Consider the following 57,671-nt stretch of genomic DNA (forward strand, 5'->3'; position numbering starts at 1 on the left):
CGTCATTTGAGTTTTACTCGCGCCGCTGAAGAGTTATTCGTGACTCAGGCTGCGGTTAGCCACCAGATCAAAGCGCTTGAAGAGTTCCTAGGATTAAAGCTATTTCGTCGTCGAAATCGCTCCCTGCTGCTGACTGAAGAAGGTCAAAGTTACTTTCTTGATATTAAAGATATTTTCTCATCGTTAGCAGAAGCGACTGATAAAGTGCTTGAACGTAGTGAGAAAGGGGCGTTAACCATCAGTTTACCACCGAGTTTTGCTATTCAATGGCTTGTGCCAAGGTTGGCAGACTTCAACCAGCAAGAACCAGATATCGACGTTAGAATCAAAGCGGTCGATATGGATGAAGGTTCTTTGACTGATGATGTCGATGTTGCGATCTATTATGGTCGTGGAAATTGGCCAGGCCTACGAGCCGATAAACTGTATCAGGAATTTTTGATTCCGCTTTGTTCACCTGCGTTACTTTTAGGTAACAAACCATTAGAAACATTAAGTGATTTAACCAAACATACCTTACTTCATGACACATCTCGTAAAGACTGGAAACAATTTGCTAAGCAGTACGATTTAGACAGCGTGAATGTAAACCACGGGCCGATTTTTAGTCACTCGACAATGGTTCTTCAAGCCGCTGCGCACGGGCAGGGTATTGCGCTTGGCAATAATGTATTGGCACAACCTGAAATGGAAGCGGGACGCTTAATTGCGCCTTTCGATGAGCTACTCGTTACTAAGAATGCGTTTTACGTGGTTTGTCACGAGAAACAGGCGGATATGGGGCGTATTGCCACATTCCGAGACTGGATGCTGGCTAAAGCATTCAGTGAACAAGAGGAATTATTAGATGAGTAACTGGATTGTCGAAGGTGAGCAAGACTGGCCACTGTTTATTTTTGCTCATGGGGCGGGTGCAGGCATGGAGCATGACTTTATGCAAAGTGTTAGTGCAGGGCTAGTAGCTAAGCAGATCCGTGTTGCTCGTTTTAATTTCCCATACATGATTAAGCGAGCGGAGGATGGGAAGAAGCGTCCACCTGATCGTGCACCTAAACTGTTGGAGGCGTATCTGGAAGTGATCACTCACTTCGCGCAAAACAAACCTGTAGTGATTGGTGGAAAATCAATGGGGGGCCGAATGGCGAGTTTACTGGCAGGAGAGCCGTTAGTTGCTGGCGTTGCGTGTTTAGGTTATCCATTTCACCCTCCGGGTAAGCCAGAAAACTACAAAGGTGAGCACTTAGCCAGCCTTGATAAGCCATGCCTTATTTTACAGGGTGAGAGAGATACCTTTGGCAAGAAGGAAGAATTTGCCGATTTCGCGCTATCAGATTCAGTAAGGGTTTCCTTTTTGCCCGACGGTGACCACAGCTTTAAGCCTCGCAAGCGCTCCGGGTTTACGGAAGAACAAAACATCGCGTCTGCTGTGGACTCGTTGAGTCAGTTTATTTTTGAGGTCTACGATGCAAAGTAAGTTATTGCTCACTATTGCTGGTGGATTGGGCGCTGTAGGTGTTGCACTAGGGGCGTTTGCCGCGCACGGTTTAAAAGCAATCTTATCACCTTATCTTATCGGAGTTTTCCAAACGGGCGTGCAATATCAGTTCATTCATGTCTTGGCTGTGCTGGCATGCGGTGTATTGCTACAGCTAAATCTGAGCGACAAAGCGCAAAAATATTTTTTCCGCGCTGCAATTTGCTTTATCATCGGCATCCTTTGTTTTAGCGGTAGCCTCTACGCGCTGGCATTAACGGGTATTAAATGGTTTGGTCCTATCACGCCATTTGGTGGTCTACTCTTTATGCTAGGTTGGGGGCTGTTTGGCTATGCAGCACTACAGATGAAAGAGGTTAACAAGTGAAACACGTAATGCTCTACTGCCGCAGTGGCTTTGAAAAAGAGTGTGCTGGAGAGATTCAGGATAAAGCAACTCAGCTAGAGGTGTATGGTTTTCCTCGTGTGAAGAAGAATACCGGTTACGTGCTGTTTGAATGTTACCAAGATGGTGATGCAGATAAGCTAGTCAAAACTATCGATTTCCAGTCGTTAATATTTGCACGTCAAATGTTCGCCGTTGCGGTTGAACTGAGTGAACTGCCGAAAGAAGACCGTATTTCTCCGATTCTATCTGAGTTATCAGACGTTGAAGCGTTCCCTCACTGTGGTGATTTACGCATTGAAACACCGGATACCAATGAAGCGAAAGAACTACTGAAGTTCTGCCGTAAGTTCACTGTTCCAATGCGCCAAGCGCTACGTGGTAAGGGGATTCTATACAGCAAAGACAACCCGAAAAAGCCAGTCTTACATATCTGCTTTATTGCTCCTGGTCACTGTTTTATTGGCTACTCTTACGCCAACAACAACTCAGCATTTTTTATGGGCATTCCTCGTTTGAAGTTCCCAGCGGATGCACCGAGCCGTTCCACATTGAAGCTGGAAGAAGCCTTCCACGTGTTTATTCCTCGTGAAGAGTGGGACACTCGATTAGCATCTGGGATGTGGGGCGTTGACTTAGGAGCGTGTCCGGGAGGCTGGACATACCAATTGGTGAAGCGCTCTATGTTCGTTCACTCGGTTGATAACGGCATGATGGCTGACAGCCTAATGGAAACTGGCCAAGTTAAGCACCACCAAGAGGATGGTTTCAAATTCGAACCAGCGCGTAAGAACGTGACTTGGTTGGTGTGTGACATGATTGAGAAGCCATCGCGTGTTGCTCAGTTGATGGGCGAGTGGATCATTCGTGGTTGGGCGAAAGAAGCAATCTTTAACCTTAAACTGCCAATGAAAGGGCGCTACGATGAAGTGCTGGAAGACATCGAGAACCTGAAGTACTTCTTAATTGAGAACGGTGTGAAATTCAAACTTCAAGCAAAACACCTTTATCATGATCGTGAAGAAATCACTGTCCACGTTCAGTCGCTATCGAACATCTCACCGCATTAAAGTCAGAGTGATTTGAATCAAAAAAGCCCACCGCGATCCTATAAAGAACGGTGGGCTTTTTCTTTAAGAAGCTGTGATGATTACGCTGGTGGAGTAAAGCGTAAATCTTGTAAGTTAAACCCTAGCTCAATATCGATTTTGAGTGCTGAGACTTGTTTGCACGTTCTGGCAGACTCAATATGTTCATCAAACTTCTTACGGTATTTAGGCGCCAGCTCTTGGGACGCGTAGGCTTGTTCTATGTCTTCAAACTGCGTCAGAATTTCTTTAGCCGCTTTTGGCCCAACACCCGGAATGCCTGGGACCTGGCTAGAGCTCACTCCCGTTAGCCCCCAATAGTCAGCAAGCTGAGTAGGCTTCACTCCAAACTCTTTTTGGATAAAGGGTTCATCAAGCCAGCGGTGTTGGAAATAATCTCGAATCTGCAAAGTAGGAGAGAGTAACTGACAATAGCCTTTATCCGTTGAAATAATCGTGACTTTCTCGCCATGTGAGGCCACTTTCACCGCTAAAGTCGCGACTAAGTCATCCGCTTCGTCACCATCTGATAGTAAAGAGTCGATACCAAGCTCCCACCATGCTTGTTGAATAGCATCTAGCCCTTTTAATAAGGGCTCTGGCATCGGTTTTCTATTTTCTTTGTAGCTAGGCAGAATTTCTGCACGCCAGCCTCTGTCTTGAAGGTGGTGGTCAAACACCGCGATGATGTGAGTCGGCTCTGACTCAGAGATAATACGAGACAAGGTGCGTGACGTGGTGGTGATGGTTCTTGCAATATCGTTTTGATCCGGCTGAGCTGAGTGCACGCGGCGGATAAGGTTAAGAGCGTCGATAATCACAAGGTGGATAGACATAATGTTCCAAAAAATAAGGGCTTATTCAGCCCTTATTGTACCTAACTTACTTTAAGATGCGAGCCTCGCATCGTCGTGGGGTTAGTCCGTACTTGCGATCTTATAGCATGGTACGTAATCACTGCCTCCTGGGAGTTTCATACGATGTTGCTCAACAAAGTCATTCAGCAATTTATCCATTTTTTTCATCAGTTCGGCATCGCCATCGATGACAAATGGACCTTTGCGCTCAATCTCTTGAATACCTTCTGCTTTGACGTTACCGGCGACAATGCCTGAGAACGCTTGTCGTAGCGCTGCGGCTAGGTTCTCCGGACGTTGGTCAAGGTGAAGGTCTAGACTCGCCATGCTTTCATGGGTTGGCTCAAATGGCATCTGGAACTCTGGTGCAATTTTCAGTGACCAGTTAAAGCTGTATGCGTCACCTGTGTCTTTGCGGTACTGACGAACGTCGCCCATAGACTGGCTCATGATCTGCGCCGCTTTTACGGGGTCATCAATCACTATCTGGTAGTGTTTCTGAGCATCTTCACCTAGAGTTTCGCCAATAAAGCGGTCTATTGATCGGAAATACTCTTCACTCTCTTTTGGGCCAGTGAGTACGATTGGTAAAGGTTGATCGGCGTTTTCTGGGTGCATCATGATTCCCAGAATATACAGAAGCTCCTCGGCTGTGCCTGGGCCACCAGGGAAGATGATGATGCCATGTGCCATACGAACAAACGCTTCAAGACGTTTTTCAATGTCTGGCATGATAACCAGTTCATTTACGATAGGATTCGGCGGCTCAGCGGCGATGATCGATGGTTCGGTTAACCCTAGGTAACGCTGCTCATCATAACGTTGCTTAGCATGGCCGATCGCAGCCCCTTTCATTGGACCCTCCATTGCTCCCGGCCCACAGCCCGTACAAATATTGAGCTCTCGTAAGCCAAGCTCATGGCCGACTTCTCGAGTGTATTGATATTCTGTTGGGTTGATTGAGTGCCCGCCCCAACACACGACTAGGTTAGGTTCAATACCTGGTGTGAGAGCGCCAGCATTACGAAGAATGCCAAATACCAGGTTAGTTATGTGAGTGGCATTGGTCAGATTCAAGCGCTGGTTGTCGGCAAGATGCATGTTCACATAGACAATGTCACGCAATACCGAGAATAGGTGCTCTTGAATACCCTTAATAATATTGCCATCGACGAAAGCATGCTCTGGTGGGTTGCTGAGTTCGAGTTTTATTCCGCGTTCACGGCGCACCACATTTACATCAAAGGATTTGTATTTATCGAGTAGTTCTTTTGAGTTGTCGGTGTGACTGCCTGAGTTAAGTACCGCTAACGTACAGTTGCGATAAAGCTGGTAAAGATCACTGGATGCAGTTTTCTTAAGACGCTCAACTTCCAGTTGAGAAAGCAGATCCATGCTACCTGCAGGGCTAATATGAGTGATCATAATGGCCTCCTTGTGTTGAGAGGGAATAAGCCTCCCCACCTACGCTGGTGCGTGTAATTTGCAGGGAGTACTTGTTAGCTTAGCAAAGATTTTTGCTATATAACTAATTGAAAACACTATATCAATGAGAAATTGTCGCCAAATAGAATCTGGCTTTATCTAGAAAGGATGTGAAGCTGCACAGTTTTATGGTGCTACAGAATTTAATGTGGCTAAAAAGTAATCGAAATAAAAAAGACTATTTCCAAGTCAATTGGTTTGGGCCAAAGTTCTTCGCTTCACTGAGTTTTCGATTCAGACGCTCAAGCACTTCTTCAGGGGTATCTGAGTCTTTAAAAGTGGTGCTGGAAGCTGAAAGCGTAATGGTAATGCTTTGATCTTTAAACTTAAATGGCAGTTTGCTGACCTGGCGCTGTATTGTTTGTACGATTTGGTAGCTTTCATTGTCGTTTTGTTCTGGGAGCAACAAAATGAACTCTTCGCCTGAGAATCGTGCAACAGTGTCGGTTTCTTTAAGCTCTTTCAGCATAGTGCGGGCAATAATTTTAAGCGCTTTATCGCCGGCAGTGTAACCGAAGCTATCATTAATCGCTTTAAACTTATCCACGTCAAACAGTACAACGCGTAAACTGTGCTGAGAGCGGATCCAACGGCGGTACTCTAACTCGAGACGATCACCAAATGCAGCGCGGTTGTAGACCTTAGTTAATGGGTCGAGCAGCATTCTTTGTGCTTGATCTTCAAGTCGGCGGCGATAATCCTGAGTCAGCTCAAACAGGGCTTCAACTTGATTTTTGCCATAGTTCATACGCTCTATTAAGGCTTGCTCACGTTGCTCTGCTAAGTTTAATCGCTCTGAAAGAGACGCAATTTGGCTCAGTAACGGGGACATGGCCTGTTGAGCTTGCTCAATCGAGGTGGACTGGGAAAGTGTGGCCTGACTTTTCCCAACTAAACTATCTAGCTCTTTGTTCATCTCTTGGCGCTGCTCAAAGTAACTTTCACTTTGATCGATGTTTTGTGCGGCGCTTTTAAGTGTAGAGGAGAGAGTAGAGTTTACTTGCTCAAGAAACTGTTCTGAACTTTTACGCTCAAAGTTAGTGCCTTCAATCACAAGCTTAAGAATTTGTAGGGTCAGCTCTAGTAGTGTGTGAGTCGATACACCAAGTAGTAACTTAGCGCGAATATCAACCAGTAACTCACCAGATTCACCCTCAAAATCCAGTTCAGTGATAACGTGTTGGAGTTCAGTTGATAGTCGAGTGAATAGCTCACGATCACTGGCGCTATTAAGCTCGTTAATGGTGGTGTCGGGGTTACTGGTAATGATTTTTACCGAGCGCTCATAAATACTGAGGAGTTTGAGGGCTTGCTCATTTTTGCTCGGTTGCACGGCACCCGAAAAGCTCAGCAAATCACGTAAATCACGTTTGATCTTTGCTGGTAACCCGGTAACACGAAGCAGGGTTTCTCCACCGTGTTTGATTTGAGAATCGAGATTCAGCGTTTGTTTTTCCATAGCCAACGTTTGTTGCTTTAGCATCCTTTCTAGTACTGCGAGGCGTGGTATGAGCGTGCTAACGTCTTTTTGTTGTTCTAACGCGTGACGCAACTCAGCTAAACTATCGTTTAGTTTTGAGTTTTCTCCACTACAGGCAATGCTGAGTGACGAGACGATACGCTTTAGAACCTTTTGTTCTCGCTTAAATTTGAACGATGTATCGCGCTGTGTCAAACGTACCTGTTCGAGTTCGCTTTTGAGCTGATGAAGCTCCGATTGAATATCCTGTTCGAGAACGCCCATGAAAACTAAACTATAAGCTGAATACAAAAGATCAATATGATCTTATTAACTAATCAATCGATAATAACAAAAAAAATAACAACGTCACTTATTCTTAGAACTGAATGGCTAGCTTTTACTCATCTTTTAATAGTTTTTTGATGCTGTCCTCATTCTTGTAAGAAGAATGAACTTTTATTAGGCCTTGGTTTATCGAGTGCTTGCAGGCTTTACGGATATTACCCGTCGCGAGGCTTGCTGCTGGTGCGTTTTCAATGGCCTTGAGGTAGACCCACTGACTGCAATGCTCTTTGAGGCTCAATGTGCGAGCGACGCTGGTGGACATCAATAGGATGTCGATCAGTTCTTTGTCATTGATTGCGGTGTAGGCTCGTGGCAAGAATGGGTAGTCGGCGATCCCCACTCTAATGACTCGCGTCATCGCTTTGTCTTCTTTGAACTCTAAGATCCAGTTTTGGATCTTTTTGAAGATCGCTTCTGGCTCATCGCTGTTTTCGGTTCTTGGCTCAATGTAGAGTAGTGTTGAATCAGAGAAGTGATAAATACGCGCAGGGCTTTCGACTTTACCTTTCAAATATTGTCCGAATGCTTTCTCTAGCTCCAAACCAGACTCATAGCCATATTGCAGGTACATATCACTTAAGAAAGGGACATCGATCATCACAAAACGCAGTCGATCGTTGAGTGGTTCTTGGATCAAATCACCGACATGCCATAGTTCAAAGCTTGAACGCGTTTTTTGCATTACGTTAGGGAGCTTTACATTAAGCATGCGCAAATTACGCAGCGTAGAGCGTGAGTGAGAGTAGAGAGAGGTGTTCAACGTGCCTATTTCTTCACGCTGACGTTGCAATACAAAGCCTCGGCGTAAATAGAGCAGTAACAGCACGAAACTAAAGATAAATAGCGCCAGTGCGACTTTTTGGAACTTTCGGTACTCAACGTGTGTTTCTTCTAACTCTTGTGTTTGCCCAGCTAAGTGCAGGGTTTGCTCCACAAACTCTTTTTGTTGACGAAATGCTTCTTCATTGATCAGGTTAAGCGTGTTTTGCTGAATTTGAACCAGCGAGTTGTACTTTTTTAAGTTTTCCAAAGATTTATCGAATTGGCCGACAAGCTCATAGCCCAAGTACAACATCTGATAAGCGCTGGTTTTAAGCCTGAGGTTATCTTCTGCTAAACCAATATCTAATGCTTGTTGTGCATAGTTCACGGCGGCTGAGCCTTTCTTTTGAGAGTAGGCTAGGCCTGCATTCAGCAGCAAAGCATGAGCGTTTAAGCGAGGTACATCAGCGTACTCTAATAACTCTTCCGCGCGATTTAAGTACTGCTCAGTCAGCGGGTAGTTATACAGCTGCAAGTAGGTTGCGGCGAGTGAGATACGGATCTCGATGACATCTTCAATATTGTTTTGGTTTCGTTCGTGATCAATGACGTTGAAGTAATGCACTAAGGCAAGATTGTACTTACCTTGCTGATAGTACACATCGCCCATTCGTTTCAGAACATCGACCAAAGCAGGAGAGTTTTGGAAGTTGTCGTAGAAATCGGCAGCCTGAGACAAGTGGTCAAGCGCCTTGTCTAACACGCGCCTTTCATAGAATAGGCGCGCTAATTGGCGATTTACCTTAGCTAATTGGGCGCTGGAGTTACTTTCAATTGATTGCCAGTAACTTGCTAACAACTCAGATAAAGCAAGGTTGTATAGCTTGTGATCAAGGTAGTGCTTACCGTATGCAAGGTGATAGTCGATGTAGGTTTGTTTATTGCTGACATTGTCGATGTATGCCGACAAACTTTGATAGAGCGTATTGGCTTTGTCGATGTCTTTCTCGTACGACGCCATCTCCGCTTGCAGCATCACTAAACGGTAATGAATGCCCTTAGCTAACTGGTCTGCATTAGCAATATTGTTGTACGCCAATTGCAGTTGATCAACACGCTTTTGAGTGGCTTCAGTGTCACGGGTTTGCAACCAGTTAAGGCGAGTTTTCAGTATTTGAACACTCAGTCCAAGATATGGTAGCTGATGAGTGGTCGCTAAACGCTCCGCCTCCTCAAGGTGCATATTCGCTGCGCGGGCATTGTTCAGGTTGAACTCGGCCTGGGCTAGGATTTTTAATGCATCAATACTGCTGCTTGGGGTGCGATTGCGACTGTCTGCTTCATCGCGGCTGATGGTGCTGGGGCTTTTCTCACCGCGAGTGGTGAGCTCGCGTTGGGTTAAATAATTCGTTGCCAGTGCTTTGGCTTGCAATGGCACAATATCAACCAAGTTATTTGCCTCATTGAGCATTGGCGACGAATAGATCGTCGCATAGCTCATCGGAGTGAACAGACAAATAATGAGGAAAAGTAAACGCTCCCAGCGCATAGTTTGCTTCCTGTAATAGCTACGGCTTTGTGATAATAATCGACAGTGTCGAAAAAGTTATTGGCGCGCCATGCGATGGTTATGTGCTGGCTGAGCCTGCTCTGAAGAGCGGTAAGGATTGATGTCTAATCCACCTCGACGTGTATAACGTGCATACACTGTTAGTTTGCTCGGCTTACAGAATTGCATGATATCAGTGAAAATACGCTCGACACATTGCTCATGAAATTCATTGTGTTCACGGAAAGACACTAAGTAGCGTAGCAGAGCTTCACGATCGATTTTTTGACCTTGATATTGAATCTCAACACTTCCCCAGTCTGGCTGGTTAGTGATCAAGCAGTTAGATTTGAGCAGATGGCTGTGCAGCGCCTCTTCAACCACTTCGTCGCCAGCTGCGTCTTTAAGCAAATCAGCATCGAAATCGTAACTAGTGATTTCGATGTCCTGTTCATCAATGCATTCACCCTGCATAGTAACGATCGTTTGCTGAGTGTAGTCGGTAACAGGGTTCACTTTTACGCTAACGGTTTCACCTGCACAGTTGGAAAGATCACGGCTTAAATGCTGCTCTACGTCCTCCCAGCTAGCAAACTTGGTTTGGTTGTAGCTATTTAAGTACAACTTGAACGATTTAGATTCGATTAAGTTGGCACTTGTAGCTGGAATCGAGACCTCGCCTACGGCAACTTGAGGTAATCCTTTTTCGTTGAGCCATGACAGCTCATACAAAGTCCAAATATCACAACCTTGAAACGGCAGTGTGTCGCCTAAGTTTAGGTCGTCGCGGTTTAAGCTACGCGGAACTGGCTGCAGTAGGCTAGGGTCATATTGATTGGTGTATTCAGTCTTTTGGCCCAGTGTTAAGCCCGCAAGCTCTTTAGCGTTGGAATATTTGCTCATACTTTGTGTCGAATTGGATTAGAATACCCAGAATTTTACGCAATCCTACCCTAGCTGTCATTAGGGTTATCACCCTTCAATTGGAGATGTTCATGGCAAACGATGCCGCACAGGCCCTTTTCGCATTCAGCCAAAAATACTCAGACGCTTATCAAGCGCAACATGGTTCATTACCAGTAAGTGAAGAGCTGGCAGAACTTGTTTCTCCTTGTGTCGAAGAGAAGCGCTCAGGTGAAGTGCTATGGAAAGCTCATATAAGAGAAACCCCGGCTGATTTTACCAATGTCGAAAATGGTATTGAGCTCACGCTGCACGAAGATATCAAAACCTTCTATGGTAGCCAGTACAGTGCGGATATGGATGCCACTTGGCAGGGGAATGAGCTGTCGCTGCTACAAGTATGGAGTGATGATGACTTCGTTCGCCTACAAGAAAACATTCTGGGCCACTTGGTAACCCAGCGCCGATTGAAACTGAAACCAACGGTGTTTATTGCCGCAACGGATGCTGAACTTGATGTGATTTCTATCTGTAATCTATCGGGCAATGTCATTTTGGAGCGCTTGGGTACGGATAAACGAGACGTGCTGGCGGAAACTCTGACTGAGTTTCTTCAAGGTATTGAGCCTGCGGTGTAACCATGTACGTAGTAGAGCTGCAATTTGAGTGTTTCGATAACACTACGGTGAGCGCGGTTGATAAAGCAATCAATGGCTTAATGGATGCGCTGAGATATAACGGTCAAGTGCTTGGACGAGAATTTCCGATCGTCATGGGTGAGGGGGAGTTCTTTGTTCGCGTTGTTTGTCCAGAGCAGGATAGCTTGCACCCAAGGTATCACTCTGATTTTGTTAAGGTGTGCATGAACCGCTTGGCGGAAGCGAGCTTACTCGCTCCGAAGATGCGCATGTTAGGCCGTGACCTGAATTCAGAAGAAGCTGCTGAAGAGGAAGCCCCAAGCTGGCAAATCCTATATACCACTTATGTGCATACTTGCTCGCCGCTGCGTAGCGGCGAAACCTTGTTGCCAATCCCGCTTTATCGTAACCCGCCAACGCTTAACGGTGACCACAAAGCGGTTGTAAAGTGGCAAACTGAATGGCAAGCGTGTGACGAAATCCAGATGGCTGGTGGCTGTCGAGCGGAGCACGCAGCGCTGCATGAAATTTGTGATTTTGATAGTGTGCTATTTAAACGTGGCTGGGATCTGCGTGGTCGTATCGAGTACATCACTAAGATTCCAACCTATTACTATCAATACCGTGTTGGTGGAAAAAGCCTAGCGGATGAGCAGGCGCGAAAATGCCCTAAATGCGGTGGCGAGTGGCTGTTAGATGAGCCTGTACATGACATTTTCCATTTTAAATGCGATGACTGTCGAATCGTATCGAACATGTCTTGGGATCATATCAAGTAATACATGATTGGATATTAAAAAGCCGCTCTTTGAGCGGCTTTTTTCGAGTAAGTGAGTGGTGTTCAGGCAATAAAAAAGCCCTCAATAATGAGGGCTTTCTAATCGTTAGGGCGTTAAGGTGATATTACCAACCTTTAACTACGCCACCTTGGAAGATGTCAGACGCAGCTGAGTATACTTCTTCAGTTTGGTATGCCTTAACGAAGTTCTGTACGTTTTCAGCGTTTAGGTTGTCTTCACGCGCGACGATAAGGTTTACGTATGGAGACTCTTTATCTTCAACGAATACACCGTCTTTTTGTGGTGTTAGGTTGATAGAGCTTGCGTAAGTTGTGTTGATGATAGATAGCGCAACATCGTCTAGTGAGCGTGGAAGCTGAGCTGCATCCAGTTCAACGATAGTGATGTTTTTCGGGTTCTCTACGATGTCACGTACGGTTGCCAGTAGACCAGCACCTTCACGTAGGGTGATTAGACCTTGTTGCTCAAGAAGTAGCAGAGAGCGGCCTAGGTTAGTTGGATCGTTTGGTACAGCAATGCGAGCGCCTTCAGCGATCTCATCAACAGAGGTCACTTGCTTAGAGTAACCAGCGATTGGGTAAACGAATGTGTTACCAGCAATAGTCAGTTTGTAGCCACGGTCAGTCACTTGTTGGTCTAGGTATGGCTTGTGTTGGAACGCATTGATATCAATTGAGCCATCATCTAGCGCTGCGTTTGGTGTTACGTAATCAGTGAAAGTCACAAGTTCTACGTCTAGGCCAAATTGCTCTTTCGCTACTTTTGCTGCGACTTCTGCAACTTGTGCTTCTGCGCCAGCCATTACACCGACTTTGATCTTGCTGGTATCTGCTTCTTTCTCGCCACAACCTGCTAGAACCAGAGCAGACGCTGCTGCTGCGATGGTAAGTAAACCTTTAAGGCTAAATTTCATGACTCTCTCCTTATTTGAATCTAATTTGCTTAATGCATCTGTGCGCCCGATAAGGGGCTGTCTTTATCTGTGGTCTACACGGCGTACGATAGAATCGCCGATAGACTGAATAATCTGTACCAATACAATCAACATCACGACAGTTACCGCCATGATCACTACATCGTAACGGTGGAAGCCGTAACGAATCGCTACGTCACCTAGGCCACCGCCACCAACCGTCCCTGCCATTGCAGAATAGCTTACAAGTGTAACCAGTGTGATAGTGACTGAGTTAACAATGGTAGGTAGTGCTTCTGGCAGTAAAACCTTAGTAATGATTTGAGTCGGTGTTGCGCCCATTGATTGTGCCGCTTCTACTAAACCGGTTGGTACTTCAAGTAGTGCGCCTTCAATTAAACGTGCGACAAACGGGATAGCACCAATCGTCAGTGGAACAATTGCTGCTGTTGTTCCAATGAATGTACCTACTAACAGCTTGGTCACTGGAATGATGGCAACCATCAATACCAAAAACGGAACAGAGCGACCAATGTTGACAATCGCACCCAGAGTACCGTTCAGTTTGGTGTTCTCCAGTAGACCACCTTTCTTCGTGGTGTGAAGGATCACGCCAAGTGGGATACCAACAGCGAAGCCAACAATACCCGCAACGCCAACCATGTATAAAGTTTCCCACGTAGCGCCAAGCAGTAAGTTACCGTTAAGACTTAGCCATTCAGAAATTGTATTAAAGGACATAGCCAAGTACCTCTACTTTTACGTTATGTTCACGCAGAAACTCAATCGCTGCATTGTCGTCTTGTTCGTTACCAAATAGCTCTGCGACCATCATGCCGAATTTTACGCCGCCAGCGTAGTCGAGATCTGAGCTCAGAATGCTGACATCAATGTTGAACTTACGAGCAATTTGCGTCATTAGCGGTGCATCCACGGTGGCACCAGTGAACTCTAAACGCACCAGTGGGTAGCTGCCATTTACACGCGTGTCTTGCAGGCGAGCTTGATAATCATCTGGAATTGAAAGGTCTAGTGTTGAGCGAATGAATTCATGGGCTAATTCCGTTTTCGGATGAGCGAAGATCTCACCAACCGTGCCTTTCTCGACCAATTCACCACCACCGATAATCGCAACTTCATGACAGATGCTCTTCACTACGTCCATTTCGTGGGTGATGAGCAGCATGGTGATATTCAGCTTGCGGTTGATTTCTTTAAGTAGTTCAAGAATCGATTGAGTCGTCGCTGGATCTAGTGCGCTGGTGGCTTCATCACATAGAAGTACTTTCGGGTCACTAGCCAGAGCACGAGCGATGGCAACACGTTGTTTTTGACCGCCACTTAAGTTGGCTGGATAGGTATCGCGCTTGTCGGCAAGGCCAACCAGTTTTAGTAATTCACTGACTTTGGTATCGATGTGTTGGCTGTCTTTACCTGCCAGTTCCAGTGGTAGCGCCACGTTCTCAAATACAGTGCGCGAGGAAAGCAGGTTAAAGTGCTGGAAGATCATACCAATATTACGGCGCGCTTCGCACAGCTGAGATTTTGTCAGCTTAGTTAGGTCAACGCCGTCAACAATGATTTCACCTGTCGTTGGTGCTTCTAGCATGTTTACACAGCGAATCAGCGTGCTTTTCCCTGCACCTGATGAACCAATCACACCAAAAATGGTGCCTTGGGGAATGGATAGGTTGATATCTTTCAGAGCGTTGATTTCCTTAACGCCTTGATAAAAAACCTTATTTACTTGGTTAATCTCGATCATCTTTCTACCTGTGCAGGGACAACAGAATAATATTTTGAGCTAAGTCTCATTTAGTAGAGGATGCTATGGGTTTCGCTGATTCAAGTCAATAGATATTTTTACGTCTAGACGTCTAAATAGCTATTGCTCAATTCGATTAGGTAATTAGATAGTGATGAATGAAATAAAGCGTGCGATAATTCAAGGCTATACAGAGAAGATTGAGAACTGAATTTTGGCTAAACCAGCAGTGTTTTTAGATCGTGATGGCGTAATCAACGTGGACCACGGTTACGTGCATGATGAGCATGACTTTGAATTTGTTGAAGGGGTATTTGAAGCAACTAAGCAGCTTCAGCAAATGGGGTATATGCTTGTATTGGTGACCAACCAATCTGGTATTGCGCGTGGCATGTTTAGCGAAGATCGTTTCCTTTCTCTGACTCAGTGGATGGACTGGAACTTTGTTGACCACGGCGTAGAGTTTGACGGTTTTTATTACTGCCCGCACCATGCTGAACACGGCATAGGGAAATACAAAGAAGACTGCAACTGCCGTAAGCCTAAGCCTGGTATGTTTATCTCCGCGCGCGACTTCCTTAAGATTGATATGGCTAACTCTGTAATGGTAGGCGATAAAGCAGAAGATATGATGGCGGCAGAAGCTGCTGGTGTTGGCACAAAGCTACTAGTGCGCACTGGCAAGCCTGTTACCGAGAAAGGCGAAAGCCTCGCAAGTGCGGTGCTAGACAGCATAAGAGACGTGCCTGCTTACCTATCAAAATAAAGGTCGCCTTAGCGGCCTTTTTCATTATGTAGTGTGTGCAAGCTCTGGAGGTAGTGATGAGCAAATATCCTCTTATTCTATTCGCAGTCGGCTTACTTGCCGGTTGTACTCAGTCTGCGGTAAATGGCGACACCATCAACGATAGTCAGTTTATGCATTACCAGTGTGGTGCCGATAAGTCGTTTGACGTGGCTTACTTAACCGAAAGTGAAGAGGCGGTGCTTCGCTTACCAGACAACGAATACCGCTTAGTGCAAGTTCGAGCAGGTTCCGGGACCAAATATATTTTGAATGACGGAACCGCTGAGTTGATGAACCCTGTTACCTTACGCACAAAAGGCAAAGAAGCCCGACTCGAACTGGGACGAGTGATTTACAAAAACTGTAAAACCCAATAACGTAATGCCACATGGTGGGCGGTCTGCCCACCAACTATCCATACAACCAACGACACTTTCATCTATATGAGCAAAAAACTCACGATTCACGACATAGCGAAACTTTCAGGCGTCGGTAAATCAACCGTCTCTCGAGTGCTGACTAACGACCCTAAGGTTAAACCAGCCACTCGTGCCAAAGTGGAGCAAGTGATCCAAGAGTCGGGGTATATTCCGTCGAAATCTGCGCAATCAATGCGAGGCGGGAGCCAAAAGGTGGTTGGTGTAATCATTTCGCGTTTGGACTCACCGTCGGAAAATAAAGCGGTTGGCAGTATGCTTCAGGCTTTATATCGCCTTGGCTACGATGCTGTAATCATGGAAAGTCAGTTTGATCGTGACAAAACTAACGAACACCTCAACGTGCTTAGAAAACGTAATGTTGATGGCGTGATTGTGTTTGGTTTTACCGATTTTGATATCAGTCAGCTCCAAGCGTGGCAAAACAAAGCCGTCGTTATCGCGATGGACACTGAAGAAGTCTCGTCGATCAATTATGATAATCGTGGTGTGATACATCAGGCGTTGCGCCATTTATCTTCTCAGTCACTTAATGAAGTTGCTTATATTGGTGTTGACCCGAGCGACCGCACTACCGGGCAGCTACGTTTAGACGCTTATCTACAGTGGTGTACAGCAAACAATATTGAACCGAATTACCAAACGGGCCAGCTTCATCATGAAAGTGCCTATCAGCTAGTCGATAAGGTCCTTGCGAGTCAAACTCAAGCGATAGTCTGTGCCAGCGACACTTTGGCTTTAGGTGTGATAAAACGGCTTCAAGAGCTTGGCCGTGAAGATATCGCTGTAACCGGTGTGGGTGGCAATGAGCTGTTGTCTTTTCTATTTCCTAACATCTATAGCATCGACCCAGGTTATGCGCTTGCTGGAGAAAAAGCGGCTAACCTTTTGATCTCACATATAAATGGCAGTGAATCTCTCATTCACATCACCCAAGAGCCGGTCAATAACTAACTCACTAATTTATAAATGAATTAAAATTATACTGTGATCTCATTCAATTAATGGGACTGTTCCCATTTTTATTGTGAATTGAGTCTGTCAATATAATTGCAGTTTTTGGGAATGTTCCCATGAATATAAGAACAATTCAGAATGAGACTCCAAATAGGGTGGACAAGGATATGAGTAAGATAGCGAGACAAGACGTTACGCGTCTTATAGAACTGGTCGGGGGCAGCGATAACATCGCTAGTGTAAGCCACTGCCTAACGCGCTTACGTTTTGTATTAAACGATACTGACAAAGCGGATAAAAAAAAAGCGTTAGAAGCACTGCCTATGGTGAAAGGGTGTTTCACCAACGCAGGCCAATTTCAAGTTGTGATTGGCACAGAAGTCGATGAGGTGTATGCCATCCTGATCGAACTTTCGGGGAAGTCAGAATCTTCCAAAGACGAGTCAAAACAAGCCGCTCGTCAGAACATGAATGTGCTCGAACGCGGGATCTCCCATCTTGCTGAAATCTTTGTTCCGCTGTTACCTGCGATCATCACTGGTGGTTTGATTCTTGGTTTCCGTAATGTCATCGGCGACATCAAGATGTTTGATGGTCAAACACTGACTGAAATCAGCCAGTTTTGGGCTACCGTTCATAGTTTCCTATGGTTGATTGGCGAAGCTATCTTCTTCTTCCTGCCGGTTGGTGTGTGTTGGTCTACGGTAAAAAAGCTGGGCGGCACACCAATTTTGGGTATTACGCTCGGTGTGACGTTAGTTTCCCCGCAACTGATGAACGCGTATCTGATTGGTAAGCAAGTGCCTGAAGTATGGGACTTCGGCCTGTTTGTTATTGAGAAAGTTGGATACCAAGCTCAGGTTATTCCTGCCATGTTAGCCGGTATGGCGTTGGCGTTTATCGAAACTAATCTTAAGCGCATCGTTCCTTCATACTTGTATTTAGTCGTGGTGCCATTTGTTTCAATCATCGTGTCGGTTGTACTGGCGCACTCTCTGATTGGTCCATTTGGTCGTGTATTAGGTGATGGCGTAGGGATCGCGGCGAAAGCGGCAATGACCGGTGACTTTGCTGTGATTGGTTCAATGGTGTTTGGTTTCTTATATGCGCCATTAGTGATAACGGGTATTCACCACACCACCAATGCCGTTGACTTGCAATTGATGCAAGATTTAGGCGGTACGCCAATCTGGCCATTGATTGCGTTGTCTAACATTGCACAAGCATCAGCTGTAGTGGGCATTATCATCATCAGTAAGAAGCACGGTGAGCGAGATATTTCTGTCCCGGCTGCAATTTCTGCTTATCTTGGTGTTACAGAGCCAGCAATGTACGGCATCAACTTGAAATACAAATTCCCAATGTTGAGCGCCATGATTGGTAGTGCGATTGCAGCTGCAATTTGTGGTAGCGCAGGTGTGATGGCGAACGGTATTGGTGTAGGCGGCCTTCCAGGTATTTTATCAATCCAACCGCAATTCTGGGGTGTTTTTGCTATCGCTATGTTGGTTGCGATTGCCGTACCAGCAGCGTTGACACTGTTCTTCTACAAACGAGCGCAAATGAAAGGCGAATTAGAGCCAGCTAGCGCGTAAGTCATTATTTTTGGAAGCGGCACATCGCCGTTTCCGCTTTTCTCTATTTTTTGTTTTTGGTAAGTGAGTACATTAATGACAACCGATCCGAATTGGTGGAAAACCGCCACGATTTATCAGATTTACCCAAAAAGCTTTTGCGATAGCACAAATAAAGGTACCGGAGATATTCAGGGTATCATCAGTAAACTGGATTATCTTAAACTGCTTGGTGTAGACGCTATTTGGTTAACACCTGTATATCAGTCTCCAATGATCGACAACGGTTATGATATTTCTGACTACTACGCGATCAACCCTGATTTTGGCACCATGGCGGATTTCGACCAGTTGTTGGCACAAGCACACCAGCGTGGCATCCGTATCATTATGGATATTGTGGTCAATCACACCTCGACAGAGCACCAATGGTTTCAATCAGCTCTTGGCGACAAGAGCAGCCCTTATCGTCATTACTATATTTGGAAAGATCCGGTTGATGGTGGTATCCCGAATAACTGGCAATCTAAATTTGGTGGCAGTGCTTGGGAGTGGGATGAAAAAACCGAACAATACTTCTTACACCTGTTTGCCAAAGAGCAAGCGGACCTGAACTGGGAAAACCCAAACGTTCGTGCAGAAGTTAAAGAGGTGATTAGCTTTTGGGCAGAGAAAGGCGTTGATGGATTCCGTTTAGATGTGATCAACCTAATTTCCAAGCAGCAGGACTTCCCGAATGATGATGTAGGCGATGGCCGTCGATTTTACACTGATGGCCCGCGCGTACATGAGTACTTGCAAGAGATCAGTGAAGCAGTATTTCAAAAGTATGGCAGTGTGACCGTTGGTGAAATGTCTTCAACCACGCTAGAGCATTGCCAGCAATACTCTTCTCTAGATAACAAAGAGTTATCTATGGTGTTCAATTTTCATCACCTTAAGGTTGATTACCCGAATGGGGAGAAGTGGACTAAAGCCCCGTTTGACTTTTCTATGCTAAAACAGATTTTTAACCACTGGCAGACTGGCCTCAACGGTAAAGGTTGGGGAGCACTATTTTGGTGTAACCACGATCAGCCACGTGTTGTTAGCCGTTTGGGTAATGATGTTCAATATCGTGTGGAATCGGCAAAGATGTTGGCTGCATCGGTGCATATGATGCAAGGTTCACCGTATATTTTTCAAGGTGAAGAAATCGGTATGACTAACCCGGGCTACACCTCGATAGAGCAATACCGAGATGTAGAAAGCACCAACATGTACGACATTATGGTCAACCAGCACGGTGTTGAACATGATGAGATGATGGCGATTTTGGCACAAAAGTCCCGTGACAATTCACGTACACCAATGCAGTGGAACAGTGAGCAATATGCAGGCTTTTCCAAAGCTCAGCCATGGCTTGAAGTGGCGAGTAACTATCCAGAGGTGAATGCGCAGCAAGCGGTGGCGGATAATGATTCTGTATTTTACTTCTACCAGCAACTGATTAAGTTACGCAAACAGATAGAAGTGATAACAACAGGCAGTTACCAAGATCTATATCCAGAGCACCATGCCGTATTTGGTTATCAGCGTACGTCTAAACACCAGACCCTGATTTGTTTAAATAACTACTATGGTGAAGAAACCGAATGTGTTCTGCCACAAGGGTTTGACTGTGAAAAAGCGCACTATGTATTAGGTAACTATGAGCTGGCGGATACGAAAGTCTCACAGCATCAAATATTGAGGCCTTACGAAACTCGGATCATTCTTTTAGATAAACTTGCACCTTTCAATAACTAACACCCCCTATAGCGTTAGTTAGTGCCCCAGCGTTTGGTTGGGGCTTTTTTGTATCCGTGCCCTTTGGGTAGAGGTTTACAGCCTCAGAAACGAAAAAAGCCAACTCAATGAGTTGGCTTTCTTGTATATGGTGGAGGGGGACGGATTCGAACCATCGAAGGCAGTGCCAGCAGATTTACAGTCTGATCCCTTTGGCCACTCGGGAACCCCTCCAGGGTGTTTTCTTACTCTAAAAGTAAGCTTGATTAGGTTTTCCCAACACGTTAATCAAGGTTTCGTCACAACTTACTCAGAGCTTATTAAGCCATGATGGTTGTAAGAGAATATGGTGGAGGGGGACGGATTCGAACCATCGAAGGCAGTGCCAGCAGATTTACAGTCTGATCCCTTTGGCCACTCGGGAACCCCTCCAGGGTGTTTTCTTACTCTAAAAGTAAGCTTGATTAGGTTTTCCCAACACGTTAATCAAGGTTTCTTCACAACTTACCCAGAGCTTATTAAGCCATGATGGTTGTAAGAGAATATGGTGGAGGGGGACGGATTCGAACCATCGAAGGCAGTGCCAGCAGATTTACAGTCTGATCCCTTTGGCCACTCGGGAACCCCTCCAGGGTGTTTTCTTACTCTAAAAGTAAGCTTGACTAATGTTTTCCCAACACGTTAATCAAGGGTTTCTCACAATTTAATCACTGCTTATTCAGCAACAAGATAATCACAAGAAAGAATATGGTGGAGGGGGACGGATTCGAACCATCGAAGGCAGTGCCAGCAGATTTACAGTCTGATCCCTTTGGCCACTCGGGAACCCCTCCAGGGTATTTCCTATTCTCTAATGAATAGGCTTAATTAATGTTTTCCCAACACATCAATCAAGTGCGGAGCGCATCATAGCAAACTCGAACAAGCTGTAAAGGCTTTTCTTATGATTTTGAATCGAATGCTGCCTTTTTGGACAAAGGTGATAGTTATTACCCACTTTTCACCGCGCAGTCGCCACTAAGCTTACAGTTTATTTCTCATTATTTACATTACTTGACGTTCAAATGACGCATATACGGTTAAAATATGATTAGTTTCTTTTGTAGATAAATATTATGAAAAACAACAAACTCACCTCTCTTTTGGCTCTGTCTATTCTGATCGCAACGCCGTCAGTTCATGCCAAGAGACCGCAAGGCCCTCAAGCGGTCACTGTGATCACTGAGCAAGTACAGACCCACCAAGTTTCTCAATCTCTTTCTCTCGTGGGTAAGCTGGAAGCCGACGAATCGGTTGTCATTTCATCGGAAGTGACAGGTAAAGTCGATAAAATCGCAATTCGAGCTAATCAAGTGGTGCAAAAAGGACAGTTGTTGGTTCAGTTAGATGACGATAAAGCGCAAGCCGCGTTAGCTGAAGCAAAAGCTTACCTCAACGATCAGCAGCGTATTCTTAAAGAGTTCGAGCGCCTGTTAAAACGAGGGGCGATTACCCAAACGGAAATTGATGCGCAAAAAGCCAGTGTCGAAATTGCAGACGCAAGGTTAACCGCAGCTGAAGCGAACCTAAAAGATTTACACATTACCGCACCATTCTCTGGCACTGTGGGCTTCATCGATTTCAGCCGTGGTAAGTTTGTCAGCGTAGGGGATGACTTACTCACGCTCGACAACTTGTCAGTTATGCAGCTCGATCTACAAGTTCCAGAACGTTACCTATCTAAGATAAGCCAAGGGATGGCTGTAACGGCAACTACGAGCGCGTGGGGCGACATGCTTTTTACCGGTGAAGTTGTAGGTATTGATTCCCGTATCAATCAAGAAACGTTGAATCTACGTGTTCGTATTCATTTTGATAACGGCGAATCTAAGCTCAAGCCGGGCATGCTAGTGTCTTCGAATATGGCATTCCCACCGATTGAAGCACCGATCATTCCAGTACAGGCTCTCGAATATTCAGGTACCAAGCGTTACGTATACGTCGTTGACGAAACGAATAAAGCGGCTCGCACCGAAGTCTTCCTTGGCGCGCGAATTGGTAATGAAGTGGTGATCGAAAGTGGGCTAGAGATTGGTGAGAAGATTGTTGTTCAAGGCATCGTAAACATGCGCGATGGCGTAACCGTTGCAGAGCTGAATAAAGACGGCACTCTACCAGAGAAGGAAATTCACTAATGTTACTCTCTGATGTATCGGTAAAAAGACCGGTCGCTGCCGTTGTATTGAGCTTACTGCTGTGTGTGTTCGGTATTGTATCGTTCAACAAACTCGCAGTACGCGAGATGCCGGATATTGAAAACCCAGTGGTATCGATCAGTACTCGCTATGAAGGAGCATCGGCCACCATTATTGAGAGCCAAATAACCTCGGCGCTCGAAGACCAGCTGTCTGGTATCAGTGGTATTGATGAGATCTCATCCACCACACGTAATAGTATGTCACGCATCCAAATTACGTTTGAGTTGGGCTATGACTTGAACACCGGTGTCAGTGATGTGCGAGATGCGGTTGCGCGTGCGCAGCGCTCTTTACCGGATGAAGCCGACGATCCAATCGTATTTAAAAACAATGGCTCTGGTGAAGCTTCGCTGTACATCAACTTGAGTTCGTCAGAGATGGACCGTACTCAGTTGACCGATTATATCGATCGTGTGCTGTTAGACCGTTTCAGCTTAATTACTGGTGTGAGTTCGGTTGATGTTTCGGGTGGTTTGTACAAGGTTATGTACGTCAAACTCAAACCTGAGCTTATGGCTGGCCGCGGTGTTACGACCACAGATATTACTAGTGCGCTAAACCGTGAAAACTTGGAAAGTCCTGGCGGTGAAGTACGTAATGACTCGATTGTAATGTCGGTTCGAACAGCGCGTACTTACAATCAGCCGGAAGACTTTGATTACTTAGTGGTTAAGCGTGCCAGCGATAATACGCCTATCTATTTAAAAGATGTCGCGGATGTGTTTATTGGCGCGGAAAACGAAAACTCGACCTTCAAAAGCGATGGCGTTGTTAATGTCAGTATGGGGATTGTGCCGCAATCAGACGCTAACCCACTAGAAGTGGCTGATCTAGTCCATATTGAAGTAGAGAAAATCCAGAAATTTTTGCCAGAAGGGACACGTTTAGCGATTGACTACGACTCGACCGTATTCATCGACCGCTCCATTTCTGAAGTGTATAGCACGCTATTTATTACCGGTGGCCTTGTCATCTTAGTGTTGTACATCTTTATTGGTCAGGCTCGTGCCACTCTGATCCCTGCGGTTACCGTACCGGTATCTTTGATTTCGTCTTTCATCGCCGCCTACTACTTTGGTTTCTCGATCAACTTGATCACTCTGATGGCACTGATCCTATCGATTGGTTTGGTGGTTGATGACGCTATCGTGGTGGTCGAGAACATCTTCCACCACATAGAGCGAGGTGAAAAGCCACTACTGGCTGCCTATAAAGGTACGCGTGAGGTTGGCTTTGCGGTTATCGCAACCACACTGGTTCTTGTGATGGTTTTCCTGCCTATTTCGTTTATGGATGGCATGGTAGGTCTACTGTTTACTGAATTCTCGGTATTACTCGCAATGTCAGTGATTTTCTCGTCGCTTATTGCTTTAACCCTGACTCCGGTATTGGGTAGTAAGATCCTACAAGCTAATGTTAAGCCAAACCGCTTCAACCTGCTGGTGGACAACGTGTTTGGCAAGTTGGAATCGGGTTATCGCAAAGTATTGAAAGGTGCGCTTCGTTGGAAATGGGCTGCGCCAATCATCATTATGACGTGTATTGGCGGCAGTTACGGCCTAATGCAACAAGTGCCTTCTCAGCTGACACCATCGGAAGATCGTGGGGTAATCTTTGCCTTTGTTCGTGGCGCGGATGCAACCAGTTATAACCGTATGTCGGCGAACATGGATATCGTTGAAGACAGGCTGATGCCATTGCTTGGACAAGGTTTCCTAAAGTCGTTCAGTATCCAATCTCCAGCCTTTGGTGGTAATGCGGGTGACCAAACTGGTTTTGTGATAATGATTTTAGAAGACTGGAACGACCGCGACGTGACTGCGCAAGAAGCCTTGGGCGAAGCGCGTAAAGCGCTAGCAGGTATTCCAGATGTTCGTGTATTCCCATTCATGCCGGGCTTCCGTGGTGGTTCAAGTGAACCTGTCCAGTTCGTATTAGGTGGCTCAGATTATCCTGAACTGCAAAAATGGGCCGACATGCTCAAGCATGAAGCCGAAGCTTCACCGTTTATGGAAGGGGCGGATATCGACTACTCAGAGAAAACTCCTGAGCTAGTGGTAACGGTTGATAGGCAGCGAGCAGCAGAACTCGGTATTAGCATCGCCGATATTTCCGATACCTTAGAAATCATGCTTGGCGGCCGCAGTGAGACAACCTTTGTCGACCGTGGTGAAGAATACGATGTCTACCTTCGTGGTGATGAAAACAACTTTAATAATGCAGCTGATTTGAGCCAAATCTATATGCGTACTGCGTCTGGTGAGTTAGTCACGCTCGATGCCGTCACTCATATCGAAGAAGTGGCATCATCGATTAAGTTGTCGCACTACAACAAGCAGAAGTCGATTACCATTACAGCCAACTTGTCGGATGGTTATACCTTAGGTCAGGCGTTGGATTTCTTGGACGATAAGGCGATTGAGCTGTTGCCGAGTGATATTTCGGTGAGTTACTCAGGTGAATCGAAAGATTACAAAGAGAATCAGTCGAGCATTATGGTGGTGTTTGCGTTGGCGCTTCTGGTTGCCTACTTGGTATTAGCGGCTCAATTTGAAAGCTTCATTAACCCACTGGTTGTGATGTTTACGGTACCGATGGGCGTGTTTGGTGGTTTTCTAGGCTTGTTCGTCATGGGCGAAGGGCTCAATATTTATAGCCAAATCGGGATGATCATGTTGATAGGCATGGTGACGAAGAATGGTATTCTTATCGTCGAGTTTGCTAACCAACTGCGTGACCGTGGGATCGAGTTTGAAAAAGCGATCGTTGATGCTGCAGCGCGTCGATTACGCCCGATCATGATGACGGCGTTCACTACACTTGCAGGCGCTATTCCATTGATTCTATCTACGGGTGCGGGCTATGAAAGCCGCGTTGCTGTGGGTACGGTTATCTTCTTCGGTATGGGCTTTGCGACTTTGGTAACCTTGTTCGTCATACCTGCGATGTATCGTCTCATCTCTGCATCGACTCAGTCTCCTGGTCATGTTGAAGCTGAGCTAAATCGCGAACTTAGCCATGATGTTAAGGCGCGAACTTCACACGGTTAATCACAACCCAAAAGGGTGACTCCTCGAGTCACCCTTTTTCTTTCTGCCTCTCTCTGGGCGCTTATCTGCTCACTCTATATTTATGTTGGCAACCTGTTATCTAGTATTTGTTTAGCAGGTTTTGGCGTATTTAATATTTATTGTACTAGCTGTCTGGTTTCCTATTAATTGGTTCTGGGTAAGGTGATATGGAGCCTTATGTTGTTGATTGGATTTGGTTTTGCTAGGTAATTAGCAACTGAGTGGTATAAAACAATATGAATATTGATAATGTTAATTATTTGTTGTGGTTATTAATGTGAGCCTGCCAAGGCTCAAAAAGTAGCCAGAGATGAGTTTAAGATAATTCCTGTTCCGAAAGATAAAGCAACCTAATGTTGCCAACGTAATAGGTATTAACATGAAAAAATCAATTTTGGCGGTTTCACTGGTAGCGGTAGTAAGCGGTTCTGCATTAGCGCAAGAAAAGTTTGCCACACTTGGCGATCACCTTCCTAAGAAAGGTGAGCCAACTGAACTACAACTTCAAAATGCAGGCCCAATTGCGGTAACAGCAGACAACTTCATCATGGCTGAGTCAGACAAGTACTTCTTTGAACAGCAAGTTGAAAGCAAAATGAATACCTTCAATCATGCTGATACTCTTGTTACACCAGACAATCAAACGGTGGTTCGCCAGAACCGCGATACGCTTTATTCAAAAGGTATCTTCGATACGCAGGGTGGCCTAACGTTTGAACTGCCGGATCTGGATACTTACCAGAGCCTGCAAGTTATCGATGAACAGCATAGAACCATTGGTGTTATCTACGCTGAAGAAGGCAAAAACAAAATCACTGTAACTCCTGACATGCTGTCTTCGGGTGAGCACGTATGGGCAATCATCCGTACTCAAGTTGCTTCTATGGATGAGAAAGATCTGGAAGCAGGTCGCGGTAAGCAACGTTTAGTTAAAATGGATGCTAACTCTGCGAATCCTTACGTAGCAAAAGGCTTTGAGCAAGTATCTCGTGAGCAGACTCGCCTAGAGCAAGAGCGTAACATCCTTAAGATTGATCTAACTCGCTCTTTCGGCGCGCCTGGCTCTGAACAAGTGCGTGAGTTTGATGCGAAAGTAGCAACAGCAATGGGTTTTGGTGGACTGCCATCACAGCACGCATTCTACAAAGTTCTAATCGCTGAAGATCGTAGCGGTGCTTGTCAAACAATGACATTTGAAAAGCCACCACTTAAAGAGAAGGGCTTCTTCTCAGTAACGACCTACGGTTCAGACGGCTACATTCACGCCTACAACTACGCAACGTCTAGCCGTGAAATTACACCAAACAAAGACGGTTCAATCACAGTGAACTTCAACTGTGAAGGTGAAAAGAACAACCTAGACGTCCCAGCAAACTGGAGCGGTATCCTACGTATGTATATGCCACAAGATCTCAATGAAATCGTGGCTTACGGTAAGAAAGTAGAAATGCCACACAGCAAGTAATTTCCTTTCTCAGTTCACTGGTTTCTCCAGTGAACTGGTTTTCATTACCTTATTGTTTCTAAAGGGGGGAGCTATGAGTTCAGGTGATTGGATCAATGCGTTGCCTTCACAGTGGGGTAATGAAAGCTTAGAAGGCCTGGTGGAAGTTGCTTCCATACCAGAAGTGAGTTGGCTACCTAGCAGTATTGGTTGGCAAGTGCTGGTTACTCTGGGAGGGGCTTGGTTTCTGGTTCAAGTGCTAAATGCAGCGGCTGTTTACCACTCTAACCGTTACCGTCGCCAAGCTAGTAAGAAACTAGGGCTGCTACGCGATAATGGGCAGATCGCTGAGATGCCAGCTTTGCTTAGAGAAACGGCGTTACATGCGTTTCCTCGCACAGCTATTGCACCGCTGACAGGTCAACACTGGGAGCGGTGGTTAGACAACCATTGCCCAGACAGCGGATTTACCGCTCAATCGAAGTCGCTGCTTAGTCAAGCTGCGTACCACTCTAGCGTTATGGATGACGACAAGGTTAATACACTTTACGCGTCTATCCAGTTGTGGATAGCTCGCCACTAATTTCACTAAGGTCGACAATGTTAGAGCTACAAACCCCCTGGCTTCTTTCGCTGATTTTCTTACCTGTGTTGGTGTATGTCTTGGTGCCAGCAAAGAAAAAGCCTCAATCTGCTATCCAAGTTCCTCAGTTTGAGTTGTTGTCTCAAGTGTCTGGAATTACTCCTCAGCAAGGCGTAATCATGTTAAAGCGAACCAAGCGACAAAAGTTGATCGTCGTGTTCGGCTGGCTGTGTATCGTTGTTGCGTTGGCCAAGCCAGTATGGGTAGGTGAGCCAATTGCTCGCGAGAAATCAGCGCGCGATATTATGGTTGCACTCGACTTATCTGGGTCGATGATTAAAAAAGACTTTTACTCTCAAGACGATAAAAAAATCACCCGCCTACAAGCTGCGCAGCAAGTGCTTAAAACCTTTGCTGAAAGTCGTGATAAAGACCGACTTGGTCTAATCCTGTTTGGTGACGCGCCCTACCTGCAAGTGCCATTGACGGAAGAAACGCAAACTTGGACCGACTTACTTGAGCAAACCAGTTTAGGCATTGCTGGATGGCAAACCGCCATTGGCGACGCCATTGGTTTGTCTATCCAAGTCTTTAGCCAACAAAAAGCCAGCAACCCACTATTAGTCCTGTTAAGTGATGGTAACGACACGGTGTCGAAAATGCCGCTACTAAAGGCGGCTCAAATTGCCAAAAAACATGGAGTAAAGATCTATACCGTGGCGATGGGGAATCCGCAGGCGGAGGGGGAATATCGAGTTGACGTCGAGTCGCTGCAAAAAATCGCAGAGATCACTGGTGGCAAGAGCTATTTAGCCCAAGACAGAGTCGAACTTGAACGCGTGTATCAGGAAATCGACCAACTAGAACCACAGATCTTTGAAACTAAAACTTATCGGCCTCGAGTGAGCTTACATTTTGTTCCTGTAGCCTTATATGCCTTTGTAATGGTGTTGCTGTTACTGCCTTTGCTGTTACTGCCTTTGCTGTTAAAGAATAAGCGCTCACTCCCTCAACAGCAGGAGGCTCATCAATGATTGAACAGTTTCACTTTATTCGGCCGCTTGGGCTTCTACTGTTGCTTCCAACAGCGTATTTGTTTTGGCGATTGAAACAGCAACAACGGGCTAAAGATAGCTGGAAGAAAAGCATAGCGCCTCATTTGTACCAGCATTTACTGATTGAGAAAAACGGCGCTTCTGTGCTTTCGCCAGAAAAGATGTTGGTGCTGCTTTTCCTGATTGCCAGCGTTGTCGTTGCCGGTCCTACATGGCAAAGACAAGCGTCTCCATTTCTAAAAGATGATGCGATTGTTGTAGTGGCAGTGGATCTCTCACAGAGCATGAGCTTAGCAGATGTGAAGCCGTCTAGAGTCTATGCGGCCAAGAAAATGGCTGAGTCACTAATAAAAGGTCGCGGAGATAATAAAACCGCGTTGGTTGCCTTTTCCGGTACTGCTCACGTAGTGATGCCACCTTCCAGAGATCAGGCCATGACGTTGAAGTTCTTGCACGCTTTGGACAGCCAGTCTATTGCTAATCCGATTAAACAAACGGACTCGCTGATTGCAAAGGTCGAAGACATTCGTAGCAAGAGCCAAGCCCCGATAACGGTTGTCATGATTACTGATGGCGTCAGCGATGGCGCACAGCAAGAGTTCGAAAAGTATTTTGTAAAACACAACAACATAAAGCTGGTGACATGGTCAGTGGTTGGTCAGCAGTTGGCTGCACATAAGCAAGGGCTTAAGCAATTGGAAAAACTCGCAACGGTAACTTCTGGTGAGCTCGTCGTTCGTAGCGACGAAGAGTCGGGCGTTGGAAAGGTCACGCAGCTGACCGAAACCCAAATGGTGCTCAGCGATGATGATGCAATGCCATGGGAAGATGCCGGTTACTGGCTGATCTACTTGTTGGCTTTGGTTCAATTGATGTGGTTTAGAAAAGGGTGGGTGATTCGATGGCGTTAACTCTCAACCAAATATCCGAGTATGCCGTGCCATGGAAAGTGCCAACTTTGAAGCGTAAATGGAAGCGTCATGTCATCTGGCTAGTGATCATTGTAAACATACTTTCGGCTGGGTTATCGACCCGTTCGTATTTGCTGCTGTGGCTGTCCAATGATCAGCTTGGTCGAGTGTATTTTCAGCTCGGTGAATACACCCAGGCTTCTGAAGTCTTTGAGGATAATAAGTGGCGTGCCATGAGCCTGTATATGGCAGAAGATTTCAAAACTTCAGCTCAAACTTGGGCGCAAGTAACCGACTTGCCAGCCAATGTTGCCATGTTTAATCAAGCGAACGCTTATGCGCATCAGCAGAATTACTACCAAGCGTTTGTGCTTTACCAAAAGATTCTGGATACAACACCGAATCATCAAGGGGCGAAGAAGAATATTGAGATTGTTGAACCTTTGATTAAGACATCGGCAAGCCTTGGTGACTCAGGGGATAACGCCATCATCGACAAGGAAAGCCAACAAGAAAGTAGTGAAAACCTAGGTAACCAGTATCAAGCCGAAACTCTCTCTGACCAAGAATGGCTCGAGAGTATTGAATCGGATCCCAAGGTGTTCCTAAAGAAAAAGTTCTTCATCGAGCAGTATGAAGAAGCGAAACGCAAAGCGCAGCAAGCGCAAAACAAGTAACCGTATGAAATGAATTGGTGGAATTGATATGTCTATTAAACCGAATTTGAATAAAGTGTTGGAGTTAAAGCAGCGCGTTTTGCAATCTGTTATCGCGCAAGATGAAATGGTGGACGCGCTAATTATCTCATTGCTGGCTAATGGCAATGTGTTGCTCGAAGGGTTACCTGGCACAGCAAAAACGCGTTCGATTAAAACTCTGTCTAAGGCTTTAGCCGTCAACCTCGGGCGTGTGCAGTTTACCCCCGACTTATTGCCGTCAGACGTAACGGGCACTGAGGTATACCAAGAAGTTCAAGGTAAGCACCAGCTGAGCTTCCAGCAAGGCCCGATTTTTAATAACTTTCTACTGGCCGATGAAATTAACCGTGCTCCGGCCAAAGTTCAGGCAGCTCTATTAGAAGCAATGGAAGAGCGTCAAGTAACAGTGGCAGGGCAAACCTATCGGCTACCAGATCTGTTTATGGTGTTAGCGACACAAAACCCAATTGAGCAAGAGGGGACGTATCCGCTACCAGAGGCTCAAATGGACCGCTTCTTAATGAAAGTGAATATGGCGTACCCAAGTGGTGAAGCAGAAGCGCAGATCATTCGCCTTGTTCAAGCAGAAGATAACGCAAGTGAACCAGCAGGGAACCATAATGAAATTCAACCGATTGACCCTGCAGTGATTTTCTCGGCACGTGAAGAAGTGAAAGCGGTATTTAGTAGCGACAATGTGATTGATTACATTGTTAGCATCATTATGGCGACCAGAAAGCCAGAACGCTACACGGGGAGCTCGTTATCTCAGTGGATCGCTACTGGCGCAAGCCCAAGAGCGAGTTTGGCGATCGATAAATGTTCCAGAGCGTATGCGTGGATGCAAGGGAAAGACTTTGTCGAACCTGAAGATGTAAAAAGCATTGTGCACAACGTATTACGTCATCGTATTAGCCTTAGCTACGAAGCGCTTGCTGAAGGGGTAACAACCGATGACGTAATCGATGAGATCCTTAGGTACGTGTCGGCGGCGTGAGGTGAGTGATGAAAAAAACTCATGACTCTCGTGCTTATGTTGAGCTGGCTGAACTGTATAAATTGCAGTTCAAAGCGCAAAAGCTCAACCTTACCACCAATCAAACCATAAACAGCTTGCTGAACGGGGCGCATCCATCAAGGCTGCGCGGTCGAGGCTTGAATTTTGAAGAGCTGAAACAATATCAAGTTGGGGATGACATTCGAACCATGGATTGGAAAGTCACTATGCGAACCGGTAAACCCCATGTCAAAGTTTTCAGTGAAGAGAAAGACCGAGCGGTGTACGTATTGGTGGATCAAAGGCAATCGATGTTATTTGGCAGCCAATATAAAATGAAGTCAGTAATAGCGGCGGAGTTGAGTGCACTGCTAGGTTGGATTTCGCTAACGGCAGGCGACCGCTTAGGTGGGGTGTCGTTTACCGATAATCAGCAGATGTTGTTTAAACCAAGTCGATCTAAGAACGATTTCTCCAGATTCTTACGTAAGCTAGTCGAGCACAACCACATGCTCAAAGTGGGGAAAAGTGCGGTGAGTTTAAGTGACTCTCTTAATCAGCCATTAAAGACGATAGCGAACTTACAAACCAAAAACAGCCTAATTTTATTAATTAGTGACGGGCGTGGGTGGGATGATACGACCACCAAATACGTGAAAGCGTTGAGCCAGCAAAACGAATTGGTTGTGGCTCATGTCACCGATCCGTTGGAGTTGGAGCTGCCAACTCATACTTACAGTGTGGTCAGTGATGGACAATCTCAATTTGAAGTGGATTTGTCTGAACATAAACAGCAATTTGAACAAGCGATCAAACAGCAAATTGAGGCTGTTGATGCAATACGTTCGAAATATGAAGTGCCGTTGTTCCCGATCTCTACGCTGGTGGATGTGGATTATCAGCTGAGAAAAAGCCTAGCGAGAGGTTGAGGTTCAACCAACAAAAATACCAGTAGTTTATGTATCCACTGGTATTGCGTATCGGGTGGGGAGCTGGTGAGACTATCGGCTTTAGCCGTGGCGCACCGAGTAGCGCGTTGGTTTATGGTTCATCGCCAGGACCACGTTGAGCGCGACTGCGCCGAGCACCGACAGTAAAATTGTCATCGGTGGTACAAAGAAGAATGAAGTCATCAGAATTGCCATATCGATAGCGAGCTGACTTTTTCCTACCGATATACCGAACTTATCTTGAATAAACAGACACAGTACGTTGAAGCCCCCTAGGCTAGAGCGATGTCTAAATAGGATCAGCATACCTAGTCCCATCAGCAGTCCGCCAGCAATGGCACAATACACTTCATTGATCTTGTCGAGTGAAATAAATAAGTACAAGTGGTCGGCAAATACCGACACCATCGCACCTGAAATCGCACTGTTAATGGCAAATCGACGGCCAAATCGTTTCCATGCGAGTAAATAGAATGGACAGTTGGCTACAAAATACAGCGTACCAAAAGAAACTGAGACCAATTGGCTCAGCAACAGTGCTAATCCAGCCGTGCCACCAGTCAACAGACTCGCAGACTGCAAGAAGAATAAGCCTTGAGCGACAAGGAAAGTCCCTGTCAGGATTGCCATCCAGTCTTCTTTACGTGTGTGTTTTTCCATCAATTTTAAAATTAACTGCTCTATAATGGCGTGCATAGTAAGGAAAAGTTGATAATTTCGGTAGCTAGAGAGGCAAATTTAAGGTAAACCTATGTAATTATCGTTTTACAGGGTGTAAAGCGTAAATTTGACAGGGGTTTGCGAGTCAATTCAACTTTGTGACTCATCATGACAAACCTTCTATGTCATTATGAAAAAACTGCATGAGAAAAATTCAAATTTTCTCTTTATGACCTAGATCAAATTATGTAGAATGCGCACCATTAGCTTGATGCAAACGTTTGCGTGGCGACTTTTGCGTAGATTATAGCGGCATTAAGTGGTTTTTTTGAAACTTTCAGTACAATCTGAGTCAGGAGATACAGATGCTTAAGCGTGATATGAATATCGCTGATTACGATGCGGATCTATTCGCAGCAATCCAAGAAGAAACTCTTCGTCAGGAAGAACACATTGAACTTATCGCTTCGGAAAACTACACAAGCCCACGTGTAATGGAAGCTCAAGGTTCTCAGCTAACAAACAAATATGCTGAAGGTTACCCTGGCAAGCGTTACTACGGTGGCTGTGAGTACGTAGACAAAGTGGAAACACTGGCTATCGACCGTGCATGTGAATTGTTTGGTGCGGAATACGCGAACGTACAACCTCACTCAGGTTCTCAAGCAAACAACGCAGTATACATGGCGCTACTGAACGCAGGCGATACGGTACTTGGTATGAGCCTAGCACACGGTGGTCACCTGACTCACGGTTCTCCAGTAAACTTCTCAGGTAAGCTTTACAACATCATTCCTTACGGTATCGACGAAGCAGGCCAAATCGATTACGAAGAGATGGAAAAACTGGCTATCGAGAACAAGCCTAAGATGATCATCGGTGGCTTCTCTGCTTACTCTCAAATCTGTGATTGGAAACGCATGCGTGAAATCGCAGACAAAGTTGGTGCGTATCTATTCGTTGATATGGCACACGTTGCAGGCCTAATCGCGGCAGGTGTTTACCCTAACCCAGTACCACACGCGCACGTTGTTACAACAACAACACACAAAACGCTAGCAGGTCCACGTGGCGGTCTTATCCTTTCTAACGAAGGTGAAGAGCTGTACAAGAAGCTGAACTCAGCGGTATTCCCTGGTGGTCAAGGCGGTCCTCTAATGCACGTTATCGCAGGTAAAGCAGTAGCGTTCAAAGAAGCACTAGAGCCAGAATTCAAAGAATACCAAGCTCGCGTTGTTGCAAACGCAAAAGCAATGGTAGCGGAGTTCATCGCACGTGGTTACAACATCGTTTCAGGCTCAACAGAGAACCACCTGTTCCTAGTTGACCTAATCGACAAAGACATCACAGGTAAAGATGCAGACGCAGCACTAGGTGCAGCAAACATCACTGTAAACAAGAACTCAGTACCAAACGATCCTCGTAGCCCATTTGTTACATCAGGTATCCGTATCGGCTCTCCTTCAATCACTCGCCGTGGTTTCTCTGAAGAAGATGCGAAGAACCTAGCAGGTTGGATCTGTGACATCCTAGATAACATGGGTGATGAGTCTGTTATCGAAGCGACGAAAGCAAAAGTATTAGAGATCTGTAAGCGTCTACCAGTTTACGCATAATTTTTTCTGGCTCAAATAGCTTAATTTCTGTGTCAAAGGTGCTCATTTACATTCGTAAACTCCGCGCCTTTTCCTTGAACTAAAGCTATTTGATTGAAAAATAAGATTTGAAAGGCTCCTGTTGGGAGCCTTTTTTATTGGTCTGGTAGTGCCTAGATGGAGAGCGAATTTCTGTGTCGCACATACTCAGTTGCTAGCGCAAACGCCGTGTAAGCTCCTCGTGCTCTCCTAGAGCTTCAAACAACTACCTTAAAAAATGATTTAAAGCTCCTTCTTTGAGGCTTTTTTGTTAGAGCTTGAGAGGGGATAGGGCGATGATTGGGTTTTCTTTGAATACGAAAAAGGGCAGATGTTTATCACCTGCCCTTTGTAATGTGTGCGGTAACCGTTGTTTACTTAGCGATGCTCAGTAATGTGCCTGATTTACACTTAAACGAGTAGTATTTGCGGCTCTCGTTGAATTTACCCAATCCTTCACCATCACAGTAGTCGATATTGATGTCGCGCATCGTCTCGAGTGTTTTCTCGCTAGTTAGGGCGAACTTAGAACCATCGGAACATACGATGCGTACGCGGCCGTCGTCGCTTACTGAGTAAATGTCTACCTCGGTATTACACAGTTCAAAAGAAGCTTCGCGAAAATTGTCTTGCTGGGTGTTGGATGCACAGCCTGCAGCAAAGGTCGCTGCAACAAGTGCTATCAGTCCGAGTTTATTCATTGTTAATTCCTTAACTACCATTAACTAGATAGGTGAATTTGGCTTTATTTTAAGGTAAGCCTATAGAACAAAATGCATAGATTCAAGCGGATGGATAGCAAGATTCGCTTTCGTAGGAACAAAAAAGCCGATATCTCAGATATCGGCTTTTTAATTGGAATGGAAGTCTATTTAACTTCTTCGCCTTTCGCCTGTAAGTCGGCGTGGTAAGAAGAACGAACAAATGGACCACAAGCAGCGTGGGTAAAACCAAGCTCGAGTGCGATTTCTTTTAGTTCATCAAACTCTGCTGGTGGAACGTAGCGTTCAACTGGTAAATGGTGACGGCTAGGAGCTAGGTACTGACCCAGAGTTAGCATGCTGACACCGTGAGCACGAAGATCTTTTAGCACCTCGATGATTTCTTCTTTGGTCTCACCTAAGCCCATCATTAGGCCAGACTTAGTTGGGACATCAGGGTGCTGCTCTTTGAATTTTTGTAGCAACTGAAGTGACCACTTGTAGTTCGCACCAGGTCGAGCCTTACGGTACAAACGTGGCGCAGTTTCCAAGTTGTGGTTGAACACATCTGGCGGGTTGTCTTTTAGCAGATCAAGTGCCACGTCCATACGGCCACGGAAATCAGGAACCAATGTTTCGATACGAATTTCTGGGTTCAGAGCGCGGATCTCGCGGTTACAATCGGCAAAGTGCTGTGCACCGCCATCACGAAGATCGTCACGGTCTACTGAAGTGATTACAACGTACTTCAGCTTCATGTCTTTGATCGTTTGAGCCAGCTTCTGTGGTTCACCTTGCTCTGGTGCCATTGGACGGCCATGGGCAACATCACAGAATGGACAACGGCGAGTACAGATAGCGCCAAGAATCATAAAAGTAGCAGTGCCGTGGTTAAAACACTCTGCCAAGTTTGGACAAGAGGCTTCTTCACATACTGAGTGAAGATCGTTTTTGCGCATTGCAGACTTAATGTCTTGAATACGTTGGCTGTCTGATGGCAGCTTGATCTTCATCCATTCCGGTTTACGAAGAATTTCTTTTTGCTCCGCAGGCATGTTCTTGACTGGAATCAGTGCCATCTTGTCGGCGTCACGGTACTTAACGCCTTTTTCCATCTGGATTGGTTTACTCATGCTTCTACTACTTATTGTTAAGGGCTTCAGTGCTAAGCTCTGTTTGCTCGTAAGTAACGTCTTGATAATCAAGTAACGCCACGAGTTCTTTGATTAGTTGTTGCTCCACGGTTTCTACGTGATCTGGTCCACCAAGCTGGCTAACCTGAACCATTTCCATTCCTTGATAACCACACGGATTAATGCGTAGGAAAGGAGATAAGTCCATGTTGACGTTTAATGCCAACCCGTGAAACGAGCATCCTTTACGAATGCGGAGCCCCAACGAACAAATCTTTTTGTTATCGACATAAACGCCAGGAGCATCTGGTCGAGCAGCTGACTCGATATTGTATGTCTTTAGGGTGTTGATTACGAGGTTCTCAATATGCGTGACGAGATCTCGAACGCCTAATTTCTTGCGGCGCAGGTTAATCAAAAAATACACCACCAATTGGCCAGGGCCGTGGTAGGTGACTTGGCCACCTCTATCACTTTGTACAACAGGGATGTCACCTGTATTGAGTAAGTGTTCAGCTTTACCCGCTTGGCCTTGAGTGAAAACAGGATTATGCTCAACCAGCCATACTTCATCACGGCTGTCATCGGTACGGTTGTCAGTAAACTCATGCATCGCTTGCCAGACGGGTTGATAGTCTTGGCGCCCGAGTTGTTTTACAACCAGTTGATTTTGCATACCTGATTCCACTGTCGATAAATAAAGTTTTCGGATTATAAACTCTATTCATGATTTGAACTACACACTAGTAACAGGTTTTTAACTCTGAGTGTGGCTGGAGTTTATTATCTTATTGATATATAGAAAGAAAGCAGCTTTCGCTGCTTTCAAAAATATTTGATAGATTAAAAAACTAGTGAGAATACTCTAGTTTAGTTATCAGTTTGGGCTGGAAATTAAAGCACCATTCGTACGATATCAATCTCACCCAACTCTTTGTACAGAGTTTCAACCTGCTCAATCGAGGTGGCGGTAATGTTGATCGATACTGAGTGGTAGTTGCCTTTTGCACTCGGCTTAACGGTTGGGCTGTAATCGCCTGGAGCGTGGCGCTGAATCACTTCAAGAACTCGCTCTGGTAGTTCAGGTTTTGCGTAACCCATAACCTTGTAAGTAAAAGAACAAGGGAACTCAAGCAGATCTTTCAGCTTCGCGTCTGAATTGATGTTCAACATAATGGAGACTCCAGTTTGAATTTCGATTTAGCGGTGCGGAATAGTACTGCCAAATAAGGTTTATCTCAAGAGCAGGGATTACTGCTCGTTATAAATAGAAAAAGCCGCGCGAGGCGGCTTTATGTTCAGTAATCTGTGGGATTAGAATAAGCCTTTAAACAGCAATACAATGTAATCCCATAGACGGCTAAATAGACCACCTTGCTCGACATCTTCTAGAGCAAGTAGAGGGTATTCAGCAATATCTTCGCCATCTAGTTGATAGTATAGCTTACCAACTACGTCACCTTTCATGATTGGGGCTTCTAGCTCTTTTTCAAGTACAAAACTGGCTTTCAGGTTTTTCGCTTGGCCTCGTGGAAGCGTGACATAGGTGCTCTTGTCTACGCCAAGTGCAACGGTATCTTTGTTACCCATCCAGATTTTCTCTTCTACGAAGGTTTCGCCAGCTTCGTGTGGCGCCACTGTTTCGAAGAAGCGGAAGCCGTAGCTCAGTAGCTTTTTGCTTTCTGATTTGCGAGCGTTAGCATTCTTAGTTCCCATGACTACAGCGACTAAACGCATTTTGCCTTCAGTCGCTGAGCTTACTAGGCTGTAGCCTGCATTACTTGTATGGCCAGTTTTAATGCCATCAACGTTCATGCTCTTGTCCCAAAGTAGACCGTTGCGGTTGTACTGGGTAATGCCGTTGTAAGTGAATTTTTTCTCTGCGTAGATACGGTACTCTTCTGGAACATCGCGAATTAACGCAGTACCAAGCAGTGCCATGTCGTAAGGGGTAGAGTATAGCTCTGGGTTGTCTAGGCCGTGAACATTAGCAAAGTGCGTGTTTGTCATGCCAATAGAGTCAGCCCAAGCGTTCATTAGATCAACGAAAGCATCTTCTGAACCGGCAATATGTTCAGCCATTGCAACACATGCGTCGTTACCTGATTGGATGATGATACCGCGGTTTAGGTCTTCAACTTTTACAGTTGTGCCCACTTCGATGAACATTTTCGAAGAATCTGGGAAGTTTTTTGCCCATGCGTTTTTGCTGATGGTGACTTCGTCTTCTGGAGAAATGTTACCACTCGCCAGCTCTTGGCCGATGACGTAGCTCGTCATCATTTTGGTTAAACTTGCTGGAGATAGTTTAGTGTTCATCTCTTTTTCAGCTAGAACCTTACCTGAATGGTAATCGAGTAGAACGTAACCTTTTGCTGCAATTTGGGGTGCGTCAGGGACGACAATAGGTGAAGCGATAGCTGATGTTGCTAGTGTTGCAGAGAGAGCAACGGTAGTAGCAAAAATAGATTTGATTGATGTTATTTTTTTCATGATGAATGCAAGTTTATAGTTAACTGTCCATATCTTAACAGAAACAATCGCTCAAACCAGTGCAGGTTCAGACCCACATTGGGTTGAGGACTATTTAGTCGCTGTGTGTTTTCTGATGAATGCAGAATCAAAGCCGAGCAGCTTAACTTGCTCCAAGGCCTCCTGCGTCAGCTTATAGTCATTAAATGGCCCCAAAAAGACTCGATGAGTTTTATTGTTGCTATCAATAAAGCTGTCTACAGATAATTTCTGACTCAATTCTTCGGCTAAAGTTCGCGAGCGATCTTCATATTTTGAGGTTGCCACTTGAATGCGGTAGCTAGGTAGCTTTTGTACTTTGTGCTCTGCGCTAGGTCTTTCGACGGTGATGACTTCAATCTCAACGTTAGCGGTGCCCGTTTTGATTACGTCGAGCTTGTAAGCAGCGGCGTAGCTGAGGTCGATGATGCGCCCTTCGTGGAATGGACCACGGTCGTTGACTCGGACGATGGTCGATTTACCATTATCAGTATTAGTGACTTTTACGTAACTCGGGATAGGCAGCGTTTTGTGCGCAGCTGTCATGGAGTACATATCATACACTTCACCATTGGAGGTCAGGTGGCCATGGAATTTTTTTCCGTACCAGGATGCTTGGCCTTTTTCGGTGAAACCTTTCGGATCTTTGATAATTTCGTAGTCGTTGCCACGCAGCGTGTAATTGCTATTACCACCTAAGCTGTACGGTTCGTATTGTGGGATGGCATCTTCAATATGTTCTACGGAGATTGGCGCTTTAGGCGCAGTATCATCGTCTAAGTCGTATCTAGAAGATGAAGAAGAACAGCCTGCAAGAATAGAGGCTGCTACCACCGAGAGAAAAAGGTGCTTTTGATTCATGTATTACGTTGCCTTTGAAAATGCTTTTCTGTGTGTATGGATGGACATCAAAATGCCAAATCCAGCCATTAGTGTGACCATAGAGGTACCACCGTAGCTGATTAAAGGCAGAGGTACGCCAACAACAGGTAAAATTCCACTTACCATACCAATATTTACAAATACGTAGACAAAGAAGCTTAGTACGATACTGCCGGCGATCATACGACCAAATGCGGTTTGAGCATTACTGGCTAAATACAGCCCGCGACCGATGATAAATAGATAAATCGAAAGCAGTGCTAAAATTCCGATCAGCCCCCATTCTTCAGCGATAACCGCAAAAATGAAGTCGGTGTGCCGTTCTGGTAGAAACTCCAATTGTGACTGGGTGCCTTGTAGCCAGCCTTTGCCTGAAATTCCCCCTGAGCCGATCGCAATTTTACTTTGAATAATGTGATAACCAGCGCCGAGCGGATCGGACTCTGGGTTAAACAAGGTTCTCACACGAACTTTTTGATACTCGCGCATCAAAAAGAACCACAGTACAGGCACAAATGCTCCGACAGCCGCCGCAGCTGCAAAGATAATTTTCCAACTAATGCCCGCTAAGAAAATAACGAAAATGCCGGATGCGGCAATCAAAATCGATGTACCTAAATCAGGCTGCTTCGCGATTAAAATAGTAGGAACAAATACCATCACCAGTGAGATAACTAAAGTTTGGAAAGTTGGTGGCAGTGAGCGTTTACCAATGTAACGTGCCACCATCAGTGGTACAGCAAGTTTGAGTAACTCTGACGGCTGAAATCGCACAAAACCCAAGTTCAGCCAACGCTGTGCACCTTTGGAGGCTTCACCAAAAAACAACACCCCAAACAGCAAGGCGACGCCACAGAAAAACATCAGTGGCGCTAGCGTTTCATAGGTTCTTGGTGGTATCTGAGCCAAGAAGAACATCACGCCCAGTGCTAGTGCCATTCGCATTGCTTGGCGATCCATCATCTCTAAGCTCTGGCCGCTCGCGCTGTACATTACGATCAAGCCGAACCCCATGAGCACTAAGATCCCTAGAAGTAGCGGAAGATCGATGTGTAGGCGTTGGAAAAACGCTCGGTTTTGTCCAGTAGAAGGATCCAGTTCCATTATTTCTCTGCCTTTTCTTCACCGAGTATTGCGCGATCGAATACTTTTCTCACAAATGGTCCACCATTGCTGGAACCCCCGCCGGCATTCTCAAGTACTACAGTGACAACATATTGAGGGTCGTCAAACGGGGCAAAACCAGTGAACAGAGCGTGATCTCGTAGGTGTTCTGCAAGTTCGTCTGCGTTGTATTCTTGGTCTTCAGCTAGACCAAATACCTGCGCTGTTCCTGATTTTCCGCCTGTGCTGTATTCCATGTTTCTAAATGCTCGGCGTGCTGTTCCTTTTTTACCGTGGTTTACCAAACGCATTCCTTCGGTAGCGATGTCCCAGTATTTTTCTGACACATTGGTAATCGGTGGGTAAGTTTCAATCTCAGACATTTGCATTGAGTCAAAATCGTCACCATTGTTGATGGTGCCTCTGAGAAGGTGAGGCGCAACCACTTGACCGTGGTTGACCAACACTGAAGTTGCTTTTGCTATCTGCATTGGTGTTGCGGTCCAGTAGCCTTGTCCAATGCCCACTGGAATGGTGTCACCTTGATACCAAGGGGTACGATGGCGCGCCATCTTCCACTCGCGAGTTGGCATATTGGCTTTACTTTCTTCGTAAATATCAATGCCGGTGTATTCACCAAAGCCAAACTTCATCATCCAAGTAGAGATACGGTCGATGCCCATATCGTAGGCTATTTGATAGAAGAAGGTATCGACTGACTCTTCAATCGACTTAACAATATCGACTTTCCCGTGTCCCCATGCCAACCAATCGCGGAATGGACGGGTTTTAGAGTTCGGAATGCGCCAGTAACCTGGGTCATTTCGCGTTGTTCTTGGCGTTATTACGCCTTCTTCCAATGCCGCCACGGCCATGAATGGTTTAATAGTTGACGCCGGAGGGTAAATACCCAATGTGGTTCGGTTTACTAGCGGGCGGTTATTGTCATTCAGAAGTTTGCTATAAGCTTTGCCTGAAATACCATGTACAAACGCATTTGGATCGTAGCTTGGACTTGAAGCCATAGCGAGTACGCCGTTATCTTTCGGATCTAGAACGATGGCAGAACCACGACGACCGTCCAGTAGTTTATGAACATAGAGCTGAAGGTTGATATCGAGGTTGAGAACAATGTCTTTGCCCGGTACCGGTGGTACGTACTTCAAAGTACGGATAATACGGCCTCGGCTATTGACTTCGACCTCTTGATACCCAGCTGTACCGTGAAGCACATCTTCGTAGTAGCGTTCGATACCGAGTTTGCCAATGTCACGTGTAGCCTGGTAGTTTGCGGCTTTTTCTTCCCTGACTAAGCGCTGCATATCGCGGTCATTGATACGTGAAACATATCCGATCACGTGAGTGAGGACTTCACCATATGGATAGTAGCGTTTTAGCGCAGCATTGACGGAAACACCGGGAAACTTATGTTGATTTACCGAAAAAATGGCGACTTGTTCTTGAGTAAGTTGAGTCAGCAAAGGGACGGATTTAAAACGGCGAGTTTGGCGACGCTCTTTCTTGAAAGACTCAACTCGTTCTGGGGTGATTTCTGGCATCAGAGCTTGCAATTGAGCAATGGTTTTATCCATATCCTCAACTTTCTCTGGTGTTACTTCTAAGCTAAATACAGGTCGGTTTTCCGCCAGAAGTTTACCATTACGGTCGTATATCAATCCTCGGTTTGGAGCGATAGGGACGATTTTGATGCGGTTGTCATTCGAGCGGGTTTTGTAATCTTGGTACTGGTTGATCTGAATATTGTAGAGGTTAGTAACCAGCAGCCCAATCAGGACAACAATTCCAATAAAAGCAACCAAGGCCCGACTTTTAAATAGTCGAGCCTCTTCTTGGTAGTCACGAATTTGGCTACGCTTACGCAACATTCAATCTATTCTCGATGGTAAGGGTGGTTAGCGGTAATGCTCCACGCTCGGTATAAACTCTCAGCCATAACGATACGAACGAGCGGGTGGGGCAAGGTTAACGCGGATAAAGACCAGCTTTGATCTGCGGCCGCTTTACATGCTGGCGCTAAACCTTCCGGGCCACCGATAAGAATCGAAACGTCGCGCCCATCTAGTTTCCAACTTTCAAGCTGTTGTGCGAGTTGTGGTGTATCCCACTTCTTGCCCGGGATATCGAGAGTAACAATTCGGTTGCCTTTTGGCACGGCTGCCAACATGGCTTCGCCTTCTTTTTGCAAAATTCTTGCAATATCGGCATTTTTGCCGCGCTTACCTGCTGAAATTTCAATCAATTCAAGTGGCATATCATGAGGGAAGCGGCGACGATACTCTTGGAACCCTTCTTCAACCCACTTAGGCATCTTAGTCCCGACGGCAATCAGTTGGATTTTCAAAAGGTTAGCTCCACAGCTTTTCTAGTTGGTAGAGTTCACGATGCTCTTCTTGCATGACGTGTAACATAGTACTGCCCATGTCTAGAACGACCCATTCACCTTCTTTTTCACCGTCCATTCCCAGAGGAATAAGGCCGATCTTTTTGATTTCATTCGCGACATGATCCGCGATTGATGCAACGTGTCTTTTCGACGTTCCAGTACAAATGATCATGAAGTCAGTGACGCTGGATTTGCCTTGGACATCGATAGTTTTAATGTCTAGGGCTTTCATGTCATCAGCTTTGTCTGCTAGAAAATCGTTTAACGCTTCGTGTTGCAAGGGAAAATTCCTCTAGAGTGGTAATAAAAATAGGCTTTTGGCGCAGTATAGCACGCATTTAATTCAGGGCAGCGATGTTAACGTTAGGCACAGTAAGTTGAACGCTCAGTTGCTGCAAAATTGGCCATGATGAGGTGTCGTATTGGGTTTTTGTCAGCACTTCACACTGGGTAAGTAATTGGAGCAAGTTGGAAATTGACTCAATAGTGAGTCGTGATAACGCGCTCGAGTAGAGTGGGCGTTTAGATTGCCATACTCGGTGCTTGTCGAAAACCTGCCCAATAGCCGAAACGTTAAGCTCCTGCTTCATTTTTAGCAAAGTGAGTAACTCTTTCTGAATCGTGCGTATCAGTATCGTTGCCTCAACTCCCTCAGCTTCTAGTTGGCGCAAGATACGTTGCGAGCGGTTGGATTTTCCAGCTAACAGCGCATCGACCCAGTGGAAAGCGGTAAAGTGATTATGTCGACTGAGTGATTCTTCTATGCGAACCAGATTTAGCACGCCATCTGGGTAAAGTAAGGCTAGTTTCTCGAGGCTTTGTGAAAGTGCCATGAGGTTGCCTTCATGCCACTGAGCTAATATTTGGAACGTTTCACGATCGCCGGTCAAGCCAAGAGTGCGGCAGCGAGCTTGTACGAACTGTGGCAGCCTTTGAAGATCGGGTGTAAGGCAATTCACCCAACAACCATTTGAGCTTAACGATTTAAACCATTTGGTGTTTTCTTGTGCTTTAGTCAGTTTACCACCGACTAAGACCAACATTACATCAGTATGCAAAGAATCGGCTAAAGCTGTTAGCTCTTTGCCAATAGCAGCATTCACTCCCGTTTCAGGTAGTTCAAGTTCTATCAGTTGGCGTGACGAAAAAAGGCTCAGCGATTGTGTGCAGTCATGGACTTCATTCCAATCCAGACTGCTATCAACGCTAAATCGGTGGCGTTCGTCGAACCCGTGTTGGCTTGCTGATTGTTGAATCGCATGGCGGGATTCTTGGAGAAGCAGTGGCTCATTACCGAACAAAAGATAGAGTGGATGTAGCCCTTTCTTCAATTGTTCGGGTAGGCGATCCGAATAGATGCGCATGGGCTCTACTGTTCTTTGCTGTCAGTTGAAGTTGCCGGTGCTGAAGCTTCTTGTTCTGCTTGAGTTTGCTCTGCTATTCTTTGGGCTTCGACCTGAGGGCTAGCAATATCACCGATTTCGCCTTCAATAGTCTTTATGTCATATTGTTCTTCTGACATTTCAGAAGTAATAGTTTCTTGCTCTTCTAGCATCATTTCATTGGATTCGATGTCGGCTTTCAGGCGAGCCATCTGACGTAAGATCTGTGTTGCTGCCAGTTTGCGCATTTCGTCTTCAATCATGTCGCGCTCGACCGATTTTGCTAATGCAGTCAGCGGGTTATCTAAGTAGCTTCGGGTTACACTGGTTCTGAATACTTTCGAACCCAGTTCCGGGATTGTGACTCTGTATGACGCGCGGAATGTCAGTTCTTTTTCTGCCGCTCGAGTATTTTGGTACAGAGAGAGCGTTCTTTCACCAACGCCTTCCCCCATCAAGTGTAAGTTAGGAACATCCGCCGCCGGAGAAACAATCTCAATCTCACTCATACGTAGCTGACCTTTCACGGCTCGTGTAAACGTACTGTATTGGTCATAACTGGTCACAGACATAGTATTGAGTTCTTCCGGAACCGAGTAATCACCGCGCAGATGAAAACCACAAGCGGATAAAAGGCTTGCTAAGAATACAACACTAGTAACCTTAATTGATGACTTTGAAATCAGACGTGATGCGCTACGAAACATGGGTATAGGGCTCTCGATTATTGGAATACTTATCTTACGGTTCTATACCTCGATTCGAGGCTAAAACATTAAGATAAATAAAGCAGGGTAAGGCTTTAGTTCAATAGACTAGAGCCACCCTGCTTATGACTTATTTATCAGCGGTTAGTTCGCACTTTTCACTACTGCGGTGCTTAGTTAGCAACGATGTTTAGAAGTTTACCTGGTACGTAAATTACTTTACGTACAGTTTTACCTTCTGTGAACTTAGTAACGTTCTCATCGTTAAGGCCAAGCGCTTCAATATCTTCTTTCGAGATATCTGCTGGTACTGTTAGTTTCGCACGTAGCTTACCGTTAACCTGAACGATGATGAGTTTTTCGTCTTCAACTAGCGCTTTTTCATCAAACGTTGGCCATGCAGCATTGTCGATATTAGTTTCACCAAGACCCGCCCACATTTCGTAAGAGATGTGCGGGGTGATTGGGTAAAGCATTGCAACAACCGCTTTTAGTGCTTCATCAAGGATTGCACGATCTTGCGTGGATTCCTGAGGCGCCTTCGCTAGCTTGTTCATCAGTTCCATGATAGCTGCGATTGCTGTGTTGAACGTTTGACGGCGAGCGATATCATCAGTCACTTTCGCGATAGTCTTGTGAACGTCACGGCGAAGTGCTTTCTGGTCGCTAGACAGTGCAGATGCATCAACCGCTTCTGCCGCGCCTTTTGATGCGTGCTCGTTAACGAGTTTCCAAACACGCTTCAGGAAGCGGTTAGCACCTTCAACGCCAGACTCTTGCCACTCAAGAGTCATGTCTGCTGGTGATGCAAACATCATAAATAGACGTACTGTGTCAGCACCGTACTTGTCTACCATCTCTTGTGGGTCGATACCGTTGTTCTTCGACTTAGACATCTTGATCATGCCCGAGTGTGTTACGTCACGGCCTTCGTTGTCTTTAGCTGAAGTGATGCGACCTTTACCGTCACGCTCTACAGCAACGTCAGTTGGAGCAACCCACTCTTTACCGCCTTTGTCGTTCTCGTGGTAGAACGCATCCGCGAGTACCATGCCTTGACATAGTAGCTGCTTGAACGGCTCGTCAGACGTTACGTAACCTGCGTCACGTAGCAGTTTGTGGAAGAAGCGCGAGTAGAGTAGGTGCATACAAGCGTGCTCGATGCCACCGATGTACTGGTCTACTGGTAGCCAGTAGTTGGCTTTTTCTGGATCTAGAATGTCGTCAGCTTGTGGCGAACAGTAACGTGCGTAGTACCAAGAAGATTCCATGAACGTATCGAACGTGTCAGTCTCACGTAGAGCTGGTTCGCCGTTGAAGGTTGTCTTCGCCCACTCTTTGTCTGCTTTGATTGGGCTAGTTACGCCGTCCATTACCACGTCTTCTGGAAGAATTACTGGTAGTTGGTCAGCTGGTACTGGGTGAACTTCACCATCTTCAGTCGTTACCATTGGGATTGGAGCGCCCCAGTAACGTTGACGAGATACACCCCAGTCACGTAGACGGAAGTTTACAGTCTTAGTGCCTTTGCCTTCTGCTTCAAGTTTCGCCGCGATTGCATCGAATGCAGCTTGGAACTCAAGACCGTCGAACTCACCTGAATCGAACAATACGCCTTTCTCGGTGTACGCTTCTTCAGAGATGTTCAGCTCGCTGCCGTCAGCAGGCTTGATCACAGGTACGATATCTAGACCGTACTTAGTTGCGAATTCGTAATCACGTTGGTCGTGTGCAGGTACCGCCATTACAGCGCCTGTACCGTAGTCCATCAGTACGAAGTTAGCCACGTAAACTGGAACTTCACGACCGTTCAATGGGTGAATAGCAGTAAGGCCAGTCGCCATACCTTTCTTCTCCATCGTCGCAAGCTCAGCCTCTGCTACTTTGTTGTTCTTACACTCTTCGATGAACGCTTCAAGCTCAGGGTTGTTCTCAGCTGCGATTGCCGCTAAAGGGTGACCTGCTGCGATACCCACGTAAGTCACACCCATTAGTGTGTCTGGACGTGTTGTGTAAACTTCTAGGTCTTGTTGACCCTTAACTTCAAACTTAAGCTCAACGCCTTCAGAGCGACCGATCCAGTTGCGCTGCATGGTCTTAACCATTTCAGGCCAGCCATCAAGGTTGTCTAGATCGTCTAGAAGCTCTTGAGCGTATTCAGTGATCTTGATGAACCACTGTGGAATCTCTTTTTGCTCTACTGGAGTATCACAGCGCCAGCAGCAGCCATCTTCAACCTGCTCGTTTGCAAGAACAGTTTGGTCGTTTGGACACCAGTTAACTGAAGAGGTCTTCTTGTAAACTAAGCCTTTGTTGTAAAGCTTAGTGAAGAACTCTTGTTCCCAACGGTAGTACTCAGGCGTACAAGTAGCGAACTCACGGTTCCAGTCGTAACCAAAGCCTAGAAGTTTAAGCTGGTTTTTCATGTACTCGATGTTTTCGTAAGTCCATGGTGCAGGCGCTGTGTTGTTCTTCACAGCCGCGTTTTCTGCCGGTAGACCAAATGCATCCCAACCGATTGGTTGCATTACGTTTTTACCTTGTAGGCGTTGGAAACGAGAGACTACATCACCGATAGTGTAGTTACGCACGTGACCCATGTGCAGTCGGCCACTTGGGTAAGGGAACATGGATAGACAGTAGAATTTTTCTTTATTTGGGTCTTCACTTACAACAAAGGTCTTGTTGTTGTCCCAGTGCTGTTGAACTTTTTGTTCAATATCTTGCGGGTTGTATTGTTCTTGCATCGATGATGTCCGGTTATCTTGGAATTTGTGAGTTCGGTTAGAACAGACTTAAATAGATCGTCATAGAATACCTAAAGGAACGAGGTACAACAATAGCTATCCCCGTCATACTTGCAGTCGCTAGGCTGTTGGCGATGCAAATTCCCTCATAACCTATAGAAGAACTATGCTAATAGGAAGGGATTCGGTTGTTTTGCTCAGAGTTGAGGTCGTTTAATCACGACGTTAATTTTTTAGGGGATAAAGTAGAAGGTAATCTTGAGGAGGTTCGCTATGCCAAAACGTAAAGCTGGTTATGAAGAGATGCTAGATGACGTGGTAGAGACGCTCAAACATAGCCCTGATGAAGTGAACAACGTTATTGAAACGTCGGGGAAGGTTGCTCAAGCAGCAAATGACCTAACTAAGGATGAAATGGCGCTTGTTTCAGCGTATGTAAAATCTGATTTAAAAGAGTTTGCAGACAACTACGAGGATTCAAAAAGCGGACCTTTCTACCTCATGATTGCCGACTCGGTTTGGCAAGGGCTACTTGATATTACTGACCGTACCAAGGTTGAGTGGGTCGAGCTGTTCCAAGATTTAGAGCACCAAGGCTTGTATCAAGCGGGTGAAGTGATTGGGCTGGGAAATCTTGTCTGTGACGACTGTGGACATAAAACGCAATACAACCACCCAACAATTATTATTCCTTGCACCAAATGCGGCTGTAAAGGCTTTAGTCGACAGCCGTTAAAGCCTTAACCTTTCATTGCTCTGGGTGATAAGAAAAAAGGGTTACACATTGTGTAGCCCTTTTGTATGTTCGCAATCTAATTGGTTTTCGCTAGTCTTTCAGTCTCCAGCCAACAATTAGGCTGATAAATACCCAGATATACAGCGGCCAGGTACCAACATGACGATAAGGTGTGTGGCCAGTTGTCGAGGTCAACTCAGCTCTAAGGACTCCGGTTTCGAACTGAGGAATTTGTTCAACGACGTTCCCTTGGTAATCTGTCACAGCGGTAACGCCATTATTAGTTGAACGAATCAAAGGCTTACCTAGCTCTTTCGCTCTCATACGAGCAATTTCCATATGCTGAAGTGGGCCGATGGAATCTCCGAACCACGCATCATTCGACAGAGTTAAGATGAAGTCGGTTTCATCAGTAACGTTTTGTCTGACTTGGTCATTAAAGATAATTTCATAACACAACGCAGGTGCCATGTGTCGGCCATTTGCGATAATGTTTGGCTGAATGAATGCCCCTTGGCTGAATGATGACATTGGCAAATTGAAGAAAGGGGCCAACGGGCGCAAAATATCTTCAAATGGTACAAACTCACCGAAAGGCAGTAAGTGGTGTTTATGGTAGCGCTCAGACGGATCGTAGCTGTAGTCACCATAAGGTGTTTGCCCTAACGCTAGAATGCTGTTGTAGAACTTTTTATCTTCGCCTTGATTCACGACACCGGTGATGATGGCGCTATCATTCATTTTTGCAGCTGAGTCGAGATTTCGTAGAAATGAAGGGATCTCGTATTCGAAAGCTGGAATGGCTGCTTCAGGCCAAATAATTACATCAGCATCCCAATTCTCTCGGCTAAGATCGGTGTATTTCATGATAGTAGGCCAGCGTTGACTCGGTAACCATTTGATTGCTTGGTCTATGTTGCCTTGAATGAGTGCTACTTTAGTTGTGTTAGTTGGATCTGGAGTGACCCAAGAAATATTTCTCAGGCCAAAGCCGGTTGCAAACACAACAGCTGGAATGAGTAAGTTCAGCCATATTTGGGGAGAGTTGGACTTATGAATAAACGTGTAAGCAAGGGATGAAGCACACACAATTACCAGTAACGTGATGAGTTCTACCCCTGCTAATGGAGCAAAGTTGGCTAAGGGGGAGTCGATTTGGCTATAGCCTAGCCATAACCAAGGAAACCCAGTCATTACCCATCCTCTAAGCCAATCAAAGACTAACCAAAGTGCAGGGGCTGCCAAGAAAAATCGAGTTTTGTTGCTGCGTGCGAAAAACTTATTCAGTGACCAAGCGAATAATGCACTGTAGACAGCTAAATAGCCAACCAACAGCGCCATCAAAAAGAGGCTAGCGGCTTTCGGCATACCGCCAAAATTATCAATACTGATGTGTACCCAGCTGATGCCGGTTGCAAACTGCCCTATGCCCCACGCATAACCTGTAAAAAACGCACTTCTAGGTGAAGTATTGTTGATAAGAAGCAGCAGTAATAGAGGGCTGATAATGGCCAATGGCCAGATTTGATAAGGAGCAAAGGATAGGGTAGTTAAAGCGCCAACAAAAGCGGCCGCAAGCGGCCGCAGTAGGCGATGAGTAAGGATTTTATTCATCGTTTCTTATTCTGATACTCTCTTTCGAGAGGATTCGCGTTACTCTTCAGTAGGTTCTGGAAGAGGCTCTTCGTCGGGAATCGTAACTTGTAGTTGTACCACTCTGCGGTTATCCGCAGCAGATACTTTGAAGCTGTAGTTTTCTATTTCCACCACTTCACCACGAGACGGTAGGTGACCAAGCGCTGTCATAACCATACCACCTACAGTATCGACTTCTTCATCGCTGAAGTCTGTACCAAACGTTTCGTTGAACTCTTCGATCGTCGTTAACGCTTTTACTGCAAATGTATGTTTACTTAGCTTGCGGATATCGACTTCTTCTTCATCGTCGAATTCGTCTTCAATTTCACCAACGATTTCTTCGAGAATGTCTTCGATAGTCACCAAACCAGAAACTCCGCCGAACTCATCTACGACAATCGCCATGTGATATCGTTCCTCACGGAATTCTTTAAGTAGACGATCAACTCGCTTACTTTCCGGAACTACAACCGCTGGGCGTATCACTTGTTCAAAGTCGAACGGGGCACTTTCAGAGCCAAGATATTTGAGTAAGTCCTTCGCAAGCAGGATACCTTCCACATGGTCTTTGTCTTCACTGATCACAGGGTAGCGAGAGTGTTGTGCATCGGTGATGAGAGCAACAAGTGCATCAAGATCATCGCTGCGATCGACGGTAACCATTTGAGAGCGCGGGATCATAATATCGCGAACTCGCATTTCGGAGATTTCCATAACACCTTCGAGCATGTCTCTGGTGTCATGGTCAATCAGGTCATTTTCCTCTGAGTCGCGAATCACATCAACGAGCTCTTGGCGATCTTTGGGTTCACCTTGGAAAAGTTGACCTAGGCGGCCGAAGAAGGACTTTCTACTCGGACCTTCAGATTTTTCTTTCTTGCCTTCTGTTGAAGAAGGAGAATTATCTTCGTTCATTGTTTCTCTATTAAGTAACGCTATCAGATGTGTGATAGCTCACGTATAGAAACTGGTATACCTCTAAAGTTTCTATAGCTTCTCAGCAAGGTAAGGATCTTCGAATCCCAACTCATGCATGATTTCTGTTTCGAGGGACTCCATTTCTTCCGCTTCGTCATCCTCGATATGATCATAACCTAGCAGATGCAGAGTGCCATGTACAACCATATGCGCCCAGTGTGCCATCACCGGCTTATTTTGTTGCTCCGCTTCCAGTTCAACTACTTGGCGACAAATAATTAGGTCACCAAGTAAGTCGAGTTCAATGCCTGGAGGCGCCTCAAAAGGAAAAGACAGTACGTTTGTCGGTTTGTCTTTCCCACGGTATTGGTGATTAAGCGTATGGCTTTCTTCACTGTCTACGATTCGTATCGTTACTTCGGCATTTGGCTGGAATTTTGTCACAGCGTTGCTGAACCAAAGATGAACGTCTTGCTCACTTGGCAGTCCTTGTTCATCTTCGACTGCCAATTGTAAATCCAGTTCGATTGCCATTATTTATTCAGCTCTTGTGGTTGTGAGGTGGGAGTCGGCGTATCTGCAAGTTTTGCTTCTCGCTCTTCTCTGCGGCGCCTTTCATACTCTTTGCGCTCTTTTTGATCTTGAGCTTCCCACTTTTCGTAAGCGTTAACGATACGTGCAACCACTGGGTGACGAACAACATCATCAGACTGGAAGAAGTTAAAGCTGATTTCATCCACTTCACTCAATACTTCAATCGCATGACGCAAGCCAGACTTAGCACCTCGTGGTAAATCAATTTGCGTCACGTCGCCAGTAATGACAGCACGCGAATTGAAACCGATACGAGTCAGGAACATCTTCATTTGTTCCACAGTGGTATTTTGGCTTTCATCCAAGATAATAAACGCATCGTTAAGAGTACGGCCGCGCATGTAGGCTAGTGGTGCCACTTCAATTACGTTGCGCTCAATAAGCTTCTCTACTTTCTCGAAGCCAAGCATTTCAAACAACGCATCGTAGAGTGGGCGAAGGTATGGGTCGACTTTTTGGCTCAAATCACCAGGTAAGAAGCCCAATTTCTCACCGGCTTCTACCGCAGGGCGAGTGAGCAAAATGCGACGGATTTCTTGGCGTTCTAACGCATCTACTGCTGCAGCTACCGCTAGATAAGTTTTACCAGTACCTGCCGGACCGATACCAAATGAAATGTCGTGAGTAACCATGTTCACTAGGTATTGAGCTTGATTCGGAGTACGTGGCTTGATGACGCCTTTTTTAGTCTTAATAAAGACTTCTTTGCCATGTTCGATGTTGGATTCTAGGTTTTGCTCTAGAACACCGGTTTCTTTGATGGCTAGGTGTATTTCATCTGGCTCTACATCAGGAATTTTCCCGCGTACTGGAGCGGTGTTAACGTAAAGTGTTTTGATTATTTCTAACGCAGCAGCTGAAGTGTGGGGTTTACCAACGATAGTGAAGAAGTTGCCACGATAACTGATTTCTACACCGAGACGACGTTCTAAGTGTTTGATGTTGTCGTCGAAAGGGCCACATAAACTGGCTAGACGGTGATTGTCTGAAGGTTCTAGATTAATTTCTAGGGTAACGATTTTATTGCTCAAAGTTGCCTCTCATTATTGGCCATTTGTTAAAAGCCCGATTGAGACCGGGCTTTTAATGGCTACATATACCTATCTCTAAGATGGTCACTTAGTGAGGTATTTTCAAGCTTATAGTGATGAAGAGCACTAATTAAGGTGTAAAGGTTGCTACACCTAGCTCATCTTCACGTTTTGTTTTCGCCATCATTTGTGTTGGAGAAATTACGGTACGTAGATCCATGTCTTTCTCTGTACGAACCAGCTCGCCACGTAGAGAGTTAGCAAACACGTCAGTGATCTTCACGTCAACGAACTGACCAATTAGGTCTGCGCTACCTTCAAAGTTCACCACGCGGTTATTTTCAGTGCGTGCACGAAGCTCCATCAAGTTCTTCTTCGATGGGCCTTCAACCAGAACGCGTTGCTCTGTATCTAGCATTAGGCGCGAGTAACGCATCGCTTGTGCATTTACCGTTTGCTGAAGTTCGTATAGACGTTCTTTTTTCTCTTGCTCTGATACGTCACACGGATAGTCCGCAGCGGGTGTACCTGGGCGAGGAGAGAAGATAAAGCTAAAGCTCATATCGAAATCAACGTCTTTAATTAGCTTCATTGTATCTTGATGATCTTTAGCCGTTTCACCAGGGAAACCAACAATAAAGTCAGAGCTGATTTGAATATCAGGACGCGCTTTACGCAGCTTACGAATGATCGATTTGTATTCGATTGCTGTGTGAGGGCGCTTCATCATAGTAAGGATGCGGTCACTACCACTTTGTACAGGTAGGTGAAGGAAGCTTACAAGCTCAGGTGTGTCTTCATATACTGCGATGATGTCGTCAGTGAACTCTAATGGGTGGCTGGTTGTAAAGCGAATACGGTCGATGCCATCAATAGAAGCGACTAGGCGCAGTAATTCTGCGAAAGAACAGATATCACCTTCGTGCGTTGGACCACGGTATGCGTTTACGTTTTGACCTAGTAAGTTAACTTCACGTACGCCTTGATCTGCCAGTTGTGCGATCTCGAAAAGAACGTCGTCCATTGGACGGCTAACTTCTTCGCCGCGAGTGTATGGTACTACACAATAGGTACAGTACTTAGAACAGCCTTCCATGATTGAAACGAATGCTGTTGCACCTTCAGCGCGAGGTTCAGGTAGACGGTCAAACTTCTCGATTTCAGGGAAAGAAATGTCCATGACGGGGGCATCGTCACTTTGAGATTGCTTAATCATCTCAGGAAGACGGTGCAGAGTTTGTGGGCCGAAAATAACGTCGACAAAAGGTGCACGCTCACGAATGTGGTCGCCCTCTTGAGTGGCAACACAGCCACCAACGCCGATCACAACACCGTCTTTCTTATCTTTTAGAGTTTTCCAGCGGCCTAGCTGGTGGAAAACTTTTTCTTGGGCTTTTTCACGAATCGAACAGGTGTTTAGTAACAGAACATCTGCTTCCTCTGGTTCTTCTGTTAGCTCATAGCCATTAGCAGCGTTAAGCAGGTCGGCCATTTTCGATGAATCGTATTCGTTCATCTGGCAGCCCCAGGTTTTAATTAGCAGTTTTTTACTCATGTTGTTCGCTCGATCGTTAGTTTAAATTAAGGGAGCAAATCGCCCAGTGTTTCTTAGTGCCATCCCAGCTTTTATTGCAAAAATGACGATAATTTGTCCGCCCTCTCGGCGGTAAGCGGCGTATTGTACTGCTTTAAAAACCGACTGACTAGTGCTGTCGATAAATCAATACCAAGCGTTGTTAAATAAGGGTTTTGACCGCAAAGCGGATAAGGTTTTTGATTACATTTTGGTAATGAAAACGTACAATAAAAAACAGCCAATGAATCAATATGATGAAGTACAAATTATGAGCAAGTTTGATGTTGCTGTGATTGGTGGGGGTATGGTTGGTGCCACTACTGCGATCGGTTTTGCTAAACAAGGCAGAAAGGTAGCCGTTGTTGAAGGTTATGCGCCGAAAGCATTTTCCCCTGAGCAGCCGATGGATATCCGCGTTTCAGCTATCTCTGAACATTCCGTTGCAATATTGGATGAACTTGGGGCATGGAGTGACATCGCAAAGATGCGAGTATGCCCATATCGACGTTTAGAAACCTGGGAGCACCCAGAGTGCCGAACGCGTTTTCACTCTGAAGAGCTCGGTATGCCGCAACTTGGTTATATTGTTGAGAACCGACTTATTCAATTGGGCTTATGGCAGCAACTTACTCAATACAAAAATATTGAACTATTTTGCCCTGATACGTTAGAAAACATAGAGTTCGACGAGGTAAATAAGGTTGTTCTAGCGTCTGGTACTACTCTAGAGGCCGAACTAGTGGTTGGCGCAGATGGTGCGAATTCCAAAGTTCGCTCACTGGCCGGGATTGGAGTAACAGCATGGGATTACAGACAGCATTGCATGCTAATCAATGTAAGAACAGCGTTACCCCAACAAGACATTACTTGGCAGCAGTTTACGTCTAGCGGACCGCGTTCATTTTTGCCCCTTCCTTCACTAGATGGCGTAGGGCAGGGTTCATTGGTTTGGTATGACAGCCCGAAACGCATTAAACAGCTTTGTGCCATGACACCAGAGAAGCTTAGGGAAGAGATTGTTGCTCATTTTCCTCCAGAGCTTGGTGATATCGAAGTGCTTCAATTTGGTTCATTTCCTTTGACTCGTCGTCACGCGCAATCGTACAGCAAGAAAAATTGTGTTCTAGTGGGCGACTCAGCACATACGATCAATCCACTTGCTGGGCAGGGGGTGAATTTGGGCTTTAAAGATGTCGAAGTATTGCTAGAGGTTACCGCTGGGCAAGAGGTTATAGGTACGTCAGTGTTGAATCATTATCAACGTAAGCGTAAGCCTGACAACTTGTTGATGCAGTCTGGAATGGACTTTTTTTACAAAGGGTTTAGTAACGACATTGCTCCGTTACGGTTCATGCGTAATGCAGCTCTAAAAATTGCCGAGAATTCTGGTCCGTTGAAAAAACAGGTGCTGAAGTATGCTTTAGGCCTGAAGTAACTCATTTTCACTGTGTGAAATACATACAAACAAAAAACGCAGCCAATGGCTGCGTTTTTTCATGCACTAAATATAGCTTACTTAGTTACACGAAGTACTGGAGTCTCACCAACAGTTACAGAACCAGCAAGCTTGTTCAGCTCTTTGATTTCGTCCATGTTAGAGATAACTACAGGAGTTAGAGTAGACTTAGCCTTCTCTTCAAGTAGAGCTAGGTCGAACTCAATGATAGTGTCGCCAGCTTTAACAGCTTGGCCTTCTTCAGCGATACGCTTGAAACCTTCGCCTTTTAGTTCAACGGTATCGATACCGAAGTGAACAAATAGCTCAACGCCATCGTCAGACTCGATAGAGAAAGCGTGGTTAGTTTCGAAGATCTTACCGATAGTACCGTTAACAGGAGCTACCATTTTGTCGCCAGCAGGCTTGATAGCAATACCGTCACCTACGATCTTTTCAGCGAAAACAACATCTGGCACATCTTCAATGTTTACGATTTCACCAGATAGAGGTGCGATGATTTCAATTGCACCAGCGTCAGCACTGTCATCAGATACTAGCTTCTTAAGTTTGTCAAACAGACCCATTGTGTCATGCTCCTAACGTTTAGTTTTATTCTGTCGAATTATAGTATACCAATCATAGAGAATAGACGACTACTTTTAGTCGTCTATCCCTTGTTGTTGCTTATGATTTAGGGGTATCAGCAGATTATTGAGACTTTTCTGCAATAAATTTTTCTACGCAAGCTTCGATTTCAGCAGCGGTTGGAAGAGAAAGTGCTTCCTCTGCCATTGCTTTCACTTCTGCGAAGTTAGAGTTACGAACGACTTTCTTCACTTTCGGGATAGAGATGCCGCTCATTGAGAACTCATCTAGACCCATACCCAATAGAAGTAGTGTCGCACGCTCGTCACCAGCAAGCTCACCACACATACCAGTCCACTTGCCTTCTGCATGAGAAGCATCGATCACTTGTTTGATCACTGTTAGTACAGCTGGTGATAGCGGGTTGTATAGGTGAGAAATCATTTCATTACCGCGATCTACCGCTAGCGTGTACTGCGTTAAGTCGTTAGTACCGATAGAGAAGAAAGATACTTCTTTCGCTAGGTGGTGCGCGATAGCCGCTGCAGCAGGGGTTTCAACCATTACGCCGATTTCGATTTCTTCATCGAACGCTAAGCCTTCTGCGCGTAGCTCTGCTTTGTACTCTTCGATTGCTTTCTTAAGCTCACGGATTTCTTCAACAGAGATAATCATTGGGAACATGATACGCAGTTTTCCGTGTGCAGAAGCACGTAGAATACCACGTAGCTGATCGCGTAGGATTTCACGACGATCTAAGCTGATACGAACTGCACGCCAGCCTAGGAACGGGTTCATCTCTTGTGGCAGATCCATGTATGGAAGATCTTTGTCACCACCGATATCCATAGTACGGATGATCACTGATTGACCGTTCATTGCTTCCGCAACTTCTTTGTACGCTTGGTACTGCTCTTCTTCAGTAGGAAGTGCGTCGCGGTCCATAAATAGGAATTCAGTACGGTACAGGCCAACACCTTCACCACCGTTACGGATGATACCGTCACAGTCTTTAACCGTACCAATGTTACCGCAAACTTCTACGCGGTGACCGTCAGTCGTTTCTGCGTGTAAATCTTTTAGTTTAGCTAGCTCTTCTTTCTCAGCTGCGAATGCTGCTTTTACCGCTTTCGCTTCCTCTAGCTCTGCTTCAGATGGGTTAACAACAATCTTGTTGTTCATCGCGTCAAGAATCAGCATATCGCCGTTCTTAACTTGCTTAGTGATGTCGTTAGTGCCAACAATCGCTGGAAGTTCTAATGAACGAGCCATGATTGAAGTGTGAGAAGTACGACCGCCGATGTCACAAGCAAAACCAAGAACGTAGTCAAGGTTGATTTGCGCTGTTTCAGATGGAGTAAGGTCGTAAGCAACT

At 45.6% G+C, this 57,671-nt stretch carries 52 protein-coding genes and 4 tRNA genes (2 of these 56 cut by a window edge); 23 read left to right on the forward strand and 33 right to left on the reverse strand.

Features of this window, described 5'->3' with window-relative positions; all coding sequences use genetic code 11:
• The 4 genes in view from J4N42_RS03520 to rlmM are tightly spaced (each overlapping or abutting the next) and all read left to right on the forward strand, a layout consistent with a single transcriptional unit that may run on beyond the window.
• On the forward strand, positions 1-855 hold the 3' portion of the coding sequence (locus J4N42_RS03520; RefSeq protein ID WP_252029741.1) for a transcriptional regulator GcvA. The gene continues 54 nt to the left of window position 1, outside the view; only the last 855 of its 909 coding nucleotides appear in the window; the start codon falls outside the window, past its left edge; it ends in the stop codon at positions 853-855.
• Positions 848-1,474 (forward strand): alpha/beta family hydrolase, encoded by a 627-nt coding sequence (locus J4N42_RS03525; RefSeq protein ID WP_252029742.1) that lies wholly within the window; start codon positions 848-850, stop codon positions 1,472-1,474. Before J4N42_RS03520 ends, J4N42_RS03525 begins: the two co-directional genes overlap by 8 nt.
• Positions 1,464-1,862, forward strand: coding sequence for a DUF423 domain-containing protein (locus tag J4N42_RS03530; protein ID WP_252029743.1), 399 nt, complete (start codon positions 1,464-1,466; stop codon positions 1,860-1,862). Before J4N42_RS03525 ends, J4N42_RS03530 begins: the two co-directional genes overlap by 11 nt.
• On the forward strand, positions 1,859-2,950 hold the full coding sequence (rlmM, locus tag J4N42_RS03535) for a 23S rRNA (cytidine(2498)-2'-O)-methyltransferase RlmM (protein ID WP_252029744.1): 1,092 nt from the start codon (positions 1,859-1,861) through the stop codon (positions 2,948-2,950). The genes J4N42_RS03530 and rlmM overlap by 4 nt, the downstream gene beginning before the upstream one ends.
• An 80-nt stretch (positions 2,951-3,030) precedes the next feature.
• Here the strand turns inward: rlmM and xni are convergent, their stop codons facing one another.
• From xni to queF, 5 genes are all read right to left on the reverse strand, one after another.
• The gene (gene xni, locus J4N42_RS03540) at positions 3,031-3,804 is read right to left on the reverse strand and encodes a flap endonuclease Xni (RefSeq protein WP_252029745.1); all 774 of its coding nucleotides are present in this window, start codon (positions 3,802-3,804) and stop codon (positions 3,031-3,033) included.
• Between the two features lie 81 nt (positions 3,805-3,885).
• The gene (ppnN, locus tag J4N42_RS03545) at positions 3,886-5,250 is read right to left on the reverse strand and encodes a nucleotide 5'-monophosphate nucleosidase PpnN (RefSeq protein WP_252029746.1); all 1,365 of its coding nucleotides are present in this window, start codon (positions 5,248-5,250) and stop codon (positions 3,886-3,888) included.
• Between the two features lie 238 nt (positions 5,251-5,488).
• A complete protein-coding gene (locus J4N42_RS03550) occupies positions 5,489-7,054 on the reverse strand; it encodes a diguanylate cyclase domain-containing protein (protein WP_252029747.1) in 1,566 nt (521 codons plus the stop codon).
• A 115-nt stretch (positions 7,055-7,169) separates the two neighbouring features.
• Positions 7,170-9,428: a tetratricopeptide repeat protein gene (locus tag J4N42_RS03555; RefSeq protein ID WP_252029748.1), complete on the reverse strand. Its 2,259-nt coding sequence runs from the start codon at positions 9,426-9,428 to the stop codon at positions 7,170-7,172.
• A gap of 57 nt (positions 9,429-9,485) precedes the next feature.
• Entirely contained in the window at positions 9,486-10,331 is an 846-nt protein-coding gene (gene queF / locus J4N42_RS03560) for an NADPH-dependent 7-cyano-7-deazaguanine reductase QueF (protein ID WP_252029749.1), read from the reverse strand.
• A 92-nt stretch (positions 10,332-10,423) separates the two neighbouring features.
• Here queF and syd point away from each other — a divergent pair, with 92 nt between their 5' ends.
• Positions 10,424-10,969: a SecY-interacting protein gene (gene syd / locus J4N42_RS03565; protein ID WP_252029750.1), complete on the forward strand. Its 546-nt coding sequence runs from the start codon at positions 10,424-10,426 to the stop codon at positions 10,967-10,969.
• A 2-nt stretch (positions 10,970-10,971) separates the two neighbouring features.
• Positions 10,972-11,748 (forward strand): Zn-ribbon-containing protein, encoded by a 777-nt coding sequence (locus J4N42_RS03570; protein WP_252029751.1) that lies wholly within the window; start codon positions 10,972-10,974, stop codon positions 11,746-11,748.
• A gap of 124 nt (positions 11,749-11,872) precedes the next feature.
• Here the strand turns inward: J4N42_RS03570 and J4N42_RS03575 are convergent, their stop codons facing one another.
• The 3 genes from J4N42_RS03575 to metN all read right to left on the reverse strand — a co-directional run bounded on the left by J4N42_RS03575 (position 11,873) and on the right by metN (position 14,447).
• Positions 11,873-12,682, reverse strand: coding sequence for a MetQ/NlpA family lipoprotein (locus tag J4N42_RS03575; RefSeq protein WP_252029752.1), 810 nt, complete (start codon positions 12,680-12,682; stop codon positions 11,873-11,875).
• 63 nt (positions 12,683-12,745) lie between these two features.
• Positions 12,746-13,423 (reverse strand): methionine ABC transporter permease, encoded by a 678-nt coding sequence (locus J4N42_RS03580; RefSeq protein WP_252029753.1) that lies wholly within the window; start codon positions 13,421-13,423, stop codon positions 12,746-12,748.
• Positions 13,413-14,447 carry a methionine ABC transporter ATP-binding protein MetN gene (metN, locus tag J4N42_RS03585; RefSeq protein WP_252029754.1) on the reverse strand — a complete coding sequence of 345 codons (1,035 nt, stop codon included), beginning with the start codon at positions 14,445-14,447 and terminating at the stop codon, positions 13,413-13,415. Before metN ends, J4N42_RS03580 begins: the two co-directional genes overlap by 11 nt.
• A gap of 214 nt (positions 14,448-14,661) precedes the next feature.
• Here metN and gmhB point away from each other — a divergent pair, with 214 nt between their 5' ends.
• From gmhB to treC, 5 genes are all read left to right on the forward strand, one after another.
• On the forward strand, positions 14,662-15,213 hold the full coding sequence (gmhB, locus tag J4N42_RS03590; RefSeq protein ID WP_252029755.1) for a D-glycero-beta-D-manno-heptose 1,7-bisphosphate 7-phosphatase: 552 nt from the start codon (positions 14,662-14,664) through the stop codon (positions 15,211-15,213).
• A gap of 56 nt (positions 15,214-15,269) precedes the next feature.
• The gene (locus tag J4N42_RS03595; RefSeq protein WP_252029756.1) at positions 15,270-15,611 is read left to right on the forward strand and encodes an MliC family protein; all 342 of its coding nucleotides are present in this window, start codon (positions 15,270-15,272) and stop codon (positions 15,609-15,611) included.
• Between the two features lie 66 nt (positions 15,612-15,677).
• Positions 15,678-16,625: a trehalose operon repressor TreR gene (gene treR, locus J4N42_RS03600; RefSeq protein WP_252029757.1), complete on the forward strand. Its 948-nt coding sequence runs from the start codon at positions 15,678-15,680 to the stop codon at positions 16,623-16,625.
• A 170-nt stretch (positions 16,626-16,795) separates the two neighbouring features.
• On the forward strand, positions 16,796-18,223 hold the full coding sequence (gene treB, locus J4N42_RS03605) for a PTS trehalose transporter subunit IIBC (protein ID WP_252029758.1): 1,428 nt from the start codon (positions 16,796-16,798) through the stop codon (positions 18,221-18,223).
• A 75-nt stretch (positions 18,224-18,298) separates the two neighbouring features.
• Entirely contained in the window at positions 18,299-19,990 is a 1,692-nt protein-coding gene (gene treC, locus J4N42_RS03610) for an alpha,alpha-phosphotrehalase (protein ID WP_252029759.1), read from the forward strand.
• Positions 19,991-20,118: 128 nt separating this feature from the next.
• Here treC and J4N42_RS03615 read toward each other — a convergent pair.
• From J4N42_RS03615 to J4N42_RS03630, 4 genes are all read right to left on the reverse strand, one after another.
• A tRNA-Tyr gene (locus J4N42_RS03615) sits at positions 20,119-20,203 on the reverse strand.
• 113 nt (positions 20,204-20,316) lie between these two features.
• Positions 20,317-20,401, reverse strand: a tRNA-Tyr gene (locus J4N42_RS03620).
• A 113-nt stretch (positions 20,402-20,514) separates the two neighbouring features.
• Positions 20,515-20,599: transfer RNA gene (locus J4N42_RS03625), tRNA-Tyr, on the reverse strand.
• A gap of 118 nt (positions 20,600-20,717) precedes the next feature.
• Positions 20,718-20,802, reverse strand: a tRNA-Tyr gene (locus J4N42_RS03630).
• Positions 20,803-21,084: 282 nt separating this feature from the next.
• Here J4N42_RS03630 and J4N42_RS03635 point away from each other — a divergent pair.
• The 9 genes from J4N42_RS03635 to J4N42_RS03675 all read left to right on the forward strand — a co-directional run bounded on the left by J4N42_RS03635 (position 21,085) and on the right by J4N42_RS03675 (position 31,894).
• Positions 21,085-22,143, forward strand: a complete 1,059-nt coding sequence (locus J4N42_RS03635) for an efflux RND transporter periplasmic adaptor subunit (RefSeq protein WP_252029760.1) — start codon at positions 21,085-21,087, stop codon at positions 22,141-22,143.
• Positions 22,143-25,256, forward strand: a complete 3,114-nt coding sequence (gene vexH, locus J4N42_RS03640; RefSeq protein WP_252029761.1) for a vibriobactin export RND transporter permease subunit VexH — start codon at positions 22,143-22,145, stop codon at positions 25,254-25,256. The genes J4N42_RS03635 and vexH overlap by 1 nt, the downstream gene beginning before the upstream one ends.
• Positions 25,257-25,656: 400 nt before the next feature.
• Complete coding sequence (locus J4N42_RS03645) at positions 25,657-26,742, forward strand: DUF1254 domain-containing protein (RefSeq protein WP_252029762.1); 1,086 nt, start codon at positions 25,657-25,659, stop codon at positions 26,740-26,742.
• Between the two features lie 73 nt (positions 26,743-26,815).
• On the forward strand, positions 26,816-27,304 hold the full coding sequence (locus J4N42_RS03650) for a DUF4381 domain-containing protein (RefSeq protein ID WP_252029763.1): 489 nt from the start codon (positions 26,816-26,818) through the stop codon (positions 27,302-27,304).
• Between the two features lie 17 nt (positions 27,305-27,321).
• Entirely contained in the window at positions 27,322-28,338 is a 1,017-nt protein-coding gene (locus tag J4N42_RS03655; protein WP_252029764.1) for a VWA domain-containing protein, read from the forward strand.
• Complete coding sequence (locus J4N42_RS03660; protein ID WP_252029765.1) at positions 28,335-29,270, forward strand: vWA domain-containing protein; 936 nt, start codon at positions 28,335-28,337, stop codon at positions 29,268-29,270. Before J4N42_RS03655 ends, J4N42_RS03660 begins: the two co-directional genes overlap by 4 nt.
• Positions 29,261-29,947: a tetratricopeptide repeat protein gene (locus J4N42_RS03665; RefSeq protein WP_252029766.1), complete on the forward strand. Its 687-nt coding sequence runs from the start codon at positions 29,261-29,263 to the stop codon at positions 29,945-29,947. The genes J4N42_RS03660 and J4N42_RS03665 overlap by 10 nt, the downstream gene beginning before the upstream one ends.
• Before the next feature lie 28 nt (positions 29,948-29,975).
• Positions 29,976-30,965 (forward strand): AAA family ATPase, encoded by a 990-nt coding sequence (locus tag J4N42_RS03670; protein ID WP_252029767.1) that lies wholly within the window; start codon positions 29,976-29,978, stop codon positions 30,963-30,965.
• 8 nt (positions 30,966-30,973) lie between these two features.
• On the forward strand, positions 30,974-31,894 hold the full coding sequence (locus tag J4N42_RS03675; RefSeq protein ID WP_252029768.1) for a DUF58 domain-containing protein: 921 nt from the start codon (positions 30,974-30,976) through the stop codon (positions 31,892-31,894).
• A gap of 81 nt (positions 31,895-31,975) precedes the next feature.
• Here J4N42_RS03675 and J4N42_RS03680 read toward each other — a convergent pair whose 3' ends face one another.
• The gene (locus tag J4N42_RS03680; RefSeq protein WP_252029769.1) at positions 31,976-32,575 is read right to left on the reverse strand and encodes a YitT family protein; all 600 of its coding nucleotides are present in this window, start codon (positions 32,573-32,575) and stop codon (positions 31,976-31,978) included.
• 365 nt (positions 32,576-32,940) lie between these two features.
• Between J4N42_RS03680 and glyA the strand changes: the two genes are divergently transcribed.
• Positions 32,941-34,191 (forward strand): serine hydroxymethyltransferase, encoded by a 1,251-nt coding sequence (gene glyA, locus J4N42_RS03685; protein ID WP_252029770.1) that lies wholly within the window; start codon positions 32,941-32,943, stop codon positions 34,189-34,191.
• A gap of 392 nt (positions 34,192-34,583) precedes the next feature.
• Here the strand turns inward: glyA and J4N42_RS03690 are convergent, their stop codons facing one another.
• The 13 genes from J4N42_RS03690 to leuS all read right to left on the reverse strand — a co-directional run bounded on the left by J4N42_RS03690 (position 34,584) and on the right by leuS (position 47,780).
• Positions 34,584-34,910, reverse strand: coding sequence for a hypothetical protein (locus J4N42_RS03690; RefSeq protein ID WP_252029771.1), 327 nt, complete (start codon positions 34,908-34,910; stop codon positions 34,584-34,586).
• Positions 34,911-35,077: 167 nt separating this feature from the next.
• Positions 35,078-36,043, reverse strand: coding sequence for a lipoyl synthase (gene lipA / locus J4N42_RS03695; protein ID WP_252029772.1), 966 nt, complete (start codon positions 36,041-36,043; stop codon positions 35,078-35,080).
• A gap of 7 nt (positions 36,044-36,050) precedes the next feature.
• Positions 36,051-36,719, reverse strand: a complete 669-nt coding sequence (lipB, locus tag J4N42_RS03700) for a lipoyl(octanoyl) transferase LipB (RefSeq protein WP_252029773.1) — start codon at positions 36,717-36,719, stop codon at positions 36,051-36,053.
• 218 nt (positions 36,720-36,937) lie between these two features.
• The gene (gene ybeD, locus J4N42_RS03705) at positions 36,938-37,216 is read right to left on the reverse strand and encodes a DUF493 family protein YbeD (RefSeq protein ID WP_176288439.1); all 279 of its coding nucleotides are present in this window, start codon (positions 37,214-37,216) and stop codon (positions 36,938-36,940) included.
• 141 nt (positions 37,217-37,357) lie between these two features.
• Positions 37,358-38,536 carry a serine hydrolase gene (locus tag J4N42_RS03710; RefSeq protein ID WP_252029774.1) on the reverse strand — a complete coding sequence of 393 codons (1,179 nt, stop codon included), beginning with the start codon at positions 38,534-38,536 and terminating at the stop codon, positions 37,358-37,360.
• Between the two features lie 90 nt (positions 38,537-38,626).
• A complete protein-coding gene (locus J4N42_RS03715; RefSeq protein WP_252029775.1) occupies positions 38,627-39,415 on the reverse strand; it encodes a septal ring lytic transglycosylase RlpA family protein in 789 nt (262 codons plus the stop codon).
• Between the two features lie 3 nt (positions 39,416-39,418).
• Positions 39,419-40,540, reverse strand: a complete 1,122-nt coding sequence (gene rodA, locus J4N42_RS03720; RefSeq protein WP_252029776.1) for a rod shape-determining protein RodA — start codon at positions 40,538-40,540, stop codon at positions 39,419-39,421.
• Positions 40,540-42,426, reverse strand: a complete 1,887-nt coding sequence (mrdA, locus tag J4N42_RS03725; protein ID WP_252029777.1) for a penicillin-binding protein 2 — start codon at positions 42,424-42,426, stop codon at positions 40,540-40,542. Before mrdA ends, rodA begins: the two co-directional genes overlap by 1 nt.
• A 5-nt stretch (positions 42,427-42,431) precedes the next feature.
• Entirely contained in the window at positions 42,432-42,902 is a 471-nt protein-coding gene (rlmH, locus tag J4N42_RS03730) for a 23S rRNA (pseudouridine(1915)-N(3))-methyltransferase RlmH (protein ID WP_252029778.1), read from the reverse strand.
• Positions 42,903-42,906: 4 nt separating this feature from the next.
• Positions 42,907-43,224: a ribosome silencing factor gene (gene rsfS, locus J4N42_RS03735; protein ID WP_252029779.1), complete on the reverse strand. Its 318-nt coding sequence runs from the start codon at positions 43,222-43,224 to the stop codon at positions 42,907-42,909.
• Positions 43,225-43,282: 58 nt separating this feature from the next.
• Positions 43,283-44,308 (reverse strand): DNA polymerase III subunit delta, encoded by a 1,026-nt coding sequence (gene holA, locus J4N42_RS03740; protein ID WP_252029780.1) that lies wholly within the window; start codon positions 44,306-44,308, stop codon positions 43,283-43,285.
• 5 nt (positions 44,309-44,313) lie between these two features.
• The gene (locus J4N42_RS03745) at positions 44,314-45,033 is read right to left on the reverse strand and encodes an LPS-assembly lipoprotein LptE (RefSeq protein ID WP_252029781.1); all 720 of its coding nucleotides are present in this window, start codon (positions 45,031-45,033) and stop codon (positions 44,314-44,316) included.
• Positions 45,034-45,206: 173 nt separating this feature from the next.
• Positions 45,207-47,780 carry a leucine--tRNA ligase gene (gene leuS / locus J4N42_RS03750; RefSeq protein WP_252029782.1) on the reverse strand — a complete coding sequence of 858 codons (2,574 nt, stop codon included), beginning with the start codon at positions 47,778-47,780 and terminating at the stop codon, positions 45,207-45,209.
• Positions 47,781-48,053: 273 nt separating this feature from the next.
• Between leuS and J4N42_RS03755 the strand changes: the two genes are divergently transcribed.
• On the forward strand, positions 48,054-48,524 hold the full coding sequence (locus tag J4N42_RS03755) for a zinc ribbon-containing protein (RefSeq protein ID WP_252029783.1): 471 nt from the start codon (positions 48,054-48,056) through the stop codon (positions 48,522-48,524).
• Positions 48,525-48,606: 82 nt separating this feature from the next.
• Here J4N42_RS03755 and lnt read toward each other — a convergent pair whose 3' ends face one another.
• From lnt to miaB, 5 genes are all read right to left on the reverse strand, one after another.
• Positions 48,607-50,130, reverse strand: coding sequence for an apolipoprotein N-acyltransferase (gene lnt, locus J4N42_RS03760; protein ID WP_252029784.1), 1,524 nt, complete (start codon positions 50,128-50,130; stop codon positions 48,607-48,609).
• Positions 50,131-50,169: 39 nt separating this feature from the next.
• Positions 50,170-51,069, reverse strand: coding sequence for a CNNM family magnesium/cobalt transport protein CorC (gene corC / locus J4N42_RS03765; protein WP_252029785.1), 900 nt, complete (start codon positions 51,067-51,069; stop codon positions 50,170-50,172).
• A 72-nt stretch (positions 51,070-51,141) separates the two neighbouring features.
• Positions 51,142-51,606, reverse strand: coding sequence for an rRNA maturation RNase YbeY (gene ybeY, locus J4N42_RS03770; RefSeq protein WP_252029786.1), 465 nt, complete (start codon positions 51,604-51,606; stop codon positions 51,142-51,144).
• A complete protein-coding gene (locus J4N42_RS03775; protein ID WP_252029787.1) occupies positions 51,606-52,697 on the reverse strand; it encodes a PhoH family protein in 1,092 nt (363 codons plus the stop codon). The genes ybeY and J4N42_RS03775 overlap by 1 nt, the downstream gene beginning before the upstream one ends.
• A gap of 130 nt (positions 52,698-52,827) precedes the next feature.
• A complete protein-coding gene (miaB, locus tag J4N42_RS03780; RefSeq protein ID WP_252029788.1) occupies positions 52,828-54,252 on the reverse strand; it encodes a tRNA (N6-isopentenyl adenosine(37)-C2)-methylthiotransferase MiaB in 1,425 nt (474 codons plus the stop codon).
• 289 nt (positions 54,253-54,541) lie between these two features.
• Between miaB and J4N42_RS03785 the strand changes: the two genes are divergently transcribed.
• The gene (locus tag J4N42_RS03785; protein ID WP_252029789.1) at positions 54,542-55,708 is read left to right on the forward strand and encodes a 2-octaprenyl-3-methyl-6-methoxy-1,4-benzoquinol hydroxylase; all 1,167 of its coding nucleotides are present in this window, start codon (positions 54,542-54,544) and stop codon (positions 55,706-55,708) included.
• 77 nt (positions 55,709-55,785) lie between these two features.
• Here the strand turns inward: J4N42_RS03785 and crr are convergent, their stop codons facing one another.
• Together crr and ptsI are read right to left on the reverse strand one after the other, a co-directional pair.
• Positions 55,786-56,295 carry a PTS glucose transporter subunit IIA gene (gene crr, locus J4N42_RS03790; RefSeq protein WP_252029790.1) on the reverse strand — a complete coding sequence of 170 codons (510 nt, stop codon included), beginning with the start codon at positions 56,293-56,295 and terminating at the stop codon, positions 55,786-55,788.
• 124 nt (positions 56,296-56,419) lie between these two features.
• Positions 56,420-57,671 carry the 3' portion of a phosphoenolpyruvate-protein phosphotransferase PtsI gene (ptsI, locus tag J4N42_RS03795; protein ID WP_252029791.1) on the reverse strand. The gene runs 473 nt beyond the window's last position, so 1,252 of the gene's 1,725 nt are visible here — the last part of the coding sequence; its start codon lies off the right edge, out of view; the stop codon is at positions 56,420-56,422.

Source organism: Vibrio sp. SCSIO 43135, from assembly GCF_023716665.1.
GTDB lineage: Bacteria > Pseudomonadota > Gammaproteobacteria > Enterobacterales > Vibrionaceae > Vibrio > Vibrio paucivorans.

What these genes read in the sequence shown, in the direction of transcription:
- J4N42_RS03525 (WP_252029742.1), top strand. Translation starts at nt 848, where the DNA reads ATGAGTAACTGGATTGTCGAAGGTGAGCAAGACTGGCCACTGTTTATT.
- J4N42_RS03530 (WP_252029743.1), top strand. Translation starts at nt 1,464, where the DNA reads ATGCAAAGTAAGTTATTGCTCACTATTGCTGGTGGATTGGGCGCTGTA.
- xni (WP_252029745.1), bottom strand. Translation starts at nt 3,804, where the DNA reads ATGTCTATCCACCTTGTGATTATCGACGCTCTTAACCTTATCCGCCGC.
- ppnN (WP_252029746.1), bottom strand. Translation starts at nt 5,250, where the DNA reads ATGATCACTCATATTAGCCCTGCAGGTAGCATGGATCTGCTTTCTCAA.
- J4N42_RS03550 (WP_252029747.1), bottom strand. Translation starts at nt 7,054, where the DNA reads ATGGGCGTTCTCGAACAGGATATTCAATCGGAGCTTCATCAGCTCAAA.
- J4N42_RS03555 (WP_252029748.1), bottom strand. Translation starts at nt 9,428, where the DNA reads ATGCGCTGGGAGCGTTTACTTTTCCTCATTATTTGTCTGTTCACTCCG.
- queF (WP_252029749.1), bottom strand. Translation starts at nt 10,331, where the DNA reads ATGAGCAAATATTCCAACGCTAAAGAGCTTGCGGGCTTAACACTGGGC.
- syd (WP_252029750.1), top strand. Translation starts at nt 10,424, where the DNA reads ATGGCAAACGATGCCGCACAGGCCCTTTTCGCATTCAGCCAAAAATAC.
- J4N42_RS03570 (WP_252029751.1), top strand. Translation starts at nt 10,972, where the DNA reads ATGTACGTAGTAGAGCTGCAATTTGAGTGTTTCGATAACACTACGGTG.
- J4N42_RS03575 (WP_252029752.1), bottom strand. Translation starts at nt 12,682, where the DNA reads ATGAAATTTAGCCTTAAAGGTTTACTTACCATCGCAGCAGCAGCGTCT.
- J4N42_RS03580 (WP_252029753.1), bottom strand. Translation starts at nt 13,423, where the DNA reads ATGTCCTTTAATACAATTTCTGAATGGCTAAGTCTTAACGGTAACTTA.
- metN (WP_252029754.1), bottom strand. Translation starts at nt 14,447, where the DNA reads ATGATCGAGATTAACCAAGTAAATAAGGTTTTTTATCAAGGCGTTAAG.
- J4N42_RS03595 (WP_252029756.1), top strand. Translation starts at nt 15,270, where the DNA reads ATGAGCAAATATCCTCTTATTCTATTCGCAGTCGGCTTACTTGCCGGT.
- treR (WP_252029757.1), top strand. Translation starts at nt 15,678, where the DNA reads ATGAGCAAAAAACTCACGATTCACGACATAGCGAAACTTTCAGGCGTC.
- treB (WP_252029758.1), top strand. Translation starts at nt 16,796, where the DNA reads ATGAGTAAGATAGCGAGACAAGACGTTACGCGTCTTATAGAACTGGTC.
- treC (WP_252029759.1), top strand. Translation starts at nt 18,299, where the DNA reads ATGACAACCGATCCGAATTGGTGGAAAACCGCCACGATTTATCAGATT.
- J4N42_RS03635 (WP_252029760.1), top strand. Translation starts at nt 21,085, where the DNA reads ATGAAAAACAACAAACTCACCTCTCTTTTGGCTCTGTCTATTCTGATC.
- vexH (WP_252029761.1), top strand. Translation starts at nt 22,143, where the DNA reads ATGTTACTCTCTGATGTATCGGTAAAAAGACCGGTCGCTGCCGTTGTA.
- J4N42_RS03645 (WP_252029762.1), top strand. Translation starts at nt 25,657, where the DNA reads ATGAAAAAATCAATTTTGGCGGTTTCACTGGTAGCGGTAGTAAGCGGT.
- J4N42_RS03650 (WP_252029763.1), top strand. Translation starts at nt 26,816, where the DNA reads ATGAGTTCAGGTGATTGGATCAATGCGTTGCCTTCACAGTGGGGTAAT.
- J4N42_RS03655 (WP_252029764.1), top strand. Translation starts at nt 27,322, where the DNA reads ATGTTAGAGCTACAAACCCCCTGGCTTCTTTCGCTGATTTTCTTACCT.
- J4N42_RS03660 (WP_252029765.1), top strand. Translation starts at nt 28,335, where the DNA reads ATGATTGAACAGTTTCACTTTATTCGGCCGCTTGGGCTTCTACTGTTG.
- J4N42_RS03665 (WP_252029766.1), top strand. Translation starts at nt 29,261, where the DNA reads ATGGCGTTAACTCTCAACCAAATATCCGAGTATGCCGTGCCATGGAAA.
- J4N42_RS03670 (WP_252029767.1), top strand. Translation starts at nt 29,976, where the DNA reads ATGTCTATTAAACCGAATTTGAATAAAGTGTTGGAGTTAAAGCAGCGC.
- J4N42_RS03675 (WP_252029768.1), top strand. Translation starts at nt 30,974, where the DNA reads ATGAAAAAAACTCATGACTCTCGTGCTTATGTTGAGCTGGCTGAACTG.
- J4N42_RS03680 (WP_252029769.1), bottom strand. Translation starts at nt 32,575, where the DNA reads ATGGAAAAACACACACGTAAAGAAGACTGGATGGCAATCCTGACAGGG.
- glyA (WP_252029770.1), top strand. Translation starts at nt 32,941, where the DNA reads ATGCTTAAGCGTGATATGAATATCGCTGATTACGATGCGGATCTATTC.
- J4N42_RS03690 (WP_252029771.1), bottom strand. Translation starts at nt 34,910, where the DNA reads ATGAATAAACTCGGACTGATAGCACTTGTTGCAGCGACCTTTGCTGCA.
- lipA (WP_252029772.1), bottom strand. Translation starts at nt 36,043, where the DNA reads ATGAGTAAACCAATCCAGATGGAAAAAGGCGTTAAGTACCGTGACGCC.
- lipB (WP_252029773.1), bottom strand. Translation starts at nt 36,719, where the DNA reads ATGCAAAATCAACTGGTTGTAAAACAACTCGGGCGCCAAGACTATCAA.
- ybeD (WP_176288439.1), bottom strand. Translation starts at nt 37,216, where the DNA reads ATGTTGAACATCAATTCAGACGCGAAGCTGAAAGATCTGCTTGAGTTC.
- J4N42_RS03710 (WP_252029774.1), bottom strand. Translation starts at nt 38,536, where the DNA reads ATGAAAAAAATAACATCAATCAAATCTATTTTTGCTACTACCGTTGCT.
- J4N42_RS03715 (WP_252029775.1), bottom strand. Translation starts at nt 39,415, where the DNA reads ATGAATCAAAAGCACCTTTTTCTCTCGGTGGTAGCAGCCTCTATTCTT.
- rodA (WP_252029776.1), bottom strand. Translation starts at nt 40,540, where the DNA reads ATGGAACTGGATCCTTCTACTGGACAAAACCGAGCGTTTTTCCAACGC.
- mrdA (WP_252029777.1), bottom strand. Translation starts at nt 42,426, where the DNA reads ATGTTGCGTAAGCGTAGCCAAATTCGTGACTACCAAGAAGAGGCTCGA.
- holA (WP_252029780.1), bottom strand. Translation starts at nt 44,308, where the DNA reads ATGCGCATCTATTCGGATCGCCTACCCGAACAATTGAAGAAAGGGCTA.
- J4N42_RS03745 (WP_252029781.1), bottom strand. Translation starts at nt 45,033, where the DNA reads ATGTTTCGTAGCGCATCACGTCTGATTTCAAAGTCATCAATTAAGGTT.
- leuS (WP_252029782.1), bottom strand. Translation starts at nt 47,780, where the DNA reads ATGCAAGAACAATACAACCCGCAAGATATTGAACAAAAAGTTCAACAG.
- J4N42_RS03755 (WP_252029783.1), top strand. Translation starts at nt 48,054, where the DNA reads ATGCCAAAACGTAAAGCTGGTTATGAAGAGATGCTAGATGACGTGGTA.
- lnt (WP_252029784.1), bottom strand. Translation starts at nt 50,130, where the DNA reads ATGAATAAAATCCTTACTCATCGCCTACTGCGGCCGCTTGCGGCCGCT.
- corC (WP_252029785.1), bottom strand. Translation starts at nt 51,069, where the DNA reads ATGAACGAAGATAATTCTCCTTCTTCAACAGAAGGCAAGAAAGAAAAA.
- ybeY (WP_252029786.1), bottom strand. Translation starts at nt 51,606, where the DNA reads ATGGCAATCGAACTGGATTTACAATTGGCAGTCGAAGATGAACAAGGA.
- miaB (WP_252029788.1), bottom strand. Translation starts at nt 54,252, where the DNA reads ATGAGTAAAAAACTGCTAATTAAAACCTGGGGCTGCCAGATGAACGAA.
- J4N42_RS03785 (WP_252029789.1), top strand. Translation starts at nt 54,542, where the DNA reads ATGAGCAAGTTTGATGTTGCTGTGATTGGTGGGGGTATGGTTGGTGCC.
- crr (WP_252029790.1), bottom strand. Translation starts at nt 56,295, where the DNA reads ATGGGTCTGTTTGACAAACTTAAGAAGCTAGTATCTGATGACAGTGCT.